Genomic DNA, 57,671 nt, shown 5'->3' with positions numbered 1-57,671 from the left:
CGTTACCGCCAGTAGGGTTGTGACACCTCAACCCGGGCTGAAAGGGACGTCGTGTCCAGCAAGATCTCGGTCGCGGACCGCGGCGGGATCGCCCTGCACCCGTCCCGAGTCGCACCGTCCTCCGGTGCGGCGGTGCCCGAGGTCGCCGTCGGTGACGCCGTCGGCCGTCCCGCGATCCCGGCGTCCCAGCAGGTGGACGCCGCCGACCTCCTGGTGGTGTTGCAGTACCGTGACCGTCCGTCCCATCCGCCTGTTCGGCGACCCCGTCCTCCGTTCCCCGGCGGACCCGATCGCGCCCGGAGCGCTCGGCTCCCAGGGCGTCCGTGACCTCGTGCAGGACCTCCTCGACACCGTGCGGGAACCCGGCCGAGCCGGCGTGGCCGCGCCGCAGATCGGGGTCGGCCTGCGCGCGTTCTCGTACAACGTCGACGGCGAGGTCGGGTACGTGCTCAACCCCGAGGTCGTCGAGGTCCGTGGCGAGGTCGAGCTGATGGACGAGGGCTGCCTGTCGGTGCCCGGCCTGTCCTACCCGACGCCGCGTTCCCCGTACGCGAAGGTCCGCGGCGTCGACGTCGACGGGGCCGAGGTCGTGCTCGAGGGCACCGGGCTGATGGCCGAGGCACTGCAGCACGAGGTCGACCACCTCGACGGCACGGTCTACGTGATGACCCTCGATCCCGAGGTCCGCCGCGGGGCGCTCCGCGACATCCGCGCGCAGGCCTGGTTCCACTGAGCGCGAGCGTCCCGAACGCAACCGGACGAGCCGCTCTCGGCGAACAGGGCGTGACACCCCTTCGAGGGATTGTCCGGACATCCCGACCACGAGGTACCGTGTCCGCGTCGGCTTCCCACCGACGCGCATCCCACACCCTCAGGACACCCAGCATGACCGTTCAGAACGACGAGCTCAGCTCGCACCGCACCCGCACCAACCGCCGCCCGGACCCCGCACCGACGACGTCGTCGGTCGCCGTCCTCGACGCACCGGAGGTGCAGCAGGCCCCGGAGGCCTGAGCCGGCGTGCGGTCGCGTCCCGACGACGGGTCGCGCCCCGCGCGCACACGACACACGGGAGGCCCGGTGTCGGTCCGTCGGACCGGCACCGGGCCTCCCGTCCGTCGTCCCTACGCGCGGTTCCGTCGACGGGACGCGACCACCGGGGTGGCCGTGGTCTGGACCTTCGAGCCCGAGTAGATGTGCTCCACGTCCGCGGCGAAGTCCCGCAGGACCACCGCGCGCTTGATGGTCAGCTTGGGCGTGAGGTGCCCCGACGCCTCCGTCAGCTCGGTGTCGACGATCGTGAAGGACCGCACCGACTCGGCACGGGAGACACGCTGGTTGGCGGTGTCCACGGCCTCCTGCACGGCGGCGTGCACGCGCTCGTCGTACGCTGCCGCGCGCGGGGTGAGCGCGGGGGAGATCCCGCGGGCCTCGCACCAGCCGGGCAGCATCTCGCGGTCGAGCGTGACGAGTGCCGCGACGAAGGGCTTGCCCTCGCCGACGACCACGACCTGCCCGACCAGCGGGTGCTCGCGGATGCCGTCCTCCAGTGGCGCCGGCGCGACGTTCTTGCCGCTCGCCGTGACGATGAGCTCCTTCGCCCGACCGGTCACGGTGAGCACGCCGTCGGCGTCGAGCCGGCCGAGGTCACCGGTGCGGAACCAGCCGTCGGCGAAGGCCTTCGTCGTCGCCTCGTCGTTGTGCCAGTAGCGGTCGAACACGTCGACACCGCGGATCAGGATCTCGCCGTCGTCGGCGATGCGCACGTCCACGCCGGGGAGCGCGCGCCCCACCGTCCCGATCCGCAGCTCGTGCGCCCGGTTCACGGTCGCGGGTGCCGTCGTCTCGGTCAGCCCGTAGCCCTCGAGGATGTGGACCCCGATCGAGCGGAAGAAGTGCGAGAGGCGGGGGGAGAGCGGTGCGGACCCGCTGATCGCGTACTGCACGCGGCCGCCGATCGCGTCGCGGAGCTTGGCGTAGACGAGCCTGTCGAACAGGGCGAACCGGAGCTTCAGGCCGAGCGGCACCCGTCCGGCGGCGACGGCCTCGGAGTGCGCGACCGCGACGTCGGCGGCGGCCCGGAAGATCCTCCCCTTGCCACCGAGGTCCGCCTTCTGCTCCGCCGAGTTGTAGATCTTCTCGAACACGCGGGGGACGGCGAGCAGGAAGGTCGGTCGGAACGTGGAGACCGCGCGCATCAGGTCGCGGGTGTCCGGCTCGTGCCCGACCAGCACGCCGGTCGAGATCGACATGACGGCGATGAAGCGGGCGAACACGTGGGCCATCGGGATGAAGAGCAGGGTGGAGGACCCCTCGGCGACGACCTCGGGCATGGCCTCGGTGGCGCCCTCGACCGTGCCGGTGAAGTTGTCGTGGCGGAGGACGCAGCCCTTGGGACGCCCCGTCGTGCCCGAGGTGTAGATGATCGTCGCGTCGTCGTGGCCGTGCACGTCGGCCGTCCGGGCGTCGAGCTCGGCGTCGCTGACGGTTTCGCCGAGCCGGACCAGGTCGTCCAGTCCACCGCCGTCGATCGTCCAGTGCTGACCGAGGTGCGGCAGGTCCGGGGCGACGGAGGCCACCCGGCGGGCGTGCTCCTCCTGCTCGACCACGATCGCCACGGTCTCGGAGTCGGACAGGATCCAGCGGACCTGGTCGGGCGAGCTCGTCTCGTACACGGGTACGGACACGAGCCCGGCGGTCCAGACGGCGAAGTCGACGAGCGTCCACTCCATCCGGGTGCGGGACAGGATCGCGACGTGCGCGCCCGGCTCGAGCCCGGCGGCGACGAACCCCTTCGCGATGCCGCGCACGCGTGCGAGCGTGTCGGCGGCGCTGACCGTCGTCCACGTGTCGCCGTGCCGCTGGGCGAGGATCGGCCGGTCGGGCGAGCGACGGGCCCGGTCGGAGAGCAGCCGCGCGGCGGAGCCGTGGTCGGGTGCGGGGATGGGTGCGGACTGCCGCTGATCGTTCACGGTTGACTCCCTCGTCGGCCGGTTCGACACGAGGACGCCTCGACGATGAGACGTCACCGTCAGCATACGGGCGCGGGACCGCGGGACGGAGGGGGAGCGGCCGGGTTCGCAGCACCTCGTCAGCCGTCGGGCGGCCCGGGCGTGCGTCGGACCCGGTCGCCGGGGCCGGGCCGTCGACCGGGCCGGTCGTCGACCGGCTCGGCCGTCGGCCGGGCGTTCGGCGTCGCCACGCGGAGACGGTAGGCTCGACGCTCGTGCATGCCATCGGAATCGACATCGGGGGCACCAAGATCGCGGGAGCGGTCGTCTCGGAGCTCGGCGAGATCCTCGCCGAGGACCGCGTCGCCACCAACGCGGCGGACCCGGACGCCATGCTCGACGACGTCGTGACGATGGTCACGCGTCTGCGAGCCGCCCACGACGTGGGAGCGGTCGGAGTCGCGGCACCCGGGTTCATCGACGCCTCGCAGTCGATCGTCTACTACACGCCGAACATCCGGTGGCGGAACGAGCCCCTGCGACAGAAGCTCCAGGAGCGCCTCGGCGACCTGCACATCACCGTCGACAACGACGCGAACGCGGCCGGTTGGGCGGAGTTCCGCTTCGGTGCCGGGCGGCTCGTGTCCGACATGACCATGCTCACGATCGGCACCGGCGTCGGCGGTGCGATCGTCACCGAGGACCGGCTCTTCCGCGGCGGCTTCGGCACGGGCGGCGAGATCGGCCACCTGCGGATCGTCCCGAACGGCCTGCCCTGCGGCTGCGGCGCGCGCGGCTGCATCGAGCAGTACGGCTCCGGCCGTGCCCTGCAGCGCATGGCGAACGACGTGGCCGACGCCGGTGGCATCGGGTCGGCGCTCGCGGACGCCCGCGAGCAGAACGGCGGCCAGCTCGACGGGAAGATCGTCGGCGACCTGATCCTGGCCGACGACCCCGGGGCCCTCGCGGCGCTCCGTCGCCTCGGTCGGCACCTCGGCGAGGCGTGCGCCTCGCTGTCCGCCGTCCTCGACCCGCAGCTGTTCGTCTTCGGTGGCGGGGTCGCGAGCGCCGGGGACCGGTTGCTCGAGCCGATCAAGCAGGCGTACCTGGGCAACCTGCCGGCCCGCGGCTACCACCCCGAGCCCGACTTCGTGATCGCTGAGCTCGTGAACGACGCCGGTGTCGTCGGCGCCGCCGACCTCGCCCGCATCCACGCCCGCACGGCGTAGGGTCACCCCGACGGTACGCGCGTCCCGAACTGGAGTCGACGATGACCTACTGGCTGCTCAAGAACTTCCTGCTCGGCCCGCTCATCCTCACCCTCTTCCGGCCGTGGGTCGTCGGCCGTGAGCACGTGCCCGCGAAGGGGCCGGTGATCTTCGCGTCGAACCACATCTCGTTCATCGACTCGGTGATCCTGCCGGCGGTGCTCGACCGACGGATCTCGTTCCTGGCGAAGAGCGACTACTTCACCGGCCGCGGTCTCAAGGGCTGGGCGACGAAGACGTTCTTCAACGCGATCGGACAGCTGCCGATCGACCGCTCCGGCGGCAAGGCGTCCGAGGCCTCGCTCCGCACCGGGCTCCAGGTCCTGGCGCGCGGCGAGCAGCTCGGCATCTACCCCGAGGGCACCCGGAGCCCGGACGGCAAGCTCTACCGCGGCCGCACCGGCATCGCCCGGATGATCCTCGAGGGCCGGGTGACCGTCGTGCCGGTCGCGATGATCGGGACCCGCGAGGTGCAGCAGATCGGGCAGAAGTTCCCGAAGTTCAAGCGCGTGGGCGTCGTCTTCGGCAAGCCGCTCGACTTCTCGCGCTTCGAGGGGTTCGAGACCGACCGCTTCATCCTGCGGAGCGTCACCGACGAGGTCATGCACGAGCTCGCCGGGGTGAGCCGCCAGGAGTACGTCGACGTCTACGCGACGAGCGTCAAGGAGCGTGCCAGCAGCGCGCGCGAGCAGGTCATGAAGGACCGCCGGACGCCGACGGCCTGACGGACGGCCGTCGCCACCGCCACCGCTGCCGCGTCACGCGTCACGCGGGAGCGGGCCGTCCTGCCCGGACGGTAGGATCTGAGGACTCCGGCCCCGGCCGGACCGGCCTGCGCGCAGGCCATCCGCTCCCGCCCGACCCAGAACACCGAGGTACCGCCTTGATCGAGTCGACCGACGTCGTCGCCCTGCATGATCCGGACGTGATCGAGGGTCTCGACCACTGGCGCACCCTGCCGATCAAGCAGCAGCCGACGTGGCCCGACCGCGCCGCGGCCGAGGCGGCGTCCGCCGAGATCGCGACGCTCCCGCCGCTCGTCTTCGCGGGCGAGGTCGACAAGCTCCGCGACCGGCTCGCCGCCGCGGCGCAGGGCAGGGCGTTCCTGCTGCAGGGCGGCGACTGCGCCGAGACCTTCGCCGGTGCCACCGCAGACTCGATCCGCGACCGCGTCAAGACGATCCTGCAGATGGCCGTCGTGCTGACCTACGGCGCCTCGATGCCGGTCATCAAGATGGGCCGGATGGCGGGGCAGTTCGCCAAGCCGCGGTCGAGCGACTTCGAGACGCGCGGCGACGTGACGCTGCCGGCGTACCGCGGCGACATCGTGAACGGCTACGACTTCACGCCGGAGAGCCGCCAGGCCGATCCCCGTCGCCTCGTGCAGGGCTACCACACGGCCGCCTCGACGCTGAACCTCGTCCGCGCCTTCACCCAGGGCGGGTTCGCCGACCTGCGGCAGGTGCACTCGTGGAACAAGGGCTTCGCGTCGAACCCGGCGAACGCCCGGTACGAGCACCTGGCGAAGGAGATCGACCGCGCGATCCGCTTCATGGACGCCTGCGGTGCCGACTTCGAAGCGCTCAAGCACACCGAGTTCTACGCCTCGCACGAGGGGTTGCTCATGGACTACGAGCGCCCGATGACCCGGATCGACTCGCGCTCCGGCCAGGCCTACGACACGTCCGGGCACTTCATCTGGATCGGCGAGCGGACCCGTGACATCGACGGTGCACACGTCGACTTCCTGTCCCGCGTGCGGAACCCGATCGGGGTCAAGCTCGGCCCGACCACGAGCGTCGACGACATGAAGGCCCTGGTCGACACGCTCGACCCCGAGCGCGAGCCCGGCCGTCTGACGTTCATCACCCGCATGGGCGCCGGCAGGATCCGCGACGAACTCCCGAAGCTGCTCGAGGCGATCAAGGGCATGGACGCGAACCCGCTGTGGGTCACCGACCCGATGCACGGCAACGGGCTGACCACGCCGACCGGCTACAAGACCCGTCGCTTCGACGACGTCGTGGACGAGGTCCTCGGGTTCTTCGAGGCGCACCGGCAGGTCGGGACCTACCCGGGCGGCATGCACGTCGAGCTGACCGGCGACGACGTCACCGAGTGCCTGGGCGGCTCCGAGCAGATCGACGAGGCGACCCTGGCGACGCGGTACGAGTCGCTGTGCGACCCGCGCCTCAACCACATGCAGTCGCTCGAGCTCGCCTTCCTGGTGGCCGAGGAGCTCAGCGCCCACCCGTACCAGCGGCCGTAGCCGCCACCGCCGGACGGACGGGAGGCGCGGGGCCAGCTGGCACCGCGCCTCCCGTCCGTCCCGGCTTCGGCTCGGCTCCGTCCCTGGCCGGCTCCGGCCCTGCCTGGTCGCACGACCTGCCGCTCACGTCCCGCCGCGACGGCACGTCTCGCGACCGGAGCGGCCGCGGGCGGCACGTCGTGCCACCAGAACGACCGTCGCGACGGCCAGGACGACGGCACGTCGCGCGACCGGAACGGACGGGCGTCCGACGCGCCTACTGCTCGTAGGACAGCGTGATCGTGTCGCCGCGGTACACCGTGGACCCCTTGACCGGGTCCGTCGCGGTGACCGGGAGCGCCGACTTCCAGTCGTAGAAGCGGCAGAGCACGTTGGTGCAGTCGGGGACCTCGACGTCGAGCCCGAGGTTCTCGAGGGTGGAGGTCGCCTCGTCGATGGTCTTGCCGGCGACGTCGGGCAGCGTGATCGGCGTCGGGCCCTTCGAGAGCACGAGGTCGACGGCCGAGCCCCGGACGGCGGGGGAGTCCTCGACGCTCGACGAGATGACCTGGCCCTTCGGCACGTCGTCGCTGTAGCGCTCCTGCTGCGTCCCGACGACCAGGCCGACCTCGTCGAGTGCCGCGGTCGCCGCGTCGAGGGTCGTGCCGGTGACGTCGGGTACCGCGCCGAGTGACACGGTGAGCGTGACCGGACCGCGCTCGGCGTACTCGCCGACCGAAGCCAGGTCGACGGTCTGCCCGTCGCTACCGAGGCCATTCGCCGCGATCACGGTGTCCTTCGGTGCGTCCGCCGAGAACTCGTACTGGTCGTCCTGCAGCTGGAAGTCGTCGTCGAGCGCAGCCGTCACGGTCGACAGGGGCTGCCCGACGATCGCGGGCAGGGTGATCATCCGCGGGCCGTCCGACACGACGATCTGCACCGGCGTGCCCTTGCGGACCTCGCGTGCGGCTGCGGGCTTCGTCGTCGACACCTGGCCCTTCGCCACCACGGCGTCGTACCGGCTGTCGGTGCGGGCCGTCGGCTCGAGGCCCTGCGCCTGGAGCAGCTGCCTGGCCTGCGCCACCGACTTGCCGGTGACCTCGGGGATGCGCACGTTGCCCCACGGGCCGGGACCGAGCGCCCACCCGACCACACCGGCGAGCACCGCGAGCACGACGACGACCGCCAGCACGATCCACCCGCGCTTCCGGCGCTTGGCGGACTTGTCGGCCAGCCGTTGCCCCGCGGGGGAGAGCGCGCCGGGCTGGGAACCGGTGCGGCGGGGGCCCGGTGCGCCGCGACGACCGGGCGCTGCGGGAGCGCCGCCGGTGGAGCTCGCGATGACCCGGGTGGCGTCGTCCTGTGCACCGCTGTCGCGTCGCCCGGTGTCCGCCGAGGACGGCGCCGCGCTGCCGGCCGGCAGGATCGCGGTCGCGTTCTCCGGCCGCAGCACGGCGGTGCGGTACTGGCCCGTCGCGCGCTGCTGGTTGCCGGAGATGTGGTCGAGCATCTCGCGGGCGTCCCGGGGCCGGTCCTCGGGATCGCGCGCGGTCGCCCAGGCCACCAGGTCGTCGAGCTCCGGCGGGACCCCGGGTTCCGCGGCGCTCGGCACCGGGACCGTGTCGTTCGCGTGCTGGTAGGCGATCTGCATCGGCTGGTCGCCCTTGTAGGGCTGCTCGCCGGTGAGCATCTCGTAGAGCATGATGCCGAGTGCGTAGATGTCGCTGCGCGAGTCCGCTGCGCCGCGCGTGACGAGCTCGGGGGACAGGTAGGCGATCGTCCCGAGCAGCGCCGCGCCGGTCGCGGTGTTCGCGGTCGTCGCCCGCGCCAGGCCGAAGTCGCCGAGCTTGATCCGGCCGTCGTCGGCGAGCAGCACGTTCTCGGGCTTGAGGTCGCGGTGGACGATGCCGGCCTTGTGCGCCGAGGCCAGGCCGGCGAGCACGGCGCGCAGGATGTCGGTCGCCTGCTCGGGCGTCAGGGCCCGGTGCTCCTGCAGGAGGTCCCGCAGCGTGATGCCCGGGATGTACTCCATGACGATGTACGCCGTGTCGTCCTCGGCGCCCTGGTCGTACACCCCGACGAGGTTCGGGTGGGAGAGCCGGGCGGCGGACCGTGCCTCCTGGATGAAGCGCTCCCGGAAGGCCTGGTCGTCGGCCAGGTGCCCGTGCATGATCTTGATCGCGACGCGGCGCTCGAGGCGGACGTCGGTGGCGAGGTACACCGTCGCCATGCCGCCGCGGGCGATGCGCGAGCGCACGCGGTACCGCTGGTCGATCATGCGACCGATCATCGGGTCCGTGGCGGCGTTCGTGGTCATCGGCGGCATTCTACGAAGCCCTGCCCGTGCGGCCCGACCTGACGCACCGACCGTGACCCAATCTCGATCTCGAGGATGAGTCGGCTGACCGGCCGACCACGTCTGCGCGTCAGAGCGAGGCCAGCAGCGCGCGCGCCGTCTGCTCCCACTTCGCGTACTCGTTCGGGTACGCGGAGACCTGGACGGCCTGGGCGGCGTCGGTCAGGGCCATCGACGACCAGCCGCCCACGCCGAGCAGCCCGCGGGTCTTGCCGGGGTTGCCGACGTAGAACAGCTCGGCGGCGGTGGCCGGGTCCTGCAGCGCGGCCTTCGTGCCCCAGCCCTGGCTCGGTCGCTGCTGGAACAGGCCGACGGAGTCGCGGTCGCCGTGCGACAGGTTGCGCAGGCTCGACTCCTGGAGCGCGGCCGCCAGGGCGATGACGATGCCGCGGTCGGGGACGCCGAGGGTGCGCCCGACGCTGACGATGGTCGCCGCGTTGCGCCGCTGCTCGCCGGTCAGTTCGACCCCGTTGACACTGCCGACCGCGGTCGTCACGGCGCCGCCGGTCGGGGTCGTCGTCGGCTTCGAGGTCGCGGCCGGCAGCACCAGGGTCTTCCCGGCGTAGATCGTGCTCGTGTAGCTGAGGCCGTTCGCGGCGAGGAGGGCCTGCACCGACACCCCGTGCTTCGCGGCGATGGCGCCGATGGTGTCGCCGGTGGCGATCTTCACGCTGGTGGCAGCAGCGGGGGCCGGTGCCGGAGCGGCCGGTGAGGACGTGGCCGGTGCGGCCGCGGCGGACGTCGTGCCGGCACGCGGGATCGTCAGCGTCTGACCGGGGTAGATCAGCGCGCGCTGCGAGAGGTTGTTGGCCGCGAGGACCGCCGACGTCGAGACGCCGTTGCGGGCCGCGATGCTCGACACGGTGTCGCCGGACTTCACGTGGTAGCTGCCGCTCGTGCCGGACGACGCGGGGGCCGCGGCGGGGGCAGCGGGCGCGGACGCCAGGTGGAGGGCCTGCCCGGGGTGGATGATCGTGTTCCAGCCGAGCCCGTTGCGGACCAGGACCTCCTGTGCGGAGAGCCCGAACCGCGCCGCGATACCGGAGATGGTGTCGCCCTGGCGCACCGTGTAGGTGGTCGGGGCCTTCGACACGCTGGCCACCGTGGTGACGGTGGTGGTCGAGGGGCGGGCGACGGCCGTGCTGAACACGGGGCGGTCGCCGACGTTGCGGTCCTCGTCGACGTGCCGCTTCTTCGCAGCGTCGTCGTCGTGCCGGGGTTCGGCGTGCGCCACCGGGCCGGTGAGGCCTGCGGTGACGGCGATCGTGCCGGCGAGGACGATCGGCATGGTGGCGAACCGGGCGGATCGAGCGCGCCGAGCGGCGTCGTCTGCAGCGTTGTCCACGGGTTGTCTCCTGTCCTGGGTGAGCCGTGCGCGCGAGCGAGCACTCACAGGTGGCTCCACGCTGGCATGGCGTGATTCCCAAGTCAACCAGAGAGTCGCGTGTTGCGTGTGTGACTCGTGTGACCGACCGGGCGGCATCGGTACCGACCGCCGCTCTGGCAACATGGGGCGCGTGAGTGATGGACCCACCGACGACACGACCCTCTCCGAGCGCTGGCTGACGGTGCCCGACCTGGTGGACCTGCTCGGGGTGACCCCCGGTCGCATCCACCGCCTGTTCGAGCAGAGGACGCTCCTGCCGGCCCGCGTGGACGGCGTGCTGCGGGTGCCGAGCGAGTTCCTCGACGGCGCCGAGCCGCTGCCGGAGCTGCGCGGCACGCTGATCGTCCTCGGGGACAACGGGTTCTCCGACGACGAGGCCGTCCGCTGGATGCTCTCCGAGGAGCCGGCACTCGGCACCTCGCCGATCGCCGCACTGCGCGCGGGCCGCAAGGCCGAGGTGCGCCGCGTGGCGCAGTCCCTGCTCTAGGGACTCCCTGCTCCGGCGACACCGCGCGGCGGCCGATCCGCGCGACGCTGGTCGCGCGACCGACGCTCCGGTCGACGGACGGGAGGCCCGTGGCGGTGTCGCCACGGGCCTCCCGTCCGGTGTGCCCCGCGGCTACGCGACGCGGCGGCTGACCGTGTCGGCCAGCGACAGCAGTTGGCCGCGCGCCGACGGGCTGAGCGGCGTGGCCTCGAGCGCTGCCTTGGCGCGCTGCACGTGCCGGTCGATCGAGCGCTCCACCGCGGCGACCGCACCGGACTCGGTGAGGGTGGCACGGAGCATCTGCACCTGCTCCTCGGTGAGGTCCGGGTCGCCGAGGAGTTCGTCGAGCAGCTGGCGGGGCCCGGCCGGCAGTGACTTGCGGGCGGAAGCGATGAGGACGGTGCGCTTGCCCTCGCGGAGGTCGTCCCCGGCCGGCTTGCCGGTCACCTCCGGGTCGCCGAAGACGCCGAGCACGTCGTCGCGCAGCTGGTAGGCGACACCGAGCGGCAGGCCGAAGGACCGCAGGCCCTCGAGCTGCGCCTCCGACGCGCCGGCGACCAGGGCGCCGATGACGAGCGGGGCCTCGATCGAGTACTTCGCCGACTTGAAGACGATGACGCGCTGTGCACGCACCAGGTGCTCGGACTCGTCGATCGACGGCCAGGCGGTCTCCTCGTGCACGTCGAGGTACTGCCCCGCGGTCACGTCGAGCCGCATCGTGTGGAACTCCTGGCGGACGATGCGCGCCCGCGCGGGGTCGAGCAGTGCGAGTCCCTCGTCGAAGACCGCGTCGCTCAGCGAGAGCAGCACGTCGCCGAGCAGCAGCGCGGAGTTCGTGCCGTACAGGCCGCGGTCGCCGACCCAGCCGGACTCCTCGTGCAGGGACTCGAAGCGTCGGTGCGCTGCAGGGCGTCCGCGGCGGGTGTCCGAGCGGTCCATGATGTCGTCGTGCACGAGCGCCGCTGCATGGAAGATCTCGAGCGCCGCGGCCACCGTGACGATCGCCTCGGCCGTGGTCTGGCGGGAGCCCTCGGCCAGGGGGTCGAACGAGCCGGAACGGCCCGCGACGGACTGCCATCCCCAGTAGCAGAACAGCGCCCGGAAGCGCTTGCCGCCGGACAGCAGGTCCCGGGCGTACCGGTCGAACGGCGCGAGGTCGGGGCTGATCGCGAGGAGCCGGTCACGCTGCTCGTCGAGTGCCCGGCCGACCCGTGCCGAAACGAGGTCCACTAATCGCGTACTCTCAGCCACGACTCCTAGCCTAGTGGAGCGGCTGAGACGTAGGATCGGTCCACTTCAGCGATGCCACAACCCGGCGGCAACGCGGCACACCAGCGGTCACCCAGACAGCATCCCCAGGAACAAGAGGGAAACGAGATGCCACTCTCGGAGCAAGAGCAGCGACTCCTCGAGGAGATGGAGCGGAGTCTCTACCAGAACGACTCCGACTTCGTGGCGCGGGTCACGCGCCGCCAGGGTCGTGCGAGTTACACGTCGATCACGCTCGGTGTCCTGGCTGCACTCGCGGGGATCGCGATCGTGATCGTCGCGCTCGTCGTCAAGCAGCCGTGGCTCGGACTGCCGGGCTTCGTCGTGATGCTCGCCGGCGTGCTCTACGCGCTGCGTCCGGGCATGCGCATGCCGAAGTCGGGGGCGAAGGCGCCCAAGGCCGGCAAGGCCTCGACCGGCCGTTCGCCCCGCTCGTCCTCCGGTGGGTCGTTCATGGACCGCATGAACGAGCGCTGGGACAAGCGCAACGACCCCGGGCAGCAGTAGCCACTCGGTCGTCCCTCCACACGCCTCCACGGGGCCGGTCCTTCGGGACCGGCCCCGTCGTCGTGTCCGGGGTGTGTTCACGCGTCTCGGCGACGCGCAGCGCAGCGGGCGTGATTCGCGCGTAGGAGGCGGATTCGCGCGTAGGAGGCGGATTCGCGCGTAGGAGGGTGTTCCTTCGTGCTTCCTTCGCGCGGATCGGCATTCCATGCCGGGCGTGATGGGAAGGAACAGGCAACGCGTGCGCCGGCGCGAGCGGTGGCGGACGGGAGGCACGGGGCGGGCGCGCGCCGTGCCTCCCGTCCGGCGCGCCCTCGGTCGCCCCCGAGGCTGCGAAAGTCCTCCACTTCCCTCCACTGCCTCCACGGTGCTCCACAGGCCCGTCGTTCCGCGGATCGGCTCGGACGTCAGCGCGCTCCTGGCGCCCGCGGGATGCCCCAGTCCGGGGGATCCGGGGGAAATCGGGAGCGCTGACCGTTCCGCGGGGAGCGAAGTGGAGTAAAGTGGGGGTCACGACGGTCCGGTGGAGCGGAGGGGAGGCCCCGACGTGCTGCTCGGTACCCATGCCCCGAAGCTCGACGAGAAGGGTCGCGTGATCCTCCCCGCCAAGTTCCGGGACGAACTGTCCGGGGGACTCGTGATGACCCGTGGGCAGGAGCGCTGCGTCGTGGTCTTCAGTGCGGAGACGTTCGAGCAACTGCACGAACGCATCCGGACGGCTCCGATGACCTCGAAGCGCACCCGGGACTACATGCGCCTGTTCCTCTCCGGAGCGAGCGCGGAGACCCCGGACAAGCAGAACCGCGTGACGATCCCGCAGAACCTCCGTGAGTACGCGGGGCTCGAGCGGGACCTCACGGTCATCGGCAGCGGTGACCGTGCCGAGATCTGGTCGACCCCCGCGTGGGAGGCCTACTACGCCGAGGTCGAAGAGGGCTTCGCCGACAACGACGAGGAGGTGATCCCGGGGATCTTCTGATCCGCGGATCGGGACTCCCAGCCGTGGTGCCCTGACACACCTTCCCCGGTGTCAGGTCGCATGGATGGGGATCCGGATGCGTGGCACAGGGGTCCGAGGGGCTGCACATGGCCGAAGACCAGCCGAAGTTCCCGCACACGCCGGTGATGCTCCAGCGCATCGTCGACCTGTTCGAACCCGCCCTCGACGGACCGGACAAGGTCGTCGTCGACGCCACCCTCGGCATGGGCGGGCACTCCGAGGCGCTGCTCGAGCGCTTCGCGGGGCTCACGCTCATCGGGCTCGACCGCGACACCGACGCCCTCGGCATCGCGGGGGAGCGGCTCGCGCGCTTCGGCGACCGCGTGCGGCTCGTCCACACCGTGTACGACGGGATCGCCGGGGCGGTCGAGGGCGAGGGGTTCGACGCGGTCGACGGCGTGCTGTTCGACCTCGGGGTCAGCTCCCTGCAGCTCGACCGTGCGGAGCGCGGCTTCGCCTACAGCCAGGACGCCCCGCTCGACATGCGGATGGACCGGACCGAGGGGCAGACCGCCGCGGACGTCCTCGCGACCTACGACGAGGGCGAGCTGCGCCGGATCTTCCAGCGGTACGGCGAGGAGAAGCTCGCCGGGCGCTACGCCCGCGCCGTCGTCGAGCGCCGCGCCGAGCGCCCCTTCACGATGTCCGGAGACCTGGTGCAGGTCCTGCACGACGCCACCCCCGTCGCCGTGCAGCGGCAGGGACACCCGGCGAAGCGCGTCTTCCAGGCGCTCCGCATCGAGGTGAACGCCGAACTCGCCGTCCTCGAGCGGGCGATCCCGGCCGCGCTCGACACGATCGCCGTCGGCGGTCGCATCGTCGTCGAGTCGTACCAGTCGCTCGAGGACCGCCTCGTGAAGCGGGCCCTCGTCGAGCGCACCACCTCGAGCGCCCCGGCCGGCCTGCCGGTCGAACTGCCGGAGCACGCTCCCACCTACTCCCTCGTCGTCAAGGGCGCGGAACTGGCCGACGAGGCCGAACGCGCCGCCAACCCCCGAGCCATCCCCGTGCGCCTGCGCGCGGCCGAGCGGATCCGGAAGTGACATGAGCACGAACCTCGCACTCGTCGACCCCGTCGACGCACCGTCGCGTGCCCCGCAGTCGCCCCGCCGGGCGCGCCCCGAGCTCGTCGAGGTCGCCCCGTCGAAGGCGCAGCGTCGGGCACGGCCGAAGGTCGCCTACGCGGTGGTCGGGGTCGTCGCGCTCGGCGTGCTCCTCCTCGCGCAGCTCGGCATCAGCATGGTGCTCAGCCAGGGGGCCTACACGCTGGACTCCCTCGGGGCCGAGCAGACGAAGCTCTCCCGCACGCAGCAGTCGCTGTCCGAGGAGCTCCGCGTGCTCGACTCGCCGCAGAACCTGGCACGCAACGCCAAGGCGCTCGGGATGATCGCGAACTCGACGCCGGTGTACCTCGACCCGAAGACCGGCCACGTCTACGGCACGCCGACCCCGGCGGCCCCGGACGAGGCGACCGCGAGCGGCGACAACCAGGTCCCCAATGCGCTGCTCGACCCGGTCCCGCTCGCTGCGGGCCCGGCAGCGAGCGCCGGCACGGCGGGCCCGAGCACCGGCAAGGCCGGCCCGGTCGACAGCGGCGGGACCGCGGCCGCAGGCAGCACGAGCACGACCGAGGGCGGCGTGACGGCCGACGGCGCGTCCGGCACCGCGGGCAGCACGAGCACCGCCACCGGTGGCTCGTCGGCCACCGACGCTGAGAAGAGCGCAGGCGCCAGCGAGTCGGGCCGGACGGGCTCGACCACCGACGTAGAGTCCGACGCGAACCCGCTCCAGGCACCCACCACCCGGTGACCTGCGGGCGGGATCGGACTGCCGCACCACCCGGGAAGGACCGCACCGCGTGACGAAGACGATCCGCAACCCTCGACTGCGCTACAGCGTGGTGATCATCGCCGTGATCGCTCTCGTCGCGGTCTTCGTGATCCGCCTGGTCGACATCCAGGTGGTCCAGGCAGCGTCCCTGAACGAGGCCTCGAAGGCGAAGCGCAGCATCCCGGTCACCATCTACGGCAACCGCGGTGCGATCGTGGACCGCAACGGCACCGAGCTCGCCGAGAGCGTGAACCGCTACAACATCGTCACCTCGCCGCGGCTGGTCGCCGGCTTCGACGGCAAGCTCGGCGGCGAACGCACGAAGGAGGTCTCGGTCGACGACGCCCTGCAGGCCCTGGCCAAGGCGTCCGGCGGCGACGCGCAGGCGATGCGGAAGGCGATCCAGGCCGATCCGAAGTCCGACTTCGCCTACCTGGTCAAGGGCCTCGACGTGAAGCACTACGAGGCCGTCGTCGCCCTCGGCATCCCCTGGGTCTACAAGGAGCAGCAGTCGGCGCGCGTCTACCCGATGGGGGCGACCGGCGGTGCGCTGACCGGGTTCATGGGCACGGACGGGGCCCAGGCCGGCCTCGAGTACTCCTACAACCAGTGCCTGGCGGGCAAGAACGGCTCGGAGACGTACGAGCGCGGTGAGGACGGTGTGCAGCTCCCGGGCAGCACCCGGACGACGGAGCAGGCCAAGGACGGCGGCACGCTCGAGACGACCATCGACAGCGACCTGCAGTACATGGCGCAGCAGACCATCGCCTCGGCAGCCCAGTCGCTGCAGGCGGAGTCGGCGACCGCGACGGTCGTCGACGTCAAGACCGGTGAGCTCCTCGCCGTCGCGGACTGGCCGACCGTCGACCCGAACGACGTCGACGCGACCACGGACAAGGGCGCGTACGGCTCCCGAGCGCTGACCTCGACCTACGAGCCCGGCTCGACCATCAAGGCCGCGATCGCCGCTGCGCTCATCGACCAGGGCAAGTCGAGCCCGACCGACCGTGCGGTCGTGCCGTACTCGCGGACCTTCCCGTGGGGCGGCAAGATCCAGGACTCCGAGCTCCACCCGACCGAGAACCTGACGCTCACCGGCATCCTGCAGAACTCGTCGAACGTCGGCATCACGGAGCTCGGTGAGCGGCTGTCGACCCAGCAGCGGTACGACTACATGAAGAAGTTCGGCCTGTTCGAGCCCGAGTCGGCGATCCAGTACCCCGGCCAGCCGGGCATGCAGTACGGCGCGAGCCCGAACTGGGACCAGCAGACCAACATCAACTCGATGTTCGGCCAGGGCATCTCGACGACCGCGATCCAGGTCGCCAGCGTGTTCCAGACCCTGGCGAACCAGGGTGTCCGGATCCCGCTCCACATGGTGAAGGGTTGCAAGACGGCCGACGGGAAGACGATCGACGCGCCCGACGTGCAGGGTACGCGCGTCGTGTCCGCCGCGGCGGCCGACCAGACCGTGAAGATGCTGCAGAGCGTGGTCACCGGCGGCACCCTGGTCGGCATGAAGCCGATCTCCGGCTACAACATCGCGGCGAAGACCGGTACCGCCGAGGTCGCCGAGGGCAGCAAGGGCTACGGCGGTCAGCGCATCACCTCGGTGGCCGGAATGGCACCCGCCGAGGACCCCCAGTATGTTGTCACGGTGACGTTCACGAAGCCGCAGACCAACAAGTGGTCCAGCGGAGCGGCTCCGGCGTTCCGCACACTCATGTCCCAGGTGCTCGAGAAGTACCGAGTAGCCCCCTCCACGGCCGAGGCGCAGCTGTACCCGTCCACGTGGTGAGGAAGAAGGAGCACTTGTCCGCACGGATCCCCCCGGTCCTCCGACCCGAACACCCGACCCCGAGGAGCGTGGCCGAGCTCGCGAACGCGTTCGGCATGCGCGTGGTCGGCTCCGTCGACGCCGTCGAGACGACCGGCGTCACGCTGAGCGCTGCCGAGGTGCAGCCGGGTGACCTCTTCGTCGGCGTGCACGGCGCGAACCGCCACGGCGCCCAGTTCGCGACCGAGGCCGCCGAGCGCGGTGCCGTCGCGGTGCTGACCGACGCCGACGGTGTCGCCCTCGCGGAGCCGTCCGGCCTGCCGGTGCTCGTGGTCGAGGACCCGCGCGCCGCACTCGGCGACGTCTCGGCGTGGGTCTACCGCACCCACCCGGACGAGGCGACCGACCTGCCGCAGCTCTTCGCGACGACGGGCACGAACGGCAAGACCAGCACGTCGTACATCCTCGAGGGCATCCTCAAGCAGCTCGGCCTGGTCACCGGCCTCAGCTCGACCGCCGAGCGCCACATCGGCTCGCTCAGCGTGACGAGCCGCCTGACCACGCCCGAGGCCAGCGAGATGCACGCGCTCCTGGCCCGCATGCGCGAGTCCGAGGTCCGCGCGGTCGCCGTCGAGGTCAGCGCCCAGGCCCTGAGCCGGCACCGCGTGGACGGCATCGTGTTCGACGTCGCCGGGTTCACGAACCTGTCGCACGACCACCTCGACGACTACGCCGACATGGAGGAGTACTACCAGGCGAAGCTCCCGCTCTTCCAGCCCGAGCACGCCCGTCGTGGCGTCGTCTCGCTGGACACCGACTGGGGCCACCGCGTGGTGCAGGACTCCCGCATCCCGGTCACGACGATCACGGTGCACCCCGAGGTCGAGGCCGAGTGGCACGTCGACATCGTCGAGGCGCACGCGGCCTACACCGAGTTCCGGCTGACCGGTCCGGAGGGCCGCGAGCTGACGACGCGCGTCCCGCTGATCGGCTGGCACATGGCGGCCAACGCGGCCTTGGCGATCGTGATGCTGGTCGAGGGCGGTTTCGAGCTCGGCGCCATCGCGCACGCCCTCGGGTCGAACCACCGCCGCTACGCGGACGAGACGGACGAGCACCCGGTCAGCGCGATCGAGTGCTACCTGCCCGGACGCACCGAGCGGGTGTCCGGCGACTCGGGCCCCAGCGTCTACGTCGACTTCGGCCACAGCGCCGACGCGTTCGAGAACACGCTCGCTGCGGTCCGGCAGTTCACGCCCGGCAAGGTCCTCATGCTCTTCGGCGCCGACGGTGACCGTGACAAGACCAAGCGCGGCGACATGGCACGCGTCGCCGCGGCGGGCAGCGACATCCTCGTCGTCACCGACCACCACCCGCGCTTCGAGGACGCCGCGTCGATCCGGAAGACCCTGGTCGACGCCGCGCGTGCGGCCTACCCGGACCACGAGACGTACGAGGTCAGCCCGCCCGAGGCCGCGATCCGCAAGGCCGTGAACCTGCTCGGCGAGGGCGACTCGATCCTCTGGGCCGGCCCTGGCCACCAGGACTACCGCGACATCGAGGGGGTCCGGACGCCCTACTCGGCACGTGACGAGGCCCGCCAGGCCCTCCGCGAGGCCGGCTGGGAGCCGAACTCCGGCCCGGCGGAGGAGATCCGATGATCGCCCTGACCCTCGCCGAGATCGCCGCCGCGATCGGCGGCGAGCTCGTCAGCGGTGCGCCGGAGCAGGTCGTCGACGGCAGCGTCGAGACCGACTCGCGCCTGGTCGGCGCCGGCAGCGTGTTCTTCGCCCTGCTCGGCGAGGAGACCGACGGCCACCGCTTCGTGCCGGACGCGGCAGAGGCCGGTGCGGCCCTGGTCGTGACCGAGCGCGCCGTCGCGCTGCCGGACGGGTCCGCCACCGCACAGGTCGTCGTGTCCGACGGGTACGCCGCCCTCGCCGCGCTCGCGCACGAGGTCGTCGCCCGCGTCCGCGCCTCGAGTGCCGACCGCGTGGACGACCAGGGTCGTCCGGCGCAGCTCCGCGTCGTCGGCATCACCGGCTCGAACGGCAAGACGAGCACCAAGAACATGCTCCGGACGATCCTCGAGCAGCACGGTGCGACCGTGGCGCCGCAGGGATCGTTCAACAACCACGTCGGCGCCCCCGTGTCGATGCTCCGCATCACCCACGACACCCGGTTCCTCGTGGTGGAGATGGGTGCGAGCGGCACGGGCCACATCGCCAAGCTCGTCTCGATCGCGGAGCCGGACGTCGGCGTCGTGCTCAAGGTCGGACTCGCGCACGCCGGCGAGTTCGGCGGCATCGAGGCGACGCAGCGTGCGAAGTCGGAGATGGTCACCGACCTGCCGGCCAGCGCGACGGCCCTGCTCAACGTCGACGACGACCGCGTCGCGTCCATGCGTGCGGTCACCGACGCGACCGTCGTCGGGTTCGGCACGTCCGCCGGGGCGGACTACCGCATCTCCGGCATCGAGACGGACCGCAGCGGCACGCGCTTCACGCTCACCGCCCCGCCCGTCCGGCCCGGAGGCGACGGTCTCGCCGACGCGACGGACCAGCCGGGAGGCACGACGCGCTTCCCCGAGACCGTCGACGTCCGCCTCGCCATCCTCGGCGAGCACCACGCGATGAACGCGTCGGCCGCCCTCACCGTGGCCCACCTCTGGGGCATCCCGCTCGCCGCCGGCGCCGAGGCGCTCGCGTCGATGACGCGAGCCGAGCGCTGGCGCATGGAGCTCCTCCAGGGCGGACCGGAGGGCGTGACCGTCATCAACGACGCGTACAACGCGTCGCCCGACTCGATGGCCGCGGCGCTCCGCACCCTGGCGCAGGTCGTGCGACCGGGGGAGCGCTCGGTCGCCGTGCTCGGCGAGATGGCCGAGCTCGGGGAGTTCTCGACGGAGGAGCACGACACCATCGGTCGGCTCGTCGTCCGTCTGAACATCGGGCAGCTCGTGGTCGTCGGACCCGGCGCCGCGCCGATCCACCAGGCCGCCACCCTCGAGGGATCGTGGGACGGCGAGTCCGTGTACATCGAGGACGTCGACGCGGCCGTCCACGCCCTGCAGGAGATGGTCCGCCCCGGCGACGTCGTCCTCGTCAAGTCCTCGAAGTCCGCCGAACTGCGATTCCTCGGCGACCGCCTCGGAGGTGTCACCGAATGATCGCGCTCCTCGTCGCCGGCGCCGTGGCGCTGGTGTTCACACTGCTGCTCACACCGCTGTTCATCAAGCTGTTCCACCGCCTCGGCTGGGGACAGTTCATCCGTGACGACGGCCCGCAGTCGCACCACACCAAGCGCGGGACGGCGACCATGGGCGGCATCGTCCTGATCATCGGCGCGGTGCTCGGCTACTTCGTCGGGCACCTGGTCGGCCGCGACTCGGTCACACTGTCCGGGCTGCTCGTGCTGTTCCTGATGGTCGGACTGGGGTTCGTCGGGTTCATCGACGACTTCCTCAAGGTGCGTCGGCAGCGGAGCCTCGGGCTCGGCGGCTGGGCCAAGGTCCTCGGCCAGGTCATCGTCGGCGTGGTGTTCGCCACCATCGCGCTCGTCGTGCCGACCGGCAACGGCAAGCCCCCGGCATCCACGATGATCTCCGCGATCCGCGACGTCCCGTGGCTCGACTTCATGGTGCTCGGCACCGTGATCGGCACCATCCTGTACCTCGCGTGGATCGTGCTGCTGACCGTCTCCACGTCGAACGGCGTGAACGTCGCCGACGGCCTGGACGGTCTCGCGACCGGATCGAGCATCCTGGCGATCGGCTCGTACGTCATCATCGGCTTCTGGCAGTCGAACCAGATCTGCGGTGGTGTCCGCCTCGACGAGAGCACCCGGAGCGCGTGCTACAGCACGTCGGACCCGCTCGACCTCGCCGTCGTCGCCGCCGCGGTGTGCGGTGGGCTGATCGGGTTCCTCTGGTACAACACGTCGCCCGCGCAGATCTTCCTCGGCGACACCGGCTCGCTCGGTCTCGGCGGCGCGCTGGCCGGCCTCGCCATCCTCAGCCGTACCGAGCTGCTGCTCATCCTGATCGGCGGCCTGTTCTTCATCGTCACCGGCTCGGTCATCCTGCAGCGTGCCTACTTCAAGATCACGCACGGCAAGCGCATCTTCCGGATGAGCCCGCTGCACCACCACTTCGAGTTGAAGGGGTGGGCCGAGGTGACCGTCGTCGTCCGGTTCTGGATCATCGCGGGACTCTGCGTCGCGGCCGGTGTCGGACTCTTCTACCTGGAGTGGATCGCCCGTGTCGGCTGACGCCCGCCTCGAAGGACTCGACAGCTGGTACGCCGAGGGATGGAAGGGCCTGCGCGTCGCGGTGCTCGGCCTCGGCTCGACCGGGTTCTCGGTCGCCGACACCCTCGTGGAGCTCGGCAGCGACGTCGTCGTCTACGCGCCCGACGGCCCCGCCGACACGGTGGAGCTGCTCGACGTCATCGGTGCGCGGTTCGAGCGCACTCCGCTCGACACCGTGCCGGCCGCGCTCGAGCAGCAGTCCCCGGACGTCGTGGTCGTGTCGCCCGGCCTGCCCCCGCACAACGCCTCGGTCCGCTGGTCGGTCGAGCACAGCACCGTCTGGGGCGACATCGAGCTCGCCTGGCGCGTGCGTGACAAGGTCGTCCGCGGGCCGATCGCCGCCCCCTGGGTCACCATCACCGGCACCAACGGCAAGACCACCACGACGCAGCTGACCACCGCGATGTTCGCCGCCGCCGGGCTCCGCGCGGTCGCGTGCGGGAACATCGGTGTGCCGGTGCTCGACGTCGTCCGCGACCCGGAGGGCTTCGACGTCCTGGTCGTCGAGCTCTCCAGCCACCAGCTGCACCACATGCCGACCACGGGCGACGGCGCGGTGGTGCCGCTCGCGAGTGCCTGCCTCAACATCGCCGACGACCACCTCGAGTGGCACGGCTCCGCCGAGGCCTACCGCGCCGCGAAGGCCAAGGTATACGAGCGCACCGTGATGGCCTGCGTCTACAACACCGCGGACGAGGCGACCCGTCGGATGGTCGAGGGAGCCGACGTCGTCGAGGGCTGCCGTGCGGTGGGCTTCACGCCCGGGGTGCCCGCGCCCGGGGACGTCGGGATCGTGGACGACGTGCTCTGCGACCGCGCCTTCACCGAGGACCGACGCAACAGCGCGCTCGAGCTCGCGACGCTCGCGGACCTCGAACAGGCCGGGCTCGCCAGCCCGCACATGACGATGAACGTGCTCGCCGCGGCCGCGCTCGCCCGCGCGGCCTCGGTCGAACCGGCGCACATCCGCTCCGCGGTGCAGGGCTTCCGCGCCGACCACCACCGCACGGAGCACGTCGCGACGGCGGACGGCATCGCCTGGGTCGACGACTCGAAGGCGACCAACCCGCACGCGGCGACCGCGTCCCTCGCGTCGTTCGAGACCGTCGTCTGGGTCGTCGGCGGCCAGTTCAAGGGCGTCGACATCGACGGCCTCGTCGAGCGCTTCGGCCCCGGCGCACGAGCAGTCGTCGTGATCGGCACGGACCGCACCCCCGTGCTCGAGGCATTCGCGCGACACGCGCCGGCGGTCCCGGTCCTGCAGGTCGAGGCGACGGACACTGATCAGGTCATGCCCGAGGCGGTCCGGCATGCCGCATCGGTCGCACGACCGGGCGACACGGTCCTCCTCGCCCCGGCTGCCGCGTCGTTCGACCAGTTCGACTCCTACGCCGACCGGGGGCGCCGGTTCGCGGCGGCGGTCCACGAGCACCTGGGAGGCACAGCCGATGGCGACCACGGATCTCCCGAGCGGCCGTAGCGGCGGCCGGACGACGGGCAGCGCCGGACAGACGGGCAGCGGAGGCGCGGAGCGCGATGCTGCCGCGCACGACGGCGCACCCCGCCGCGCACGCGGTGCCGTCGTCGCGGTGAAGAACGTCTTCGTCGCCGAGTCGAGCACCTTCTACACGATCCTGGGCGTCACGCTCTTCCTCGTCGTGTTCGGCGTGGTGATGGTCCTGTCGTCGTCCAGCGTCGAGCAGTACGCGGCCACCCACGACTTCTTCGGCGCCGCGTCCAAGCAGGGGCTCTACGCGGTGCTCGGCGTCCCGCTCATGCTCGTCGCCAGCCGCGTGCCGGCCCGGCTCTGGCGGAAGTGGGCCATGCGGATCCTCGCCGCGGCGCTCGTCCTGCAGCTGCTGGTCTACACGCCGCTCGGCATCGAGATCCAGGGAAACCGGAACTGGATCAAGCTCGGCTCGTTCAGCGCCCAGCCGTCCGAGGCCGTCAAGCTCGGCATCGCCCTGGCCGTCGGCGCGATCATCTACGTGAAGCGCGACCGACTGCGGGACTGGAAGGAACTGTTCGTCCCGGTCGGCATCGCGACGGTGCTGCCCCTCGGCATGGTGCTCCTCGGCGGTGACCAGGGCACCGCGATGATCATGCTGATCCTGCTGCTCGGCGCGCTCTTCATCGGGGGCGCGCGGGCCAAGCACCTGCTCGTCATCCTCGGGGCGGTGGCGGTCGTGCTGCCGTTCGTCACGATGGCGTCGGCGTCGCGGCAGTACCGCATCAACGCGTGGCTCTCCGGCTGCACCGACTCGAACCAGTACCAGGACCTGTGCTGGCAGCCCGTGCACGGCATGTGGGCGCTGGCCTCCGGCGGGGTGTTCGGCGTCGGCCTCGGCAACTCGAAGGCGAAGTGGTCGTGGCTGCCCGAGGCCGACAACGACTACATCTTCGCGATCATCGGCGAGGAACTGGGGCTCATCGGCGCCGTCGTGGTGCTGGCCCTGTTCATCGTGCTCGCCGTCAGCATGATCAAGGTGATCCGGCAGTCGGACGACCCGTTCGTGCGCACCGTCACCGGTGCGATCATGGCGTGGATCATCGGCCAGGCGCTCGTGAACATCGCGGTCGTGCTGGGTCTGCTGCCGGTGCTCGGGGTACCGTTGCCCCTCATCTCCGCCGGTGGCTCGGCCCTCATCATGACCCTGCTGGCGATCGGCGTCGTCCTGTCCTTCGCCCGTGAGCTGCCGGGCAAGGGCCGTCCGGCGGCCCCGAGCGGTGGCACCGCACGACAGAACGGAGTGCTCCGGTGAGCACCTACCTCTTCGCCGGCGGGGGCACCGCCGGTCACGTGAACCCGCTGCTCGCCGTCGCCGACCGGCTGACCGAGCAGGACCCCGACGCCCGGGTGCTCGTCCTCGGCACCGCGGAGGGGCTCGAGGCACGGCTCGTCCCGATGCGCGGCTACGAGCTGCTGACGATCCCGCGCCTGCCCTTCCCCCGGAAGCTCGACGCCCGTGCCCTCCGGTTCCCCGGCGGCTTCCTCGGGGCGGTGCGACGCACCGAGCGCTTCATCCGCGAGCACGACGTCGAGGTGGTCCTCGGCGTCGGCGGCTACGCGGCGGCTCCCGCGTACATCGCCGCGAAGCGGACCGGCACCCCGATCGTCGTGCACGAGCAGAACGCGAAGCCCGGACTCGCGAACCGGCTCGCCGCCCTGCTGACCCGTCACGTGGGCCTGACCTTCTCGAACACGCACCTGCGCCACGGCCGTCTGGTCGGGATGCCGCTCCGCAGGGAGATCGAGTCGCTCGACCGTCGGGCGTCGCGGGCCGAGGGCCTCGCCGAGTTCGGCCTCGACCCGGAGCGTCCGGTCCTGCTCGTCACGGGCGGCTCGTCCGGCGCGCGGAGCATCAACACGACGGTGAACCGTTCGGCGACGGCGATCGTCGACGCGGGCTGGCAGGTCCTGCACGTCGTCGGCGGCAAGTCCGACATCGGGCCGAGCGACCTCGACGGGTACCACGTGCTGCCGTACTGCGACCGGATGGACCTGGCTTACGCCGCGTCCGACTTCGTGGTGTCGCGGTCGGGTGCCGGCATGGTGTGTGAACTCACGGCGGTCGGACTGCCGAGCGTGCTCGTGCCGTACCCGGTCGGCAACGGCGAGCAGCGGCACAACGCGGCGGACGTCGTCGGTGCCGGGGGAGCGGTCCTCGTCGACGACGCGGCCTTCACGGACGAGTGGGTGACGTTCCAGCTGCTGCCGGTCCTGCGCGACCGGGCCCGGATCGCCGACATGGCCGTCCGTGCCGGCAGCGTCGGACACCGCGACGGCGCGGACCGGATGACGGCCCTCGTCCGCGAGGCGGCCGAGCGCAGCAGCGGAGCACGCCCGGACCGCAGCAGCGGAGCACGCCCGGACCGCAGCAGCGGAGCACGCCCGGACCGCAGCAGCGGAGCACGCCCGGACCGCAGCAGCGGAGCACGCCCGGACCGCACCAGCGGGCCCGGCGCGGACCGCACGAGCACCAGCACCACGGAGGAACGATGACCATCAAGCCGGACCTGACCCAGCCGATCCCGGACGACCTCGGCACGGTCCACTTCGTCGGCATCGGCGGCTCCGGCATGAGCGGCATCGCCCGGATGTTCCTGGCCGCCGGGCACCGCGTCACGGGCAGCGACTCCCGCGAGACCGCGACGACCGGCACGATGCGCGACCTCGGCGCCGAGGTGCACGTCGGCCACGACGCCGCGAACGTCGGCGACGCGGACACCGTCGTGGTCACGAGCGCCCTGTGGCCGGACAACCCCGAGCTCCTCGAGGCGCAGCGCCGCGGGCTCCCGGTCCTGCACCGGTCCCAGGCCCTCGCCGCGCTCATCGCCGACCACCGCCTGGTCGCGGTCGCCGGCGCACACGGCAAGACCACCTCGACGGGCATGATCGTCACCGCCCTGGTGGAACTCGGCCTCGACCCGAGCTTCGTCAACGGCGGCGTCATCCAGTCGCTCGGCACGAGCTCGGCCCCCGGCGGCAGCGACCTGTTCGTCGTCGAGGCGGACGAGTCCGACGGGTCCTTCCTGCTCTACGACGTCGCGGTCGCGCTCATCACGAACGTGGACGCCGACCACCTCGACCACTACGGCAGCGAGCAGGCCTTCATCGACGCGTTCGTCGAGTTCGCCGGGAAGGCGAGCGAGCGGATCGTCGTGTCGAGCGACGACGCCGGCGCGAAGCGCGTGACCGAGGGCGTGCGTGCCCGCGAGCACGCTCCGGAGATCGTCACGTTCGGCGAGGCCGCCGACGCCGACGTCCGCGTCGAGCGCATCGTCGAGGCGGCGAGCGTCGAGGTCGACCTCCGCGCCGACGGTCAGCACCACCACATGACGCTCCGCGTGCCCGGTCGGCACAACGCGGTGAACGCCGTCGGCGCCTTCGCGGTGCTCACCGGGCTGGGCGTCGAGCCCGCCGACGCCATCCGCGGCATCGAGGCGTTCGGCGGTACCGAGCGTCGCTTCGAGCTGCACGGCGTCGAGCGCGGGGTCTCGGTGTACGACGACTACGCACACCACCCCACCGAGGTGGCGGCCGCGCTGCGCTCAGCACGGAACGTCGTCGGCGACGGCCGCATCATCGCGATCCACCAGCCGCACCTCTACTCGCGCACCCGGCTCATGGCCGGCGACTTCGCCCGCGTGTACGAGGAGCTCGCCGACCACACGGTCGTGCTCGACGTCTTCGGCGCCCGCGAGGACCCGGAGCCCGGCGTCACCGGCGCCCTCGTCCAGGAGCGCTTCACGGACCAGTCCAAGGTCGAGTTCCTGCCCGACTGGGACGACGCCGCTGCCCGTGCGGCCGAGGTGGCCCGCGACGGCGACATCGTCATGACGCTGAGCTGCGGCGACGTGTACCGGATCATCCCGCAGGTCCTCGGTGCGCTCCGCCAGGACGGCGACGGGGACCGCGCGCGGTGAAGCGACCGGAGGGCTTCGACGGGCGTCCGGAGGAACCGGACGCCCCGGCCGACGACGCCCGCGCACCGCGGCAGCGTCGCGGTCGGCTGACCTCGTGGCGCGCGGGGCACGGAGCCGACCGTCACGGGCCGGCAGCGCACGGATCAGCGGGGCACGGATCAGCGGACGACGGCCGGGAGGCCCGCCCCGCGTCCGTGTCGTCGTCACCGGCAGACGGGTCGGTCGCCCCCACCGCCGCACCGGGTCCCGAGACGCGCTCCGCGGTCCGGACACCGGGAGCGGCGCCGACGCAGGCGTCGAGCCAGCGCGAGCGTGCGAGCACCCTCGCCGGCGCCGCCGGGCGGCGCCTCGGCGCCGGCTGGTCGAGCGTCGCCGAGCGCCTGCGCGAGTACACCCCGGACGAGGACCACGCGGGCAGCGGGGGCAGCGCGCGACCCTCCGGAGCGGGCGCGACCGCGGCCGACCCGACGACGGGCGGTGCCTCGGCGGGCGACGCGACCGGTGCGGACGACACGAGCGGCGTGGCCACGGTGACCGACGTGATCGACGCACACCGTGCTTCCCGGCCGTCCGCCGAGGACGCGCACAGCACCCCGATCGGCGCCGGTGTCCGAGCCGCCGAGACCGCCCGCGAGGCCCGCGTCGCGAAGCGCCGCCGTCGGCTGCTCGAACGCGCCGAGGTCCGACGGTTCACCCGTCGTGCACGACACCGTCGCGCCGCGTGGATCACCGCGGGTGCCGTGGTGGTCGTGTTCGGGGCATCCATCCTGGTCGCCGTCTACTCACCGCTGATGGCCCTGCGCACCATCGAGGTCCGCGGGACCGAACGGGTCGACGCGACCGCGCTGCGCCAGGCGCTCTCCGACCAGGTGGGCACGCCGCTCGCGCGCATCGACTTCGGCGAGGTCAAGCGCGACATCGCCGGGTTCCCGCTCATCGAGAGCTACGTGACCGAGGAGGTGCCGCCGCACACCCTCGTGGTGACCGTCACCGAACGGACGCCCGTCGTCGCCGTGCAGTCGGGCGACTCGTACGACCTGGTGGACCCGGCCGGCATCGTGGTGCAGTCCTCGCCGGACCGTCCCGAGGGGGTGCCGGTCGCCGACGTGCAGCGGGCCGAGCTCGGTTCGCCGGTGTTCCGGACGATGACCGAGGTGGTGCTGTCGCTGCCCTCCACGGTCCGTCGGCAGGTCACCGACGTCCGGGCGACGACCGCGGACGACGTGACGCTCACCCTGGACGACGGCTCGTCGGTCGTGTGGGGGAGCCCCGACGACTCGGACGCGAAGGCATCGCTCCTCGCGGCGCTCGTGGCGGACCACGCCTCGCGGGACCCGGGCACCAAGGTCGAGTTCGACGTCTCGGCCCCGGACAACGGGATCGTCCGTCCGGCACAGTGAGGACGAGCGGCCTCGACACCCGCGGCGCCGGGGCCGGGACGGCGGCGACGGCCGCGGCAGCGACGACGGCCCCGGCAGCAGCGACAGCGGGAATCTCGGCGACACGATCGGCGACACGCGGCGTGGCGGGGCGACAGCGCGCGGAGCGCACCCGTAGCGTCGTGGCAGCACCACAACTACCAGCAACGCCCCTGAACTTCAAGTAGAGGTTGAGGGTTCGACCGGAGGCCCGACTGACGTGACCACGAACCACAACTACCTCGCCGTCATCAAGGTCGTCGGCGTCGGCGGCGGCGGCGTGAACGCCGTGAACCGCATGATCGAGCTCGGCCTCCGCGGCGTCGAGTTCATCGCGATCAACACCGACGCGCAGGCACTCCTGCTCAGCGACGCCGACGTCAAGCTCGACGTGGGCCGCGAGATCACCCGCGGCCTCGGTGCCGGCGCGGACCCGGAGGTCGGCCGTCGTGCCGCCGAGGACCACGCTGAGGAGATCGAGGAGGCCCTCGCGGGTGCCGACATGGTCTTCGTCACCGCAGGCGAGGGTGGCGGGACCGGGACGGGTGGTGCGCCCGTGGTCGCCCGCATCGCGAAGTCGATCGGCGCGCTCACCATCGGTGTCGTCACGAAGCCGTTCAGCTTCGAGGGCAAGCGGCGGCAGTCGCAGGCCGAGAACGGCGTCGCGTCCCTGAAGGACGAGGTCGACACGCTCATCGTCGTCCCGAACGACCGCCTGCTCGAGATCAGCGACCGCGGCATCTCCATGGTCGAGGCCTTCGCGACCGCCGACCAGGTGCTGCTCGCCGGCGTCCAGGGCATCACCGACCTGATCACCACCCCCGGCCTCATCAACCTCGACTTCGCCGACGTGAAGAGCGTCATGCAGGGTGCCGGTTCGGCCCTCATGGGGATCGGCTCGTCCCGTGGTGCCGACCGTGCGATCAAGGCGGCCGAGCTCGCCGTCGCGTCGCCGCTCCTCGAGGCCTCGATCGACGGTGCGCACGGCGTGCTGCTGTCGATCCAGGGCGGGTCGAACCTCGGCATCTTCGAGATCAACGACGCCGCCCGTCTGGTGCAGGAGGCCGTCCACCCCGAGGCGAACATCATCTTCGGTGCGGTCATCGACGACACCCTCGGCGACGAGGTCCGTGTGACCGTCATCGCCGCGGGCTTCGACGGCGGCGAGCCGGGCGCTCAGCAGAAGGAGCGGCGCTCCAGCTGGGTCGACCCGGAGTCCGGCGCATCGGCCTCGGCCGGCGCTGCCGGTACCGGTGTGATCGAGGACACCGCGACGAGCGCGCCGTCCTGGTCGACGCAGGAGCACGAGGCGCCCGTGCGTCGCGCTGCCGACCCGGCCTTCGACGACGACGACGAGCTCGACGTCCCCGACTTCCTGAAGTAACCCGTCCCGTGGCAGGTGATCCGCGCCTCCCGTCCGTCGAACCTGACGGACCGGAGGCGCGTCTCGCGTCCGTCCGCGGGGCCGTCGCCGACGCCGCCCGGTCTGCCGGCCGCTCGGTCGACGACCTGACGCTCGTCGTCGTGACGAAGTACCACCCGGCCTCGCTGGTGCGGCAGCTCGCCGCGCTCGGCGTCACCGACGTGGGGGAGAACCGGCACCAGGAGGCGCAGGCCAAGGCAGCCGAGCTCGCCGACCTCGACCTGACCTGGCACTTCGTCGGGCAGCTGCAGTCGAAGAAGGCCCGGCAGGTGCGCCGCTACGCCGACGTCGTGCAGTCGCTCGACCGCGACTCGGTCGTCGACGCCTTCGCGCCCACCGAGACCGAGCCGGACCCGCGGGTGGTCGACGGCTTCGTGCAGGTCAACCTGACCGACGACCCCGGTCGCGGGGGCGTGCGACCGGCCGACGTCGACGCCATGGTCGAGCGGGTCCTCGCCACCGGCACGATCCGACTGCGCGGGGTGATGGCGGTCGCGCCGCTCGACGAAGAGCCCCGTCGGGCCTTCGCACGACTGCGCGGGATCTCGTCGCGGGTCGTCGCACTCGCCCCCGACGCCACCGACATCTCGGCGGGGATGAGCGGCGACTTCGCCGAGGCGATCGCCGAGGGCGCGACACACCTCCGGATCGGGACCGCAATCACGGGAAACCGGCCGGCCGCGCCCTAGCCTCGTTGCAGGGCACCACGAGCACCGACCTCCGGAGGAACCATGGCGAACCCGCTCAAGAAGACGATGGTCTACCTCGGCCTCGCGGACGAGGAACTGTACGAGGACGAGCAGCAGCAGGCGGCCGCACCGACGCGCCAGGCCGCCGCCCCCGCAGCGGCTCCCGCGGCAGCGCCGGCTGCCCAGGCCCCGGCTGCCTCCGCACCCGCCGCCGCGGCGCCGGCAGCAGCCCCGGCCGCCGCCCCCGCCGAGCCCAAGACGCACACCCACCAGCGCGGCGCCCAGGTCACCCCGCTCCGCCGCTCGCACACGACCGCACAGAAGGCGACCCCGGTCCAGGAAATGAACGAGATCCTCACCGTCCACCCGCGCGAGTACAAGGACGCCCAGTCCATCGCCGAGAGCTTCCGCGACGGCATCCCCGTCATCATCAACCTCTCGCAGATGACCGAGTCGGACGCCCGCCGCATGATCGACTTCGCGTCGGGACTGTCGCTCGGCCTCTACGGCAAGATCGAGCGCGTGACGAACAAGGTCTTCCTGCTCTCGCCGGCCCACGTCGCGGTGAGCGGTGAGCCTGCTGAGGTAGAGTCCGACATCGAGGCGTCCTTCTTCGCCCAGTCCTGAGCCGGAGCCCGGTTCACCCCGCCCCGTGCGGTCGCCGTGACGGCGGACGCACCCGAGCCGAGCGAGCCCCATCGTGTCACTGGTCTTCGGGATCCTCTCCTTCGCCCTCCTGCTCTACTTCTTCGTGATGTGGGGCCGGTTCGCGTTCGACATCGTGCAGGCGTACAACCGCACCTGGCGTCCCCGGGGCGCGATGCTCGTGGTCGCCGACGTCGTCTACACGCTCACCGACCCGCCGATCCGGTTCGTCCGTCGACTGCTCCCGCCGCTGCGGCTGGGTCCGGTCGCGCTCGACTTCGGTTGGACGATCGTCATGCTCGTGGTGATCATCCTCCGGGTGATCGTCGGCGGACTCGCCCGCGGTTTCTGAGCAGCACACCGCCGCGACACGCGCCGCGCCGCGGTCAAGGTCACGGTTCCGATCCGGCCCCGGTGTACGGTGGTCGGGATCGATGTCCGCTCCGGTGGACATCCGCACCGCTCGTCGCGGCTGGTAGATTCGGTCGCGACTCAAGTGGTTCCACACGTTCAGCAGTTCTATTGAGGTGACGGCAATGGCTTTGACGCCGGAAGACGTAGTCAACAAGCGGTTCCAGCCGACGAAGTTCCGCGAGGGCTACGACCAGGACGAGGTCGACGACTTCCTGGACGAGGTCGTCGTCGAGCTCCGCCGCCTGACGGCCGAGAACGACGAGCTCCGCCAGCGCCTGCAGGCAGCCGAGTCGGCGCCGAAGTCGGCCGCGGCCGAGCAGCCCGTCGAGCAGCAGCCCGAGTCGACCCCCGAGCCCGAGCCGGCTCCCGTCGCCGCCGCTCCGGAGCCCGCGCCGGTCGCCGCCGCCGCTCCGGCCCCGTCGACCGTCCCGGCCGACGAGGACACCGAGGGCACCACGAACCTCCTGACGCTCGCGCGCCGCCTGCACGAGGAGCACGTCCGCGAGGGCATCGAGAAGCGCGACGCACTCATCGCCGAGGGCACCGCACAGGCCGCCCGCCTGGTCTCCGAGGCCGAGGCGAAGCAGCGCCAGATCATCGCCGACACCGAGAACACCAACCGCCAGCGCGTCGCGGTCCTCGAGGGCGAGCAGCGTCAGCTCGAGGGCAAGATCGACGAACTCCGCACCTTCGAGCGCGACTACCGTGCGCAGCTCAAGAGCTACATCCAGGGTCAGCTCGCCGAGCTCGACGGGTCCGGCTCGCAGGAGTCCGGCCTCACCCCGGCGCCCGCCTCGGCGCAGGGCTTCGGCAACTGACGTTGGTCAGACCAGCACCGACGGCGAAGGTCAGTGTCCGCGCGATCGCGGCACTGGCCTTCGCCGCTGTCGTCGTGGTGGCGCTCGACCAGGGCGTGAAGGCACTCGTCGTCGCGAACCTGCCGTACGGTCAGGCCGTCCCGGTCCTCGGTGACGCGCTGCAGCTGCTGTACGTCCGGAACCCCGGCGCCGCGTTCTCGTTCGCGGTCAACATGACGTGGGTGTTCTCGATCGTGTCGACGGCGGTCGTCGTCGCCATCATCGTGTTCGCCCGGCGCATCCGGTCGATGTGGTGGGCGATCGTGCTCGGCATGCTGCTCGGCGGTGCGCTCGGCAACCTGCTCGACCGGCTCTTCCGTGAGCCGGGCTTCGGCCGCGGTCACGTGGTCGACTTCATCTCCACGCCGTGGATGATGCCCGCGATCTACAACATCGCCGACTCGTTCATCTGCGTGAGCATGGTCGTGTTCGTGCTGCTCGTGATCCTCGGGGTGAACCTCGACGGCACCCGCGCGTTGTCCGCGAAGCAGCAGCGCGCTGCCGACGCGGCCGCCCGATCGGACGCGGCCGACGGGGCGGAGGCTCCCCGTGCCTCCCGTCCGGTGGTCGCGGAGCCGGACCCGCGTGCGCCGCGCGACGGCCGCGACGTCCTCGGGCACGACGCGACGTGAGCGAACAGCGTTCCCTGCCCGTGCCGGACGGTCTCGCCGGCGAGCGGGTCGACGCGGCCATCGCGAAGCTGCTCGGGTTCTCGCGGTCCTTCGCGGCCGAGGTCGTCGCGGCCGGTGGCGTCCGGGTCGACGGCGTCGAGGTCGGCAAGTCCGACCGGCTGCACGCCGACTCGTGGCTCGAGGTCGAGTGGTCGCCGAAGGAACCCCCGCGCATCGTGCCCGTCGAGGTGCCCGGCATGCGGATCGTGCACGACGACGAGGACATCGTCGTCGTCGACAAGCCGATCGGCGTCGCCGCGCACCCGTCGCCCGGCTGGGACGGGCCGACCGTCCCCGGTGGGCTCGCCGCCGCTGGCTTCACGATCGCGACCTCCGGCGCCGCCGAGCGCGCGGGCATCGTGCACCGGCTCGACGTCGGGACCTCGGGCCTGATGGTCGTCGCGAAGACCGAGCTGGCGTACACGCACCTGAAGCGGGCGTTCAAGGAGCGCACGGTCGACAAGGTCTACCACGCGCTGGCGCAGGGGCACCCCGACCCGACTGCGGGGACCATCGACGCCCCGATCGGTCGGCACCCGTCGAGCGACTGGAAGTTCGCGGTCACGGCGGACGGCAAGCCGAGCGTGACGCACTACGAGACCCTCGAGGCCTTCCGGTCGGCGAGCCTGCTCGAAGTGCACCTGGAGACCGGGCGGACGCACCAGATCCGCGTGCACATGGCGGCGACGAAGCACCCGCTCGTCGGCGACACGATGTACGGCGCGGACCCGGTGCTGGCGTCGGAGCTCGGGCTGACGCGGCAGTGGCTCGACGCGGTCCGGCTCGGGTTCGAGCACCCGCGCACGGGGGAGTGGGTCGAGTTCGAGGCGTCCTACCCCGACGACCTGCAGGAGGCGCTCGACCGCATCCGCGCCGCATCGGCGTAGGCCGGCGGGGCCGGCGGCGCCGGCGCGCTCTTCCGGTCGCACGACATGCCGCTCGCGGTCGTTCCGGTCGCACGACATGCCGTGCGGTGGGGAAGTGAGCGGCAGGTCGTGCGACCTGAGCGGGCCGGCCGTCGTGCCCATCGTGCGTTGCGTGCGGCCGGGAGGCGCGTGGCGGGGCCGCCCCGTGCCTCCCGTCCGTCGTCGGGTCACGTCTGCCGGCCTCGACGTCGTCGAGCGGGCAGGATCCGTCACGGTCGGCGGCATCAGCCGACGCGTTCCGCCCGCTCGGCGAGCCGCCTGCGGCGTGTCACGCCCGCTCGCGCGGCGGGACCGCCGGGCACCCGGCGCCGGGCACGCCGGACACGCGGGGGACGTCGGTGCTGCCGGTTAGGCTTGTCCCGCCCCGCAGCAGTCCCCGTCGAAACCGGAGGTCCCGTGTCGGATTCCGACTCCTTCGTCCACCTGCACGTGCACAGTGAGTACTCGATGCTCGACGGCGCCGCCCGGTTGAGCGACCTGGTCGCCGAGACCGCCGCGCAGGGCATGCCGGCCGTCGCGGTCACCGACCACGGCAACATGTTCGGCGCGTTCGAGTTCTGGAAGGCGGCGAAGGCCGGCGGGGTCAAGCCCATCATCGGGACCGAGGCGTACATCACGCCCCGCACGCACCGGTCGGACAAGACTCGTGTGCGCTGGGGCGACGGCGGCGGGGACGACGTGTCCGGCTCGGGCGCGTACACGCACATGACGATGTTCGCCGAGAACACCACGGGCATGCACAACCTGTTCCGGCTGTCGAGCCGGGCGTCGATCGAGGGCTACTACTTCAAGCCCCGCATGGACATCGAGCTCCTCGACCAGTACCACGAGGGGATCATCGCGACGACGGGCTGTCCCTCCGGCGAGATCCAGACGCGCCTCCGCCTCGGCCAGTACGACGAGGCGCTCAAGGCTGCGGCGGACTACCGCGACATCTTCGGCAAGGACAACTACTTCGCCGAGATCATGGACCACGGGCTCGAGATCGAGCGCCGGGTGATCGAGGACGTCGTCCGGATCTCGAAGGACCTCGGTATCCCGTTGGTCGGCACGAACGACCTGCACTACACGCACTCGCACGACGCGAAGTCGCACGCGGCGCTCCTCTGCGTCCAGTCCGGCTCGACCCTCAACGACCCGAACCGCTTCAAGTTCGACGCCGACGAGTTCTACCTGAAGACCCCGCAGCAGATGCGGCACGTCTTCCGCGACCACCCCGAAGCCTGCGACAACACGCTGCTCATCGCCGAGCGGTGCGACGTCGAGTTCGACACCGCGGCGAACTACATGCCGAAGTTCCCGGTGCCCGAGGGTGAGACCGAGCACTCCTGGTTCGAGAAGGAGGTCGCGAAGGGCCTGCAGTACCGGTACCCGGACGGCATCTCGAAGGAGGTCCAGGACCGCGCCGACTACGAGGTCGGGATCATCAACCAGATGGGCTTCCCGGGCTACTTCCTGGTGGTCGCCGACTTCATCAACTGGTCGAAGAACAACGGCATCCGCGTCGGTCCGGGCCGTGGTTCCGGTGCCGGCTCGATGGTGGCGTACGCAATGCGCATCACCGACCTCGACCCGATCCGGCACGGGCTGATCTTCGAGCGCTTCCTCAACCCGGACCGCGTCTCGATGCCCGACTTCGACGTCGACTTCGACGACCGGCGCCGCGGTGAGGCGATCAAGTACGTCACCGAGAAGTACGGGTCGGCGCGCGTCGCGCAGATCGTCACGTACGGCACCATCAAGGCGAAGCAGGCGCTCAAGGACTCCTCGCGCGTCCTCGGCTTCCCGTTCGGCATGGGCGAGAAGCTCACGAAGGCGATGCCGCCGCCCGTGATGGGCAAGGACATCCCGCTCACCGGGATCTTCGACAAGGACCACCCCCGGTACAAGGAGGCGGTCGACGTCCGGACGGTCGTCGAGACCGACCCCGAGGCGAAGACCGTCTTCGACACCGCGCTCGGGCTCGAGGGCCTGAAGCGCCAGTGGGGCGTGCACGCCGCCGGTGTGATCATGTCGAGCGAGCCGCTCATCGACATCATCCCGGTGATGAAGCGCGAGCAGGACGGCCAGATCGTCACGCAGTTCGACTACCCGGCAGCGGAGTCGCTCGGCCTGATCAAGATGGACTTCCTGGGTCTCCGGAACCTGACGATCATCAGCGACGCCCTCGACAACATCAAGTCGAACCGGGGCATCGAGCTCGACCTCGAGACGATGGGCCTCGAGGACGAAGCCGCCTACCAACTGCTGCAGCGCGGGGACACCCTGGGCGTGTTCCAGCTCGACGGCGGCCCGATGCGTGGTCTGCTCCGCCTGATGAAGCCGGACAACTTCGAGGACATCTCCGCGCTCATCGCCCTGTACCGACCGGGCCCCATGGGTGCGAACTCGCACACGAACTACGCGCTCCGCAAGAACGGCGAGCAGGCGATCACGCCGATCCACCCGGAGCTCGAGGAGCCCCTGCAGGACATCATCGGCACGACCTACGGCCTGATCATCTACCAGGAGCAGGTCATGGCCATCGCGCAGAAGGTCGCCGGGTTCTCGCTCGGCCAGGCGGACATCCTCCGTCGCGCGATGGGCAAGAAGAAGAAGTCCGAGCTGGACAAGCAGTACGCGGGCTTCGAGAAGGGCATGCAGGACAACGGCTACTCGGCCGCGGCGATCAAGACGCTCTGGGACATCCTGCTGCCGTTCTCCGACTACGCGTTCAACAAGGCGCACTCCGCCGCGTACGGCGTGGTGTCGTTCTGGACGGCCTACCTCAAGGCGCACTACCCGGCCGAGTACATGGCGGCGCTGCTGACCAGCGTCGGTGACGCCCGCGACAAGCTCGCGCTGTACCTCAACGAGTGCCGCCGGATGGGCATCCGGGTCATGCCGCCGGACGTCAACGAGTCGATCGGCTTCTTCGCGGCCGTCGGCGACGACATCCGCTTCGGCATGGGTGCGATCCGCAACGTCGGCTTCAACGTCGTCGACGACATCGTGCAGGCCCGGACGGAGAAGGGCGCGTTCGAGTCGTTCCACGACTTCCTGCGGAAGATCCCGATCTCGTCGGCGAACAAGCGGACGGTCGAGTCGCTCATCAAGGCCGGTGCCTTCGACGAGTTCGGCGACACCCGACGTGCGCTCGTCGAGATCCACGAGGGTGCGGTCGAAGGCGCCGTGAAGGTGAAGCGCGACGAGGCCAACGGCAACGTCGGGTTCGACTTCGACTCGCTGTTCGCCGAGGTCGCCGAGGAGACGCCCGCGTCCGCGCCGGTGTCCCAGGTGCCGGACCGGCCCGAGTGGTCGAAGCGCGACAAGCTCGCCTTCGAGCGGGACATGCTGGGGCTGTACGTGTCCGACCACCCGCTCGCCGGCCTCGAGATCGAACTGGCGAAGCACCAGTCGATCACCATCGCCGACCTCATCGCCGCCGACGACGGCATCGAGGGCGAGACGGTCACGGTCGCCGGGCTGCTGACCAGCGTGCAGCACCGCGTCGCGAAGTCGAGCGGCAACCCGTACGGCATCGTGCAGATCGAGGACTTCGGCGGCGAGATCGGCGTGATGTTCCTCGGCAAGACCTACCAGGAGTTCGGACCGTCCCTGGTGGCGGACTCGATCGTGGTGCTCCGCGGCAGGGTCAACGTCCGCGACGACGGCAAGGCCCTGCACGCGGTCAGCATGTTCCAGCCGAACGTCGGCGACGCGATGGGGTCCGGACCGCTGACGCTGTCCCTGCCCGAGCGCCAGGCGACGACGTCGACGGTGACCGAGCTCGCCGCCGTGCTCGGCCGACACCAGGGCGAGACCGAGGTGCGGCTCCGGCTGCTCAAGGACGACGTCGCCCGAACGTTCGAGCTGCCGTTCCCGGTGAACCTGACGCCCGACCTGTTCGGCGAGCTGAAGAGCCTGCTCGGGCCGCGCTGCCTGGTCTAGGCACCGACGTGACCGTCCCCGGAGCACCGCCGCCCTCGGCCGCGGTGCTCCGGGCGTTCGGCGTGGGGGAGCGACGACCGCTGCTCCTGCCCGGTGGGGAGGGCACGACGTGGCGGGCCGACAGCATCGTCCTGCGTCCGCACGGTGACGTCCGGGAGGCACGGTGGCGGTCCGCCACGCTGGCCCGCCTCGCGCACACCGCTCGGTTCCGCACGCCGCGACCGGTCCCGAGCGCCGACGGCGGTTGGCTCGTGGACGGCTGGGAGGCCTGGGCGTGGCTGCCCGGCGCGACCGACCCGACCCGCGTCGAGGACGTCCTCGCCGCGGGCGCTGCCTTCCACCGCGCGGTCGCGCACCTGCCCCGTCCGGCGTTCCTCGACCTGGCCGACGACCCGTGGAGCCGGGCGGACCGGCTCGTCTGGGGACCCGAGGCCCTGCCGTCGGAGCCGCTGCTCGACCGGCTCGCCGCGGGCTTCCACCCCGTCGGCGCACGGTCGCAGCTGGTGCACCGTGACCTGCTCGGGAACGTGCTCTTCGCACCGGGGGAACCACCGACCGTGTTCGACTGGGCGCCCACGTGGCGGCCGGTGGGCTTCGCCGCCGCGGTCGCCGCCGTCGACGCGGTGTGCTGGCACGGGGTGCCGATCGGACGGCTCCCGACGCTCGGACAGCTGCCGACCGTGGCCGAGTGGTCCGTGTCCGAGTGGCCGCAGCTGCTCGTCCGCGCGCTGGCGTTCCGCGTGCTCGTCCTGCAGCTGCTCGGGGCGTGGGACGACGACCAGGCCGCGCACCACCGTCCCCTCGCGGAGGCGCTGCTGTCAGGCGCCGCCGGTACGCTGGACGCCTGATGATGCAGCGAATCGACCTCCGCGGCGGCCTGCCCGCTCGTGCCGACCTCCTCCGCCTCATGCCGCGTGCCGTCGGTGACGTCTCCCACGCCGTCGACGCCGCGCGCGAGCTCGTGGACGCGGTCCGGCAGCACGGGGCCGCGGCGCTCCGCGAGCAGGCGGAGCGCTTCGACGGGGGAGCGCCGGAGCACGTCCGGGTCCCCGCCGCCGAGATCGCCGCGGCCGTCGCCGGCCTGACCCCCGAGCTGCGCGAGGCCCTGGACGAGGCGATCCGCCGCGTCCGGGCCGCGAGCGCCGCGCAGGTCCCCGCCGGATCGGTCACGTGCCTGGCCGACGGCGCCGAGGTCCACCAGCGCTGGCAGCCGATGCGACGGGTCGGCCTCTACGTGCCGGGTGGCAAGGCCGTCTACCCGTCGAGCGTCGTCATGAACGTGGTTCCCGCGCAGGTCGCCGGCGTCGGGTCGATCGCCCTGGTCTCCCCGCCGCAGCGCGACCACGGCGGGCGGGTGCACCCGACGATCCTCGCCGCCGCCGGACTGCTCGGCATCGACGAGGTCTACGCGATGGGCGGCGCCGGCGCGGTCGGCGCGCTGGCGTACGGCGTGCGCGAGATCGGCCTCGAGCCGGTCGACCTGGTCACCGGACCGGGGAACAACTTCGTCGCCGCGGCCAAGCGACTGGTGCGCGGGGTCGTCGGCATCGACTCCGAGGCCGGGGCCACCGAGATCCTCGTCATCGCGGACGACACCGCGGACGCTGGCTACGTCGCCGCCGACCTGGTGAGCCAGGCCGAGCACGACGAGCAGGCGGGCAGCGTCCTGGTGACCACGTCGTCCGCGTTCGCCGACGCGGTCGAGGCGGCGATCCCGGAACGGGTGGCGGCGCTGGGGACGGCTGCGCGCCTCCAGACCGCACTCGACGGACCGCAGTCCGCGGTCGTGCTGGTCGACTCGCTGGCCGACGCCGCGACCGTGAGCAACGCGTACGGGCCGGAGCACCTGGAGATCCAGACCGCCGACGACGACGCCGTGCTGGCCGACATCGACGCGGCCGGTGCCGTGTTCGTCGGGCCGAGCACGCCGGTGAGCCTCGGGGACTACCTGGCGGGGTCGAACCACGTGCTGCCGACCGGCGGTCAGGCGCGCTTCGGGTCGGGTCTGTCGGCCTCGACGTTCCTCCGGCCGCAGCAGGTCATCCGGTACACGCCCGCGGCCCTGGCCGAGGTCGCGCCGCACATCGTGGCGCTCGCGACCGAGGAGCAGCTGCCCGGGCACGGGGCCGCCGTCACGGAGCGGACCGCCCGGGCCTGAGCGCGGGCCGTCGTCCACAGGGTCGTCACCGCGCCCTGTGGACGCCGTCGAGCCGATAGCCTGGGGGACGACATGTTCTGCCCCTTCTGCCGCCACCCGGACTCCCGCGTCGTCGACTCCCGCACGAGCGACGACGGCACCTCGATCCGTCGCCGCCGCCAGTGCCCGAACTGCGGGCGCCGGTTCTCGACGACCGAGACCGCCTCGCTCAACGTCGTGAAGCGGAACGGCGTCACCGAGCCGTTCAGCCGCGACAAGATCGTCTCCGGCGTCCGCAAGGCGTGCCAGGGCCGGCCGGTGACCGACGGCGACCTGGCCGTGCTCGCGCAGCGCGTCGAGGAGACCGTGCGCTCGTCGGGATCGAGTCAGATCGACGCGAACGACATCGGCCTCGCCATCCTCGCGCCGCTCCGCGAGCTCGACGAGGTCGCCTTCCTGCGCTTCGCGAGCGTGTACCAGGCCTTCGACACGCTCGAGGACTTCGAGGACGCGATCGCACAGCTGCGCCGCGACCACCAGGCGGCCGGAGCCGGCGCGTCCGGCGGCACCGAGTCGGGCAGCAGCGCATGAGCGGGATCGTGGAGCGCGTCGTCCGCAACGGGTACGCCGTCGTCTTCCGGACCGTGTTCGCGAACATGGACCCGGAGCGGGCGCACCACATCGCCTTCGCGGTGATCCGCGCGCTGCCGAAGGTGCCGTTCCTGAGCGGGACGATCGAGCGCTACGCCAGGCCCTCGGCCGCCGACGGCATCACGACGATGGGCATCCACTTCCCCTCGCGCTTCGGCCTCGCAGCCGGGTTCGACAAGGACGCCAAGGGCATCGCCGGACTCGGACTGCTCGGGTTCGGGCACGTCGAGGTCGGCACGATCACGGCGAAGGCGCAGCCCGGCAACGAGAAGCCGAGGCTGTTCCGGCTCATCCGCGACAGGGCGCTCGTCAACCGGATGGGCTTCAACAACCACGGCGCCGCCCGGGCCGCCCGGCGCCTCGAGCGCGCACGGCGTCACCCCGGCCGACCGGTCATCGGCGTGAACATCGGCAAGAGCCGGGTCGTCGCGGTCGAGGACGCGGTCGACGACTACCTCGAGTCGACCCGTCTGCTCGCGCCGTTCGCGGACTACCTCGCGGTGAACGTCAGCTCGCCGAACACCCCAGGGCTCCGCGGACTGCAGGAGGCAGACCAGCTCCGGCCGCTGCTGACCGCCGTGCGTGATGCCGCTGGTCGGACGCCGGTGCTGGTGAAGATCGCGCCCGACCTGACCGACGAGCAGATCGACGCCATCGCCGGACTCGCGGTGGACCTCGGGCTCGCCGGGATCATCGCGAACAACACCACGATCGCGCGCTCCGGCCTGACCACGCCGGACGCCGAGGTCGAGGCGATGGGGGCCGGCGGGCTGTCCGGCGCGCCGATCGCCGCCCGGTCGCTCGAGGTCCTGCGCCGGGTGCGCGCCGCGGTGCCGCAGGAGTTCTGCGTGGTCGCCGTCGGTGGCGTGACGAGCGAGCAGGACGTGCAGGACCGCGTCGACGCGGGTGCCACGCTCGTGCAGGGCTACACGGCGTTCCTCTACGAGGGGCCGACCTGGGCGATGCGCATCAACCGCCTGCGTCGTCGGCGGCTGCGGCGCGCAGCGCGGTAGTCGCCGCACGCCGCCGACCCGGTCCCGCTCCGGTCGCACGACCTGCCGACCCGGTCCCGCTCCGGTCGCACGACCTGCCGACTCATGCCGTTCACGGTGCAGGACATGCCGCTCACGTTCGTCGTGGACGGCATGTCCTGCGACCTGGACTCGCGCGCCCGGGAACGACGAAGCGCCGCCCGGCTCGGCCGGACGGCGCTCGTGCGGTGGTGCCTAGAGCGAGGGGTACTGCCCGCGGCGCACCTGCGGCTTCGGCAGGCGCAGGAAGCGCAGCTGCCACGCCCGCGTCAGGATGTAGAGGAAGGTCCCGCGCTGCATCTCGCCGAACTTCGCCGTGATCTTCTTGCGGAGCGACAGCCAGAGCACGATGCAGTCGAGCACGAACAGTGCCACGAACGCCCACACCAGCAGCAGCGAGTACGACGCCAGGACCGTCTGCGCCGCGGCGAACCCGACGATCAGGAACAGCACGAGCACGGGCATCATGACCTCGCCCACGTTCCAGCGCGCGTCGATCCAGTCGCGGACGAACTTCCGCTGCTCGCCCTTGTCCTTCGCGGGGAGGTAGCGCTCCTCGCCGTTGGCCATGCCGAGGCGGGCCTTCTCGCGCTCGGTGTTGAGGCGCGCGCGGGCGGCCTTCTTGTCCTGCGGGCTGTTGCCGACGAGCGGGCGACGGTTGGCGGCCTCGCGCTCGCGACGTGACGGCGTCGGACGACCCTTGCCGGCCTCGAGGAGTTCCTCGTCCGACGGGGTGACGGTCGTGTTGGTCTTGGGGGCTGCCTTCGCCACGGTGCGTTCCTGACTGCGGTTGCGTGCTGGATCTCCTCTAGATTACGGGACATGACCGACACCGACCAGCACAGCCCCGCGACCGACCCCGCGCTCCTCGAAGCCCTCCGCGAACACGTGCAGGGAGGCCTGCCGACCACGATCGCGGACCTCTCCGCACTGGTCCGGCTGCCGTCGGTGTCCTGGTCGGCGTTCGACCCGGCGCACGTGCAGGCGAGTGCCGAGGCGGTCGCGGACCTGGCCCGGTCGACGGGGATCTTCGCCGACGACGCCGTCCGCATCGTCCGGTCTGCGGTCGCGGGGGAGACGGCCGGGGCCGAGGAGGCCGGCCGCGAGCTCGGGCAGCCCGCCGTCCTGGCGGTGCGTCCCGCCCGCAACGGGAAGCCGACCGTCATGCTCTACGCGCACCACGACGTGCAGCCGCAGGGCGACGACGCGCTGTGGGAGACCCCGCCCTTCGAGCCGACGCTCCGCGGCGACCGGCTGTACGGTCGCGGTGCCTCGGACGACAAGGCCGGTGTGATGACCCACATCGCGTCGCTCCGCGCCCTGCACGCGCAGTTCGGCGACGACCTCGACCTCGGCGTCGTGCTCTTCGTCGAGGGCGAGGAGGAGTTCGGCTCCCGGTCGTTCCGCACCTTCCTCCGGGAACAGAAGGATCACCTGGCTGCCGACGTCATCGTGGTGGCCGACAGCGACAACTGGTCGGTCGACGTGCCCTCGATCACGGTCTCGCTCCGCGGCAACGTCACGTTCCGTGCGACGCTCACGACGCTCGAGCACGCGAGCCACAGCGGCATGTTCGGCGGCGCGGCCCCGGACGCGATGATCCCGATGGTGCGTCTGCTCGCCTCGCTGCACGACGACGACGGCTCGGTCGCCGTCGAGGGGCTCTCCGCGTACGACGCCGACGTCCCCGAGCGTTCGGAGGCCGAGCTCGCCACGGACGCCGCGCTGCTCGAGGGTGTGCAGCCGGTCGGGACGGGACCGGTGCTCTCGCGCATGTGGTTCCAGCCGTCGATCACCGTGACGGGCATGGACGTGCCGAGCGTCGCGAACGCGTCGAACACGCTGCTGCCGAACGTCGCGGCTCGTGTCTCCGTGCGCGTGGCCCCTGGCCAGTCCGCCACGGACGCGTACGCGGCCGTCGAGCGGCACCTCCGCGCGCACGTGCCGTTCGGCGCGAGGCTCGACATCACGGAGGTCGACACCGGCGACGGCTTCCTGGTCGACACGGCCGGCTGGGCCGTGCGGGAGGCACGCACCGCCATGCACGAGGGCTGGGGCGCGCCCGCGGTCGAGCAGGGCATCGGCGGCTCGATCCCGTTCGTGTCCGACCTCGCCGCGGAGTTCCCCGAGGCGCAGATCCTGGTCACCGGCGTCGAGGACCCGGACACCCGCGCGCACAGCCCGAACGAGTCGCAGCACCTGGGCGTGCTGCACCGCGCGATCGCGTCCGAGACGATCCTGCTGGCGCGGCTCGCGACGCGCGCCTGACCGGGGGAGCGGCGCGGGACGCGACCGGGCCGGTGAGCGACCGGGACGGTGCCGCGCCGCGACGGTGACGGGCCGGAGCAGTGACGGGCGGGAGGCCCGTGGCGACCTCGCCACGGGCCTCCCGCCCGTCGTCCGGTGCCGCCCTGTGGACGGCGCGCCCGTCCTGTCGGCTCCCGTGCTTACAATCGACCCAGGCGCGGTGACCGACACCGCCCGGAGGGAGACGCGCGGATGAGCGACACCATCATCGACAACGCACCGGCGACGGACGCACGCTCGCACGGCGTCGCGCTCAGCGACGCGGCGGCGGCGAAGGTGGCGAGCCTGCTGGAGCAGGAGGGCCGCGACGACCTCCGCCTGCGCCTCGCGGTCCAGCCCGGCGGCTGCTCGGGCCTGATCTACCAGCTCTACTTCGACGAGCGGCTGCTCGACGGTGACGCCACCGCCGAGTTCGGCAGCGGTGTCGAGGTCGTCGTCGACAAGATGAGCGTGCCGTACCTCGACGGTGCGACGATCGACTTCGAGGACACCATCCAGAAGCAGGGCTTCACCATCGACAACCCCAACGCGCAGGGCAGCTGCGCGTGCGGCGACAGCTTCCACTGACGGCGCGGCGGGCGACTGTCCGTCCACCGAACCGACACGCGAGCGGGGAGTGACCGATCTGGTCGCTCCCCGCTCGTCGTCGTTGCCCGCACCGGGCCGCAGACCGGGGGAAAGCTGCCGGCGGAGACCGGCGATCACGCGCCGGACCGCGTCGGGTGTGCGCGAGACGTCACCGGCTGCGAGTAAGCTAGGAGTGTTCCAACCAAGCTGGGAACCAGCAATGTGCGGGCTCCGTGCACCCCTCGCGGTGCACGTCGCGTCCGCGTCGCCGGTTCCGGGCAACGTCTTCCGAGAGGTAACAGTGCGTTCGAATCGCCGTATACGTTGGGCGGCCGTCCCGGTGGCCGTCGGTCTGGTCATCGCACTGGCTGGCTGCACGCAGCAGCAGATGAACGGATGGCTCCCCGGGACCGAGGAGACGAAGGACGTCACGAACCACACGAGCCGCGTCGTCGGCCTGTGGACCACCAGCTGGGTGGTCCTGCTCGCGGTCGGTCTGATCGTGTGGGGCCTGATCATCTGGGCGGCGATCGTCTACCGCCGCCGCAAGGGCCAGACCGGCCTGCCGGTCCAGATGCGGTACAACATGCCGCTCGAGATCTTCTACACGATCGTGCCGCTCATCCTCGTGCTCGGCTTCTTCGCCTTCACCGCGAAGGACCAGTCGGCGATCGAGAAGCCGTTCGACGACCCGGACGCCACGATCCACGTGTACGGCAAGCGCTGGGCCTGGGACTTCAACTACATCGACAAGGACAACCCGCAGGACAGCGTCTACTACCAGGGCATCCAGGCCCAGGAAGAGGAGAACGGGAACGGCGCGATCGACGAGTCGCAGCTCCCGACGCTGTACCTGCCGGTCGGCAAGAAGGTCGAGATCGAGCTCTCCTCGCGCGATGTCGACCACTCCTTCTGGGTCATCGACTTCCTCTACAAGAAGGACATGCTCCCGGGCAAGACGAACTACGAGTACTTCATCCCGCAGAAGGAAGGCACCTACCAGGGCAAGTGCGCCGAGCTCTGCGGTGAGTACCACTCCCTGATGCTCTTCCAGGTGAAGGTCGTCTCGGACTCCGAGTACCAGCAGTACCTCGACACGCTGCGCGAGCAGGGCAAGGTCGGGCTCCTCGGCAACGAGTACGACACCAACACGAACGAACCGAACAACCAGGCGCCGGTCGAGGCGTCGAGCGAGAACAAGTAGGGGTCCGTCAGATGACAACGTCACTCGTCGGCCAGCCGACAGCGCCGACGACGCCGGACTTCCAGGCGTCGAAGGTCGGTCGGAAGGGCAACATCATCGTCCGGTGGATCACCTCCACCGACCACAAGACGATCGGGTACATGTACCTGATCGCCTCGTTCATCTTCTTCCTGCTCGCGGGCGTCATGGCGCTCGTGATCCGTGCGCAGCTCTTCGAGCCCGGCCTGCACGTGGTCGAGACGAAGGAGCAGTACAACCAGCTCTTCACGATGCACGGCACGATCATGCTGCTGATGTTCGCGACGCCGCTCTTCTCGGGCTTCGCGAACGCGATCATGCCGCTGCAGATCGGGGCGCCGGACGTGGCCTTCCCGCGTCTGAACGGGTTCGCCTTCTGGCTGTACCTGTTCGGCTCGCTCATCGCGGTCGGCGGCTTCCTCACACCGCAGGGTGCCGCGTCCTTCGGGTGGTTCGCCTACGCGCCACTCAGTGACACGACGTTCACACCGGGTCTCGGCGGAACGCTCTGGGTCTTCGGCCTCGGCATGACCGGCTTCTCGACGATCCTCGGCGCGGTGAACTTCATCACGACGATCATCACGATGCGCGCCCCGGGCATGACGATGTTCCGCATGTCGATCTTCACGTGGAACACCCTCGTGACGTCGCTGCTCGTGCTGATGGCCTTCCCGGTCCTCGCCGCCGCGCTCTTCGGCCTCGGCCTCGACCGCGTGTTCGACGCGCAGATCTACAACCCGGCCAACGGCGGTGCCCTGCTCTGGCAGCACCTGTTCTGGTTCTTCGGTCACCCCGAGGTGTACATCATCGCGCTGCCGTTCTTCGGCATCGTGTCCGAGGTCTTCCCGGTCTTCAGCCGCAAGCCGATCTTCGGGTACAAGACCCTCGTCTACGCGACCATCTCCATCGCGGCCCTGTCGGTCACGGTGTGGGCGCACCACATGTACGTCACCGGTGGCGTCCTGCTCCCGTGGTTCTCGCTCATGACGATGCTCATCGCGGTCCCCACCGGCGTGAAGATCTTCAACTGGGTCGGCACGATGTGGCGCGGTTCGGTCACCTTCGAGACCCCGCTGCTCTGGGCCGTCGGCTTCCTCATCACGTTCACGTTCGGTGGTCTCACCGGTGTGATCCTGGCGTCGCCGCCGCTCGACTTCCACGTGTCGGACTCGTACTTCGTCGTCGCGCACTTCCACTACGTGGTCTTCGGCACCGTCGTGTTCGCCATGTTCTCCGGCTTCTACTTCTGGTGGCCGAAGTGGACGGGTCGCATGCTCAACGAGCGCCTCGGCAAGATCCACTTCTGGCTGCTGTTCATCGGCTTCCACACGACGTTCCTCATCCAGCACTGGCTGGGCGTCATCGGCATGCCGCGTCGCTACGCGACCTACCTGCCGAACGACGGGTTCACCTGGATGAACCAGCTGTCGACGATCGGCTCGATGATCCTCGCGATCTCGTTCCTGCCGTTCATCTTCAACGTCTACGTGACGGCCCGGAACGCACCGAAGGTCGCCGTGAACGACCCGTGGGGCTACGGCCGCTCGCTCGAGTGGGCGACCAGCTGCCCGCCGCCGCGCCACAACTTCACGTCCATCCCGCGGATCCGTTCCGAGTCCCCGGCGTTCGACCTGAACCACCCCGAGGCCGGCGTGCCGATCGGCGTGGGTCCGGCGAAGGACGCCCCGGACGCTCCGACCTACGACGCCGCGAAGGGCGAGGTGAAGTAAGGCGATGCGCGCCAACACCAACCTGTTCTGGATCCTGTTCGTATTCTTCGTCCTCGCGGACGCCGCGTACACCATCTGGGCGCTGATCTACTACGGTCGCCCGGAGTGGGTCGGCACCGTGGCGATCGGCCTCACCGGGATCATGTCCGCGTTCATCGCGTTCTACCTCGGCAAGGTGATGTCGTCGCAGGGCGGCGTCCTCCCCGAGGACCGTCCGGACGCGAACATCGAGGACGGCGACGCCGAGCTCGGGCACTTCAGCCCGTGGTCGTGGTGGCCGATCCTGCTCGCCGGTTCGACGGGCATCTGCTTCCTCGGCCTCGCGGCCGGCCTCTGGATCGTGCCGATCGGGCTCGCGCTCGTGACCGTCACGCTCGTCGGCTGGGTCTACGAGTACTACCGCGGCAACTTCGGACACTGATCCGATCCACCTGACACCTCGGGCGGCACCACATCCGGTGCCGCCCGAGGTGCGTCCGGGGCCCGTACCCCACCCGGACCGAGCTCTCGGCCCGGAGCGGGTATCCCGGAACCACAGGGAATCAACCGGCCCGCGCGCGGCTTGACCCGTGCGGACCCCGCAACCACAGCGAAAGGACTCACCTCCGGTGACCGACAAGCGCACCCTCATCATCTTCGGCGCGACGGGCGACCTCGCCTCCCGCCTGCTGCTCCCGGGACTCGGAACGTTCCTGCAGAGCGGTCGAGCGGTCCCCGTCCAGCTGATCGGCACGGGCCGCAGCGCCCGCAGTGCGGAGCAGTGGAAGGACGTCGTCACGAAGTCCTTCGCGTCGCAGGACGTCAAGGGTCCCGAGGTCGACGCGACCCTCGAGTCCACGACCTTCATCCAGGGCGACCCGACCGACCCCGAGCACCTCAAGGCACTGCTCGACGCGGCCGACGCCGAGCCCATCCTGTACTTCGCCCTGCCGCCGCAGATCGCGTCGGACATCTGCGAGGCGCTGCAGGGCGTCGAGCTCCCCGAAGGCACGACCCTGGCGTTCGAGAAGCCGTTCGGTACCGACGTCGCCAGCGCCGAGGCCCTGAACAAGACGGTCCTCGAGCTCGTCCCCGAGGAGCGCGTGCACCGCACCGACCACTTCCTCGGTCGCACGACCGTCCTGAACATCATCGGTCTGCGCTTCGCGAACCGTCTGTTCGAGCCGATCTGGAACGCGGACAACATCGAGAAGGTCGACGTCTTCTACGACGAGACCCTCGGGCTCGAGAACCGCGCGCAGTACTACGACGAGGCCGGCGCCCTGGTCGACATGATCCAGTCGCACCTGCTGCAGATCCTCGGCCTCGTGACGATGGACGCGCCGGCCGCGATCGACGCGGTCGAGTTCCGCTCGTCGCTCGCCCGGGTCCTCCGCTCCACCCGCCTCAAGGGTGACGACCCGAAGATCGCCTCGCGCCGCGCCGTCTACACGGCCGGCACGATCGACGGCAAGGAGCTGCCGTCGTACCAGGACGAGGACGGCGTCGACAAGTCGCGCGGTACCGAGACCCTGGCGGAGATCGAGGTCGAGGTCGACACGGCCCGCTGGAAGGGCGTCCCCTTCACCCTCCGTTCCGGCAAGGCGCTCGGCGCCAGTCGCAAGGAGGTCCTCATCACCTTCAAGCCGGTGACGCGTCTGCCCTCCGGTCTGTCCGGTCGGCCGAAGGCGGACACGCTGCGCATCGTCCTCAACCCGGACGAGATCGAGCTGAGCGTGTCGGCGAACGGCGGCGGCAACCCGTTCGAGATGGGGCAGGTCACCCTGTCGTCGTCCTTCGACGACGGCGAGCTGACCCCGTACGGCGAGGTCCTCAACGGCATCTTCCACGACGACCCGCTGCTGTCGATCCGCGGCGACGTCGCGGAGCGCTGCTGGGAGATCGTCGAGCCGGTCGTGGACGCCTGGAAGTCGGGCGACGTCCCGCTCGAGGAGTACCGCGCGGGCTCGCGCGGTCCGGCGGACTGGGAGTCGTCGTCCTGACCGACTCGGTCTCCTGAGGGAGCCCCCTGACGGACGGGAGGCGCGGTGCCGGCTGGCACCGTGCCTCCCGTCCGTCTGTCCGCCGTGTCTCCGTCACCGCGGCGCGGTTGCTGCCCATCGCACCTGACCTGGAAGACCGATCCGCGCATCGGAAGCGGGAAGGAACGGCCTCCCTTGCGCGGAACGGCCTCCCTTGCGCGGAACTGCCTCCCTTGCGCAGAACAGCCTCCCCTGTGCGAGGCGGCCGAGCGCGAGGCGACGGTGCGCGCGCGGGCTCCTCAGGACGGGCCGCCGGCCCGGCGGCCGCCGCCCGTCCACGAGCGCGTGCCCCCGTCGTGCACGGCGAGCCGGGTGCGGTGCCCCGACGAGGTGCCACGAGCCCGGGCGATGGCGTCCGCCGCTGACACGAGCGTCAGGTGGGAGAGCACCTGCGGGGTGTTGCCGATGTGGTGACCGGTCGCGACGTCGATCTCCTCGGAGAGCATGCCGACGTCGTTCGCGTACCCGACGAGCACGTCCATCAGGCGTTCGGCGTCCTCGACCCGTCCGGACGCGGCGTACTGCTCGACGAGCCAGAACGAGCACGCGAGGAACGGGTGTTCGCTGCCGGACAGGCCGTCGAACCCGGAGGTCGTCCGGTACCGGAGGACGAGCCCGTGGTCGCCGACACGCAGGTCCTGCTCGATGGCCGCGACCGTCCCCGTCATGCGCGGGTCGTCGGCGGGCACGTACCCGATCTGGGGCAGGACCAGCAGGCTCGCGTCGACCTCGTCGGTGTCGTAGTGCTGCCGGTAGCTACCGCGCTCGGCGTTCCAGCCGTGTTCCTCGATCTCCGCGCGGACCTCGTCGCGCAGCTGGCGCCATCGGTCGACGGGGCCCTCGAGGCCGAACTCCTCGACGGCTGCGACGCCGCGATCGAACGCGGCCCAGATCATCGCCCGGGAGTGCGTGAAGTGCCGCCGCGGCCCGCGCATCTCCCAGATGCCGTTGTCCGGCTGCTGCCAGTGCTCCTCCACGTAGCCGAGCAGGGCGCGCTGCAGCGCCCACGAGTCGGCGTTCTCCTCGACGCCGAGCTCTCGGGCGTCGTGCAGGGCGGCCAAGACCTCGCCGAAGACGTCGCCCTGGTACTGCGTCGATGCGCCGTTGCCGAGGCGCACCGGGGTCGAGTCGAGGTACCCGGGTAGCTCGTCGAGCGTGCGTTCGGGCAGTTCGCGTTCCCCGGCGATGCCGTACATGATCTGCACGTCGGCGGGGTCGCCGGCGATCGCGCGGAGCAGCCAGCCCCGCCAGTGCATCGCCTCGTCCCGGTAGCCGTGCGCGATCAGCGACGCGAGCGCGAGGGATGCGTCCCGGAGCCAGACGTACCGGTAGTCCCAGTTGCGTTCACCGCCCGGGTCCTCCGGGAGGCTCGTCGTCGCCGCCGCCACGACGCCGCCGGTCTGCCCGTGGGTCATCGCGCGGAGCAGCAGCAGGGAGCGCCGGCTCGCCTCGGCGTACGGACCCTCGGTGTGCGCGGTTGCCATCCAGTCGCGCCACCAGCGCTCCGTCTCGTGCATCGCGGCGTCGACGTCGAGCGGCTCCGGCGGTTCGCGGTGCGACGGGTACCAGGTGAGCACCGTGTCGACGACGTCGCCGTCGTGCACGGTCACCGTGTGCGTGTGCCGGTGGTCGTCGGCCCGGAAGCGCACGCCGCGGACGACGACGGAGCCGGGGCCCGCGGTCGCGAGGAGCGCGGGGTCCTCGTCGCCGCCGATCTGCCGGACCCAGGGGAGCGCCCTGGCGTAGTCGAAGCGGATGCGCAGGGTCTGCTCGACCTCGACGGAACCCTGCAGCCCGCGCACCCGACGGATGATCGCCGCCCGGTGGGCACCGATCGGCATGAGGTCGGTGACCTCGACGACACCGGTCGACGTCGTCCACACGGTGGAGAGGACGAGCGTGTCCGGGTGGTGGCGCCGCGTGCTCGTGGCGTCGGGATCGGTGGGGCGGAGCGACCAGTGCCCGTGGTCCTCGGTGCCGAGCAGCGACGCAAAGGTCGAGGGGCTGTCGAAGCGGGGCAGGCACGCCCAGTCGATCGTGCCGTCGCGGCCGACCAGGGCTGCCGTGTAGGTGTCACCGATGAGGGCGTGGTCCTCGATGCGGTTCGGCGGGGTCGCGGTGCTCATGGGTCGATCCTGGCACCGGCGACCGCCGAGCGGCCCGACGGCGCTGAAGGTGTGCACAGCGCGGGAGTCGGAGCAGCCTGTGCAGGGATCAGAGCGGGGCCGACGGGTCCGCGTCGACGAGGCCGACCCGGCTGAGCTCCGCCCACATCCCGGCACCGTCCGGCGCGTACACCCACGGAGCGGATCCGGCGCGCGTGCGTTCCTGCGCTCGGGACCGCCCACCGGCGAGGACCGCCTCGCTGGTGGACAGCTGGCGGATGGCGACGCCGGCGACGTTGTCCGGGTGCTCCCGGGCGAACTCGCCGTAGAGGGTCTCGTCGTGCTGCCCGTCGTCACCGACCAGCAGCCACTGCACGTCCGGGAAGTCGCTGGCGAGCCGCCGGAGGTTCTGCTGCTTGTGGAGCTGCCCGCTGCGGAAGAAGCGGTCGTGGGTCGGACCCCAGTCCGTCAGCAGGAGCGTGCCGGACGGGTACATGTTCCGGGTCAGGAAGCGCTGCAGGGTCGGCGCGACGTTCCACGCCCCGGTCGACAGGTACACGGTGGGAGCGCCCGGGTGCTGCGCGAGCACGCGTTCGTAGAGCACCGACATCCCCGGGACCGGGCGGCGAGCGTGCTCGGTGAGCACGAACGAGTTCCACGCCGCGAGCATCGGGCGGGGGAGCGAGGTGACCATGACGGTGTCGTCGATGTCGGAGAGCAGACCGAAGCGCGTGTCCGGGTCCACGATGAACACGTCGGCCTCCACGTCGCGCATCCCACCGGCCGAAAGGCGCACGGTCTGCCAACCGGGTTCGAGGTCGATCGGGACCTTCACGTCGACCACGCCGCCGCGGTCGGACTGCACCACGTGCGTGGTCCCGCCGGCCGTCACGGTGACCTCGGCGTCGTCGACGGCCACGCTCGTGAAGCTCCGCCAACCGCGCACGCCGTAGTACGAGGCGTCGGACGCGAGACCTCGACGCGTCAGCAGCACCCGGCAGAGCACGCGGATCCAGCCCGGTGCGCCGTAGCCCGTGTACGGGATCACGGTCGGCACGAGGCCGCGCCGACGAGCCCGGTGCTCGCGGAACTCCTGGACGGCGTCCTCGATCCGGGCGGCCCGGTGGAGGATCGGTTCGGCCAACGACGGCTCGTGGGGCGTCGGGTCGGGCATGGCCCCATCCTTCCACGCGAGGGACGCCGGCGTCGGTCGCGCGACCGCGCCACAGGGGTGAGTCGCAGCCACGTTCCAGCCGGTCTGTGCGAGAGTCCTCTCCGTCACATCCCACATGACCGCGCTCCGCCGGGAGCGCAAGAGGAGAACACGTGCTCGTCACCGAGGTATCGAACGCACTGCCGGGGGGATCATCACTGCTCAGGAACGAGCCGGTCCAAGCCCGCAGTTCGGCGCGCCTCGCGGGACTCCTCGACGCCGCTGCGGCCGTGATCGACGAGATCGGGTTCGAGCGGCTGACCACCGCGATGGTCGCCGAGCGCGCGGGGGCGTCCATCGGCACGGTCTACCGGTACTTCCCGGACCGCATCGCCGTGGTCGAGGCACTGGCGATCCGGAGCACGCAGCGACTCGCCGAGCGCTTCCTCACCGCGCTCGACGAGAGCGACGCCACGACGTGGCAGGACGCGCACGACGCGCTCATCGACGCGACCGTCGAGATGTACCGGTCGGAGCCGGGCTTCCGGGCGATCCGCTTCGGTGACCCCGCAGACACCGGCACCGGTGACGCCGAGGACCGCATGGCCGCGCTGGGGGCGGCCGTCGCGCAGATCCTGCACGACCGCTTCGGCTACCCGCTGGGCGAGCGTCCGGAGCGCGCCTGGGTCGTCCTGGCCGAGTCGGCGCACGCCGTGATCGCCCGGGCGCTCCGCGACCGGTCCGCTCCCGACACCGCGCTCATCGAGGAGTACCGCACGATGAGCCGTGCGCACCTGGAGGCGGTCGCCGCAGCAGCCTGACCCGGGGCCGCCCGGTCCGCAGTCGCCCGCGCGACGCGCCCGACCGACACACCGGACCATCCACCGACGCCCGTGCTCCCGAACAGGGAGTGCGGGCGTCGTTGTCCGCGAGCCGTCATGACCGGTCACGGTGGAACGCTGTCCTCGATGCGCGGGTACGCTCGTGCGGAGTCGGGCTACCTCCGAACAGAAGGGCACCCACATGATCGAGTTCCGCTCGGTGCGCAAGACGTACCCGGACGGCACCAACGCGGTCGACGACTTCAGTCTCGTCATCCCGTCGCGGACCACCACCGTCTTCGTCGGCTCCAGCGGCTGCGGCAAGACGACCCTGCTCCGCATGATCAACCGGATGGTCGACCCGTCGTCGGGGACGGTCGAGATCGACGGCGAGGACGTCGCGGGGGTCGACCCCGTGCAGCTCCGTCGCCGCATCGGCTACGTCATGCAGAACGCCGGGTTGCTCCCGCACCGGAAGGTCGCCGACAACATCGCGACCGTCCCGCTGCTGACCGGCGTCTCCAAGGGAGAGGCCCGCGCACGTGCGCTCGAGCTGATGGACACCGTCGGCCTCGACCGTGCCTTCGCGGACCGCTACCCGTCGCAGCTCTCCGGTGGCCAGCAGCAGCGCGTCGGCGTGGCACGCGGCCTCGCGGTCGACCCGAACGTCCTGCTCATGGACGAGCCGTTCGGCGCCGTCGACCCGCTGGTGCGGAACGACCTGCAGGACGAGCTCATCCGCCTGCAGCGGGAGCTCGGCAAGACGGTGGTCTTCGTGACCCACGACATCGACGAGGCGTTCAAGCTCGGCGACCAGGTCGTCATCCTGAAGAAGGGCGGGGAGATCGCGCAGCTCGGCACCCCCGCGGAGATCCTCGCCGAACCCGCCGACGACTTCGTCGCGAACTTCATCGGCGCCGGTCGAGGACGGCGTGCCCTGCGCGTCGAGCAGACCCCGACCGGGCCGATCGTCGTCGACGGTGACGGTCGGGCAGCCGGCGTGCTCACCGGCCCGGTCCAGGTGGTCGACGCCGCAGCCGCGGTGCCGCAGGCAGCAGAGGCCGGGGCGCGTGACACCGCCCCGGGTGCTCCGGCGCAGGGTGGGGGACCGCGGTGAACTGGATCCTGTCGAACCTCGACACGATCAGTGACGCCACGATCGCGCACCTCGCGATCGCGATCCCACCGATCATCATCAGCTTCCTGCTCTCCATCCCGATCGGCTGGGTGGTGGTCCGCCTGCAGCGACCGGGCGGATCGCGCTTCGCCGCCGGGCTCGGCAGCGGCATCGTGACCTTCGCCGGACTGCTCTACGCGATCCCGTCGCTGGCGCTCTTCGTCGCGCTGCCGGGCATCATCGGGACGAGCTTGCAGAGCCCGGTCAACGTGATCATCAGCCTGACGATCTACGGCCTGGCGCTCATGGTCCGTTCGACGGTGGACGGCCTGACCTCGGTCGACGCCGGGACGAAGGCAGCCTCGACCGCGATGGGCTACTCGGGCGTGCAGCGCTTCTTCCGCGTGGAGCTCCCGCTCGCCGGCCCCGTCCTGCTCGCCGGCCTGCGGGTCGTCACGGTCTCGACGATCTCGCTGACGACCGTCGGTGCCGTGCTCGGCATCCAGAGCCTCGGATCGCTGTTCACCGACGGACTCGCGCGCGGCATCTACGAGGAGATCCTCTCCGGCATCGTCATGGTGCTCGTGCTCGCCTTCGTGCTCGACGGCCTGCTCGTGGCGCTCGGCCGCGCGGTGATGCCGTGGACGCGCCGGGCGCCTCGGAGCCGTCGCACCGCGCGCCGGGTCCTGCAGCGGGCGGAGGTCGCCTCGTGATCATCGGTCAGGCGTTCGGCTGGGTGTTCGACCCCGCCAACTACACGGGCTTCAACGCGATCCCCGGGCGGCTCTGGGAACACGTGTGGATCACCCTGCTCGCGGTCGCCATCGCAGCGGTGATCGCGGTCCCGATCGGGTACGCGATCGGACACACCGGCCGGGCGCGCGGTCTCTCGATCGCCCTGTCCGGCGGTGTCCGCGCACTGCCCACGCTCGGTGTGCTGTCGTTGTTCGGCCTGCTGCTCGGCATCGGCCTCGAGGCACCCTTGCTCGCCCTCGTGGTCCTCGCGATCCCGTCGGTCCTCGCCGGCGCGTACGCGGGCATCGAGTCCGTCGACCCGGTGACGATCGACGCCGCGAAGGCCCAGGGCATGACCGGCTGGCAGGTCCTCTGGAAGGTCGAGGTCCCGCTCGGCCTCCCGCTGCTGATCGGTGGCGTCCGGTCGGCCGTGCTCCAGGTCGTCGCGACCGCCACCCTGGCCGCCTACGTCGGTGCCGGTGGTCTGGGCGGCTACTTCTTCCTCGGCCTCAAGACCCAGGACTACGCCGAGATGCTCGGCGCGTCCGTCCTCGTGATCGCACTCGCGATCGCGTTCGAGATCGTGTTCGCCGCACTGCAGCGGGCGTCGGTGCCGAAGGGCACCCTCGACCCGTCCGCGCGGCAGCGCCAGGGATCGCGCGAGCGAGCCCGCAATCCCATCCCGGAAGGAAACCCATCGTGATCACAGCACGGATCCGCGTCGCCCTCGCCGCCGCAACGGCACTCGGCGTCGCAGCAGCCCTGACCGGCTGCTCGTCCGGAGACCCGCTCAGCAGCGGCTCCAGCGCGTCCTCCGACTCGAAGACGATCGTCATCGGCTCGCAGCAGTACTACTCGAACGAGATCATCGCCGAGCTCTACGCCCAGGTGCTCGAGAAGGACGGCTTCACCGTCCAGCGCAACTTCAACATCGGGCAGCGCGAGGTCTACATCCCGCAGCTCGAGAAGGGCGCGATCGACGTCATGCCGGAGTACAGCGGCAACCTGCTGCAGTACTTCGACAAGGAGTCGACCGCCAAGAGCGCCGACCAGATCGACGAGGGGCTGAAGAAGGCCCTGCCGAAGGGCCTGCGCGTCCTCGACGAGGCCGAGGCGACGGACCAGGACAGCTACACCGTGACGAAGCAGTTCTCCGAGGAGAACGACGTCACGAGCCTGGCCGACCTGAAGAACGTCAAGGAGAAGCTGACCGTCGGCGCGAACTCGGAGTTCCAGACCCGCCCGTACGGCCCCGAGGGCCTGAAGTCGGTCTACGGCGTGGACGTCGACTTCACGGCGATCGAGGACTCCGGCGGCGCCCTGACGGTCAAGGCGCTCAAGGACGGCACCGTCCAGCTCGCCGACATCTACAGCGCGGACCCGAGCATCAAGGCGAACGACTTCGTCTCGCTCAAGGACCCGGAGAACCTGATCCTGCCGCAGAACGTCATCCCGGTCGTCTCCGACAAGGTCGACGAGAAGGCTGCCGACGCCATCGACGAGGTGAACGAGAAGCTCACCACCGACAAGCTCATCGAGCTGAACGAGAAGAGCGTGACCGACAAGGAGAAGGCGTCCCAGATCGCCAAGCAGTTCCTGCAGGACGAGGGTCTGCTCTAGTCGGCCGGCGCGCGGCGCCGACCAGGACTGAACGACAGGTGTCGGGCTTCGGCCCGGCACCTGTCGTCGTTCGTGCACGGGGTTCCCAGGCACCGTCGTTCCGCACGGTTGTGCCGACCAGGGACGCTGCACGTTCGTGCAGAGTGACCCTCTACAACTTGTCGAAGCAGGTGTCTGGCCGGTAGCGTGGAGGTGTCCCGACGGGGTGACAAGTACCAGTTCCTCCTCTCGGAAGAGGCATCTCTCGTGCACGAACAGCGCGCGGCGGGCCGGCTCGGACACGCCGCATGAACGATCTCCTCGATCCCCTGATCCTGTCGCGGTGGCAGTTCGGTCTGACGACGATCTACCACTTCCTCTTCGTCCCGCTGACCATCGGCATGGCGCTCGTCGTCGCCGTGTTCCAGTCGGCGTGGGTGCGGACCGGGCGCGCGCACTACCTGCAGCTGACCCGCTTCTTCGGTCGGATCTTCCTCATCAACTTCGCGATGGGCGTCGTGACCGGCATCGTGCAGGAGTTCCAGTTCGGGATGAACTGGTCGAACTACTCGCGGTTCGTCGGTGACGTGTTCGGTGCACCGCTCGCGCTCGAAGGCATCCTCGCGTTCTTCTTCGAGGCGGCGTTCATCGGCATCTGGATCTTCGGCTGGGACCGCCTGCCGCGGGCCC

50 protein-coding genes (1 of these 50 running past the window's edge) are annotated in these 57,671 nt (G+C 71.1%); 43 read left to right on the top strand and 7 right to left on the bottom strand.

The window, feature by feature from the left end:
* Window positions 1–229 precede the first annotated feature (229 nt).
* On the top strand, window positions 230–733 hold the full coding sequence (locus tag QUG98_RS08225) for a peptide deformylase (RefSeq protein ID WP_058729212.1): 504 nt from the start codon (window positions 230–232) through the stop codon (window positions 731–733).
* A 152-nt stretch (window positions 734–885) separates the two neighbouring features.
* On the top strand, window positions 886–1,014 hold the full coding sequence (locus QUG98_RS08220; RefSeq protein WP_263480178.1) for a hypothetical protein: 129 nt from the start codon (window positions 886–888) through the stop codon (window positions 1,012–1,014).
* Window positions 1,015–1,124: 110 nt separating this feature from the next.
* On the opposite strand, the gene QUG98_RS08215 is transcribed toward QUG98_RS08220, so the two are convergent.
* On the bottom strand, window positions 1,125–2,972 hold the full coding sequence (locus QUG98_RS08215; protein WP_289470063.1) for an AMP-dependent synthetase/ligase: 1,848 nt from the start codon (window positions 2,970–2,972) through the stop codon (window positions 1,125–1,127).
* 254 nt (window positions 2,973–3,226) lie between these two features.
* Between QUG98_RS08215 and QUG98_RS08210 the strand changes: the two genes are divergently transcribed.
* The 3 genes from QUG98_RS08210 to QUG98_RS08200 all read left to right on the top strand — a co-directional run bounded on the left by QUG98_RS08210 (window position 3,227) and on the right by QUG98_RS08200 (window position 6,488).
* Window positions 3,227–4,180, top strand: a complete 954-nt coding sequence (locus QUG98_RS08210) for an ROK family glucokinase (protein WP_289470062.1) — start codon at window positions 3,227–3,229, stop codon at window positions 4,178–4,180.
* A gap of 41 nt (window positions 4,181–4,221) precedes the next feature.
* On the top strand, window positions 4,222–4,944 hold the full coding sequence (locus QUG98_RS08205; RefSeq protein WP_289470061.1) for a lysophospholipid acyltransferase family protein: 723 nt from the start codon (window positions 4,222–4,224) through the stop codon (window positions 4,942–4,944).
* Between the two features lie 200 nt (window positions 4,945–5,144).
* Window positions 5,145–6,488 carry a class II 3-deoxy-7-phosphoheptulonate synthase gene (locus QUG98_RS08200; protein WP_224443104.1) on the top strand — a complete coding sequence of 448 codons (1,344 nt, stop codon included), beginning with the start codon at window positions 5,145–5,147 and terminating at the stop codon, window positions 6,486–6,488.
* 256 nt (window positions 6,489–6,744) lie between these two features.
* On the opposite strand, the gene pknB is transcribed toward QUG98_RS08200, so the two are convergent.
* Entirely contained in the window at window positions 6,745–8,784 is a 2,040-nt protein-coding gene (pknB, locus tag QUG98_RS08195) for a Stk1 family PASTA domain-containing Ser/Thr kinase (protein ID WP_289470060.1), read from the bottom strand.
* Between the two features lie 109 nt (window positions 8,785–8,893).
* Window positions 8,894–10,168, bottom strand: a complete 1,275-nt coding sequence (locus tag QUG98_RS08190; RefSeq protein WP_289470059.1) for a LysM peptidoglycan-binding domain-containing protein — start codon at window positions 10,166–10,168, stop codon at window positions 8,894–8,896.
* Between the two features lie 163 nt (window positions 10,169–10,331).
* On the opposite strand from QUG98_RS08190, the gene QUG98_RS08185 reads away from it, so the two are divergent.
* Window positions 10,332–10,697, top strand: coding sequence for an Rv2175c family DNA-binding protein (locus tag QUG98_RS08185; RefSeq protein ID WP_434533423.1), 366 nt, complete (start codon window positions 10,332–10,334; stop codon window positions 10,695–10,697).
* 132 nt (window positions 10,698–10,829) lie between these two features.
* Here QUG98_RS08185 and QUG98_RS08180 read toward each other — a convergent pair whose 3' ends face one another.
* A complete protein-coding gene (locus QUG98_RS08180; RefSeq protein ID WP_289470057.1) occupies window positions 10,830–11,927 on the bottom strand; it encodes a polyprenyl synthetase family protein in 1,098 nt (365 codons plus the stop codon).
* A gap of 147 nt (window positions 11,928–12,074) precedes the next feature.
* On the opposite strand from QUG98_RS08180, the gene QUG98_RS08175 reads away from it, so the two are divergent.
* The 25 genes from QUG98_RS08175 (at window position 12,075) to QUG98_RS08055 (ending at window position 41,586) form a co-directional block, all read left to right on the top strand.
* A complete protein-coding gene (locus QUG98_RS08175) occupies window positions 12,075–12,473 on the top strand; it encodes an SCO2097 family morphological protein (protein WP_289470056.1) in 399 nt (132 codons plus the stop codon).
* A gap of 544 nt (window positions 12,474–13,017) precedes the next feature.
* Complete coding sequence (gene mraZ, locus QUG98_RS08170) at window positions 13,018–13,449, top strand: division/cell wall cluster transcriptional repressor MraZ (protein ID WP_111225789.1); 432 nt, start codon at window positions 13,018–13,020, stop codon at window positions 13,447–13,449.
* Window positions 13,450–13,556: 107 nt separating this feature from the next.
* On the top strand, window positions 13,557–14,513 hold the full coding sequence (gene rsmH / locus QUG98_RS08165) for a 16S rRNA (cytosine(1402)-N(4))-methyltransferase RsmH (RefSeq protein ID WP_289470055.1): 957 nt from the start codon (window positions 13,557–13,559) through the stop codon (window positions 14,511–14,513).
* Between the two features lies 1 nt (window position 14,514).
* Entirely contained in the window at window positions 14,515–15,279 is a 765-nt protein-coding gene (gene ftsL, locus QUG98_RS08160; RefSeq protein ID WP_289470054.1) for a cell division protein FtsL, read from the top strand.
* Window positions 15,280–15,328: 49 nt separating this feature from the next.
* Window positions 15,329–17,098 carry a peptidoglycan D,D-transpeptidase FtsI family protein gene (locus QUG98_RS08155; RefSeq protein WP_289470053.1) on the top strand — a complete coding sequence of 590 codons (1,770 nt, stop codon included), beginning with the start codon at window positions 15,329–15,331 and terminating at the stop codon, window positions 17,096–17,098.
* A gap of 14 nt (window positions 17,099–17,112) precedes the next feature.
* Window positions 17,113–18,738, top strand: coding sequence for a Mur ligase family protein (locus tag QUG98_RS08150; RefSeq protein WP_289470052.1), 1,626 nt, complete (start codon window positions 17,113–17,115; stop codon window positions 18,736–18,738).
* The gene (locus QUG98_RS08145) at window positions 18,735–20,246 is read left to right on the top strand and encodes a UDP-N-acetylmuramoyl-tripeptide--D-alanyl-D-alanine ligase (RefSeq protein ID WP_289470051.1); all 1,512 of its coding nucleotides are present in this window, start codon (window positions 18,735–18,737) and stop codon (window positions 20,244–20,246) included. The genes QUG98_RS08150 and QUG98_RS08145 overlap by 4 nt, the downstream gene beginning before the upstream one ends.
* Window positions 20,243–21,346 (top strand): phospho-N-acetylmuramoyl-pentapeptide-transferase, encoded by a 1,104-nt coding sequence (gene mraY, locus QUG98_RS08140; RefSeq protein ID WP_289470050.1) that lies wholly within the window; start codon window positions 20,243–20,245, stop codon window positions 21,344–21,346. Before QUG98_RS08145 ends, mraY begins: the two co-directional genes overlap by 4 nt.
* Complete coding sequence (gene murD / locus QUG98_RS08135) at window positions 21,336–22,865, top strand: UDP-N-acetylmuramoyl-L-alanine--D-glutamate ligase (protein WP_289470049.1); 1,530 nt, start codon at window positions 21,336–21,338, stop codon at window positions 22,863–22,865. Before mraY ends, murD begins: the two co-directional genes overlap by 11 nt.
* The gene (ftsW, locus tag QUG98_RS08130; RefSeq protein ID WP_289470048.1) at window positions 22,834–24,147 is read left to right on the top strand and encodes a putative lipid II flippase FtsW; all 1,314 of its coding nucleotides are present in this window, start codon (window positions 22,834–22,836) and stop codon (window positions 24,145–24,147) included. Before murD ends, ftsW begins: the two co-directional genes overlap by 32 nt.
* Window positions 24,144–25,388 carry a UDP-N-acetylglucosamine--N-acetylmuramyl-(pentapeptide) pyrophosphoryl-undecaprenol N-acetylglucosamine transferase gene (locus QUG98_RS08125; RefSeq protein WP_289470047.1) on the top strand — a complete coding sequence of 415 codons (1,245 nt, stop codon included), beginning with the start codon at window positions 24,144–24,146 and terminating at the stop codon, window positions 25,386–25,388. The genes ftsW and QUG98_RS08125 overlap by 4 nt, the downstream gene beginning before the upstream one ends.
* Window positions 25,385–26,812: a UDP-N-acetylmuramate--L-alanine ligase gene (murC, locus tag QUG98_RS08120; RefSeq protein ID WP_289470046.1), complete on the top strand. Its 1,428-nt coding sequence runs from the start codon at window positions 25,385–25,387 to the stop codon at window positions 26,810–26,812. Before QUG98_RS08125 ends, murC begins: the two co-directional genes overlap by 4 nt.
* Entirely contained in the window at window positions 26,809–28,212 is a 1,404-nt protein-coding gene (locus QUG98_RS08115; protein WP_289470045.1) for a cell division protein FtsQ/DivIB, read from the top strand. The genes murC and QUG98_RS08115 overlap by 4 nt, the downstream gene beginning before the upstream one ends.
* Window positions 28,213–28,450: 238 nt before the next feature.
* On the top strand, window positions 28,451–29,614 hold the full coding sequence (ftsZ, locus tag QUG98_RS08110) for a cell division protein FtsZ (protein WP_289470044.1): 1,164 nt from the start codon (window positions 28,451–28,453) through the stop codon (window positions 29,612–29,614).
* Between the two features lie 8 nt (window positions 29,615–29,622).
* Window positions 29,623–30,342 carry a YggS family pyridoxal phosphate-dependent enzyme gene (locus tag QUG98_RS08105; protein ID WP_289470043.1) on the top strand — a complete coding sequence of 240 codons (720 nt, stop codon included), beginning with the start codon at window positions 29,623–29,625 and terminating at the stop codon, window positions 30,340–30,342.
* A gap of 42 nt (window positions 30,343–30,384) precedes the next feature.
* Window positions 30,385–30,969 (top strand): cell division protein SepF, encoded by a 585-nt coding sequence (locus QUG98_RS08100; protein WP_289470042.1) that lies wholly within the window; start codon window positions 30,385–30,387, stop codon window positions 30,967–30,969.
* 73 nt (window positions 30,970–31,042) lie between these two features.
* A complete protein-coding gene (locus tag QUG98_RS08095) occupies window positions 31,043–31,339 on the top strand; it encodes a YggT family protein (protein WP_082687673.1) in 297 nt (98 codons plus the stop codon).
* Between the two features lie 184 nt (window positions 31,340–31,523).
* Window positions 31,524–32,219 (top strand): DivIVA domain-containing protein, encoded by a 696-nt coding sequence (locus QUG98_RS08090; protein WP_289470041.1) that lies wholly within the window; start codon window positions 31,524–31,526, stop codon window positions 32,217–32,219.
* A gap of 2 nt (window positions 32,220–32,221) precedes the next feature.
* A complete protein-coding gene (gene lspA / locus QUG98_RS08085) occupies window positions 32,222–32,890 on the top strand; it encodes a signal peptidase II (protein ID WP_289470040.1) in 669 nt (222 codons plus the stop codon).
* Entirely contained in the window at window positions 32,887–33,816 is a 930-nt protein-coding gene (locus tag QUG98_RS08080) for an RluA family pseudouridine synthase (protein WP_289470039.1), read from the top strand. Before lspA ends, QUG98_RS08080 begins: the two co-directional genes overlap by 4 nt.
* A gap of 486 nt (window positions 33,817–34,302) precedes the next feature.
* On the top strand, window positions 34,303–37,785 hold the full coding sequence (dnaE, locus tag QUG98_RS08075) for a DNA polymerase III subunit alpha (RefSeq protein WP_434533425.1): 3,483 nt from the start codon (window positions 34,303–34,305) through the stop codon (window positions 37,783–37,785).
* An 8-nt stretch (window positions 37,786–37,793) separates the two neighbouring features.
* Complete coding sequence (locus QUG98_RS08070) at window positions 37,794–38,633, top strand: hypothetical protein (RefSeq protein ID WP_289470037.1); 840 nt, start codon at window positions 37,794–37,796, stop codon at window positions 38,631–38,633.
* A complete protein-coding gene (hisD, locus tag QUG98_RS08065) occupies window positions 38,633–39,943 on the top strand; it encodes a histidinol dehydrogenase (RefSeq protein WP_289470036.1) in 1,311 nt (436 codons plus the stop codon). The genes QUG98_RS08070 and hisD overlap by 1 nt, the downstream gene beginning before the upstream one ends.
* A 72-nt stretch (window positions 39,944–40,015) precedes the next feature.
* Window positions 40,016–40,513, top strand: coding sequence for a transcriptional regulator NrdR (gene nrdR, locus QUG98_RS08060; RefSeq protein ID WP_289470035.1), 498 nt, complete (start codon window positions 40,016–40,018; stop codon window positions 40,511–40,513).
* The gene (locus tag QUG98_RS08055) at window positions 40,510–41,586 is read left to right on the top strand and encodes a quinone-dependent dihydroorotate dehydrogenase (RefSeq protein ID WP_289470033.1); all 1,077 of its coding nucleotides are present in this window, start codon (window positions 40,510–40,512) and stop codon (window positions 41,584–41,586) included. The genes nrdR and QUG98_RS08055 overlap by 4 nt, the downstream gene beginning before the upstream one ends.
* Before the next feature lie 213 nt (window positions 41,587–41,799).
* Here the strand turns inward: QUG98_RS08055 and QUG98_RS08050 are convergent, their stop codons facing one another.
* Window positions 41,800–42,375 (bottom strand): DUF3043 domain-containing protein, encoded by a 576-nt coding sequence (locus QUG98_RS08050; protein ID WP_058729749.1) that lies wholly within the window; start codon window positions 42,373–42,375, stop codon window positions 41,800–41,802.
* 51 nt (window positions 42,376–42,426) lie between these two features.
* On the opposite strand from QUG98_RS08050, the gene QUG98_RS08045 reads away from it, so the two are divergent.
* From QUG98_RS08045 to QUG98_RS08020, 6 genes are all read left to right on the top strand, one after another.
* Entirely contained in the window at window positions 42,427–43,872 is a 1,446-nt protein-coding gene (locus QUG98_RS08045; RefSeq protein ID WP_289470032.1) for a dipeptidase, read from the top strand.
* A 231-nt stretch (window positions 43,873–44,103) separates the two neighbouring features.
* Complete coding sequence (locus tag QUG98_RS08040) at window positions 44,104–44,478, top strand: HesB/IscA family protein (protein WP_058729751.1); 375 nt, start codon at window positions 44,104–44,106, stop codon at window positions 44,476–44,478.
* 301 nt (window positions 44,479–44,779) lie between these two features.
* Entirely contained in the window at window positions 44,780–45,682 is a 903-nt protein-coding gene (ctaC, locus tag QUG98_RS08035; protein WP_058729752.1) for an aa3-type cytochrome oxidase subunit II, read from the top strand.
* Window positions 45,683–45,693: 11 nt separating this feature from the next.
* The gene (gene ctaD, locus QUG98_RS08030) at window positions 45,694–47,430 is read left to right on the top strand and encodes an aa3-type cytochrome oxidase subunit I (protein WP_058729753.1); all 1,737 of its coding nucleotides are present in this window, start codon (window positions 45,694–45,696) and stop codon (window positions 47,428–47,430) included.
* A gap of 4 nt (window positions 47,431–47,434) precedes the next feature.
* The gene (locus tag QUG98_RS08025) at window positions 47,435–47,851 is read left to right on the top strand and encodes a cytochrome c oxidase subunit 4 (RefSeq protein WP_137767063.1); all 417 of its coding nucleotides are present in this window, start codon (window positions 47,435–47,437) and stop codon (window positions 47,849–47,851) included.
* Window positions 47,852–48,038: 187 nt separating this feature from the next.
* Window positions 48,039–49,412 carry a glucose-6-phosphate dehydrogenase gene (locus QUG98_RS08020; protein ID WP_058729755.1) on the top strand — a complete coding sequence of 458 codons (1,374 nt, stop codon included), beginning with the start codon at window positions 48,039–48,041 and terminating at the stop codon, window positions 49,410–49,412.
* Window positions 49,413–49,690: 278 nt separating this feature from the next.
* Here the strand turns inward: QUG98_RS08020 and QUG98_RS08015 are convergent, their stop codons facing one another.
* Together QUG98_RS08015 and QUG98_RS08010 are read right to left on the bottom strand one after the other, a co-directional pair.
* On the bottom strand, window positions 49,691–51,577 hold the full coding sequence (locus QUG98_RS08015; protein ID WP_289470031.1) for a glycoside hydrolase family 15 protein: 1,887 nt from the start codon (window positions 51,575–51,577) through the stop codon (window positions 49,691–49,693).
* 88 nt (window positions 51,578–51,665) lie between these two features.
* Window positions 51,666–52,730 (bottom strand): App1 family protein phosphatidate phosphatase, encoded by a 1,065-nt coding sequence (locus tag QUG98_RS08010; protein WP_289470030.1) that lies wholly within the window; start codon window positions 52,728–52,730, stop codon window positions 51,666–51,668.
* Window positions 52,731–52,882: 152 nt separating this feature from the next.
* Between QUG98_RS08010 and QUG98_RS08005 the strand changes: the two genes are divergently transcribed.
* The 6 genes from QUG98_RS08005 to QUG98_RS07980 form a co-directional block, all read left to right on the top strand.
* Complete coding sequence (locus tag QUG98_RS08005; protein WP_058729758.1) at window positions 52,883–53,530, top strand: TetR/AcrR family transcriptional regulator; 648 nt, start codon at window positions 52,883–52,885, stop codon at window positions 53,528–53,530.
* Window positions 53,531–53,732: 202 nt separating this feature from the next.
* The gene (locus QUG98_RS08000; protein WP_058729759.1) at window positions 53,733–54,647 is read left to right on the top strand and encodes an ABC transporter ATP-binding protein; all 915 of its coding nucleotides are present in this window, start codon (window positions 53,733–53,735) and stop codon (window positions 54,645–54,647) included.
* Window positions 54,644–55,360 (top strand): ABC transporter permease, encoded by a 717-nt coding sequence (locus QUG98_RS07995; protein WP_289470029.1) that lies wholly within the window; start codon window positions 54,644–54,646, stop codon window positions 55,358–55,360. Before QUG98_RS08000 ends, QUG98_RS07995 begins: the two co-directional genes overlap by 4 nt.
* The gene (locus tag QUG98_RS07990) at window positions 55,357–56,085 is read left to right on the top strand and encodes an ABC transporter permease (protein ID WP_289470028.1); all 729 of its coding nucleotides are present in this window, start codon (window positions 55,357–55,359) and stop codon (window positions 56,083–56,085) included. Before QUG98_RS07995 ends, QUG98_RS07990 begins: the two co-directional genes overlap by 4 nt.
* Complete coding sequence (locus QUG98_RS07985; protein WP_289470027.1) at window positions 56,082–57,002, top strand: ABC transporter substrate-binding protein; 921 nt, start codon at window positions 56,082–56,084, stop codon at window positions 57,000–57,002. Before QUG98_RS07990 ends, QUG98_RS07985 begins: the two co-directional genes overlap by 4 nt.
* 287 nt (window positions 57,003–57,289) lie before the next feature.
* Window positions 57,290–57,671: the beginning of a cytochrome ubiquinol oxidase subunit I gene (locus QUG98_RS07980; protein WP_289470026.1), read on the top strand. It continues 1,031 nt past the right edge of the window; 382 of the gene's 1,413 nt are visible here — the first part of the coding sequence; it begins with the start codon at window positions 57,290–57,292; its stop codon lies off the right edge, out of view.

This window comes from Curtobacterium subtropicum (genome assembly GCF_030362975.1).
Classification (GTDB): Bacteria; Actinomycetota; Actinomycetes; order Actinomycetales; family Microbacteriaceae; genus Curtobacterium; species Curtobacterium subtropicum.
The sequence above is the reverse complement of the archived record's forward strand: the minus strand, read 5'-3'. Positions and strand labels throughout refer to the sequence as shown.

Coding starts and splice junctions, on each gene's coding strand:
- QUG98_RS08220 (WP_263480178.1), top strand. CDS start 886: ATGACCGTTCAGAACGACGAGCTCAGCTCGCACCGCACCCGCACCAAC.
- QUG98_RS08205 (WP_289470061.1), top strand. CDS start 4,222: ATGACCTACTGGCTGCTCAAGAACTTCCTGCTCGGCCCGCTCATCCTC.
- pknB (WP_289470060.1), bottom strand. CDS start 8,784: ATGACCACGAACGCCGCCACGGACCCGATGATCGGTCGCATGATCGAC.
- QUG98_RS08185 (WP_434533423.1), top strand. CDS start 10,332: ATGGGGCGCGTGAGTGATGGACCCACCGACGACACGACCCTCTCCGAG.
- QUG98_RS08175 (WP_289470056.1), top strand. CDS start 12,075: ATGCCACTCTCGGAGCAAGAGCAGCGACTCCTCGAGGAGATGGAGCGG.
- rsmH (WP_289470055.1), top strand. CDS start 13,557: ATGGCCGAAGACCAGCCGAAGTTCCCGCACACGCCGGTGATGCTCCAG.
- ftsL (WP_289470054.1), top strand. CDS start 14,515: ATGAGCACGAACCTCGCACTCGTCGACCCCGTCGACGCACCGTCGCGT.
- QUG98_RS08145 (WP_289470051.1), top strand. CDS start 18,735: ATGATCGCCCTGACCCTCGCCGAGATCGCCGCCGCGATCGGCGGCGAG.
- mraY (WP_289470050.1), top strand. CDS start 20,243: ATGATCGCGCTCCTCGTCGCCGGCGCCGTGGCGCTGGTGTTCACACTG.
- ftsW (WP_289470048.1), top strand. CDS start 22,834: ATGGCGACCACGGATCTCCCGAGCGGCCGTAGCGGCGGCCGGACGACG.
- murC (WP_289470046.1), top strand. CDS start 25,385: ATGACCATCAAGCCGGACCTGACCCAGCCGATCCCGGACGACCTCGGC.
- QUG98_RS08100 (WP_289470042.1), top strand. CDS start 30,385: ATGGCGAACCCGCTCAAGAAGACGATGGTCTACCTCGGCCTCGCGGAC.
- QUG98_RS08090 (WP_289470041.1), top strand. CDS start 31,524: ATGGCTTTGACGCCGGAAGACGTAGTCAACAAGCGGTTCCAGCCGACG.
- dnaE (WP_434533425.1), top strand. CDS start 34,303: ATGCTCGACGGCGCCGCCCGGTTGAGCGACCTGGTCGCCGAGACCGCC.
- hisD (WP_289470036.1), top strand. CDS start 38,633: ATGATGCAGCGAATCGACCTCCGCGGCGGCCTGCCCGCTCGTGCCGAC.
- nrdR (WP_289470035.1), top strand. CDS start 40,016: ATGTTCTGCCCCTTCTGCCGCCACCCGGACTCCCGCGTCGTCGACTCC.
- QUG98_RS08055 (WP_289470033.1), top strand. CDS start 40,510: ATGAGCGGGATCGTGGAGCGCGTCGTCCGCAACGGGTACGCCGTCGTC.
- QUG98_RS08045 (WP_289470032.1), top strand. CDS start 42,427: ATGACCGACACCGACCAGCACAGCCCCGCGACCGACCCCGCGCTCCTC.
- QUG98_RS08040 (WP_058729751.1), top strand. CDS start 44,104: ATGAGCGACACCATCATCGACAACGCACCGGCGACGGACGCACGCTCG.
- ctaD (WP_058729753.1), top strand. CDS start 45,694: ATGACAACGTCACTCGTCGGCCAGCCGACAGCGCCGACGACGCCGGAC.
- QUG98_RS08025 (WP_137767063.1), top strand. CDS start 47,435: ATGCGCGCCAACACCAACCTGTTCTGGATCCTGTTCGTATTCTTCGTC.
- QUG98_RS08015 (WP_289470031.1), bottom strand. CDS start 51,577: ATGAGCACCGCGACCCCGCCGAACCGCATCGAGGACCACGCCCTCATC.
- QUG98_RS08010 (WP_289470030.1), bottom strand. CDS start 52,730: ATGCCCGACCCGACGCCCCACGAGCCGTCGTTGGCCGAACCGATCCTC.
- QUG98_RS08000 (WP_058729759.1), top strand. CDS start 53,733: ATGATCGAGTTCCGCTCGGTGCGCAAGACGTACCCGGACGGCACCAAC.